This is a genomic window from Limnoraphis robusta CS-951, assembly GCF_000972705.2.
This window is the reverse complement of sequence record NZ_LATL02000332.1, coordinates 20,534-78,204: the sequence shown is the minus strand read 5'-3', so window position 1 is coordinate 78,204 and position 57,671 is coordinate 20,534. Positions and strand designations below refer to the sequence as shown.

Below are 57,671 nucleotides of genomic sequence, written 5' to 3'. Positions count from 1 at the left end.
AACGCCAATAATAGCCCTGAACAAGTGGATGCTCAAGGGGTGAGTAACCTAGTTGCTGCTGCACCTAAAACCCTCAAACGCTTTGTGTTTGTGTCTTCCTGTGGTGTCCTGCGAAAAGACCAATTTCCCTATAGTCTTCTCAATGCTTTTGGGGTGTTGGATGCCAAGCAGAAGGGCGAGGAAGCGATAATTCGTTCAGGACTCCCTTACACCATTATTCGACCCGGACGGCTAACAGATGGCCCCTATACGTCCTATGACCTGAACACATTGCTTAAAGCGACGACAGGCGGAAAGTTAGGGGTTGAGGTGGGGGTTGGGGATAAACTTACGGGCCAAACGAGTCGAATTGATGTGGCGGCTGCTTGTGTGGAATGTCTGGATATTCCTGAAACCGTAGGTCAAATTTTTGAACTGGTGAATACAGGCGTTAAACCGGAGAATGGGGTGAATTGGAAAGTGCTGTTATCGAACCTCGGTTAAGTCAAGAGGGTGTCATGTAGGGGCGGGTTCCGAGTAAATTTATCCTGTCCCGCAGACAACTGATATAAACCCCGCCCCGGAGTTAGGGTAGTAGTGTTGGTTGACGAACCTTAACCCCTAACCCCTAAACCCTGTTCACTGTTCCCTAATAACTGGTAATGGGTGACTGGTAATGAGTGACGCCTATCACAGCCGTTTAGCTGTTCAGTTCACTCGATTTCTACCGATATTCTCACCGAACCCTCAGAAGACAAGTCACTTCGCGAATTTGAAAAACAGGCGATTATAAAAACATCGAGTTCAACATTCACCCCATGCCTCAAGTTAACCTACTTCCCGGAGCCATCAACGAAATCATCGCCTCTGTCGCTGACAGCCGAAGCCTCACCCAAACTGACCGTTACGGGTTGATGGCGGCGATGTTGGATGAATCTTTGAACGAAGACGAACGTCGTTCAATTGACAGACTGTTGCGCTCTGTGGTCAGAGGCCGGGTGCAAATTACCGCTTAAATTGTTGCCACCAACTTAGTCTACTTAACTTAACCCCTGCACCATGAACTCGATAACAATAGTGCGGGGGTTATTTTTTTGATTGAAAAACTCAATGATTCACGAACGGTTAATTGTGCTTTACGGTATTAACGGATTTTTGTTCTGCACTGCTGAATTAACCGTTTTCTCAATTCTTTTTAACCGAGTTTCTGCACGTTTAGCACTATCAATCCAAAAGAGAATATTCTTCTTGGATGTATTACTCAATGCCTGAAAATTCTGGTTAGCAGTTTCATTGGTTTCTAGAGCCTGTTTGAGATCCAGGGGAATCATCAAGGCTTCAATTTGATCTAACTTCGTCCAAGATCCGTTTTGTTTTGCCGCATTAATCTTTTCAAGACCTGCCTGAGTCATTAATCCTTGTTCAATGATTTCTTCTATATATTGCTTATTTAATTTTGACCAGACGCTTTTGGGTTTTCTCGGTGTGAAAATTTGCATATAACGTTCGGAGTCTATCGATTTGACTTTACTATCGATCCAGCCAAAACAGAGGGCTTCTTTAACGGCTTCGCTATATCGAATACTGGGTTTACTACTTTTTACTTTGTAGTAAACTAACCAGACACCTTCTGAGGTACAATGATTTTTTTCTAACCATTCTCGCCAGACTTGGCGATCGCTAGCATAAATTGTTTCAAGTTGATCATCAAATTTTGACATGACAGTAAAGAGTCGAAATGCCGAGTCATAACATTATAATGGTTAGGATTGAAACAACTCCTGTTAATCAAATGAGGGATGTATGTTCTCTGATGACTCGACTAAAGACAGTCTATCTAAATATAGATACCAATCAACCTATTGATTGCCTACAATGCAAGAGATCATTATACCAGGATGAGATTTGCCAGTTGAGAGAATGTCTTGATCGCAGATGATTACCCTATGGAAAATCCGTAAAAGATCATTTCCTGCTGAAAATTAACGTTTTCTAATCCACTTTAATTCCTAAAAAAACATGGAAACTTACGATGTAATTATTATCGGGGCTGGTCACAATGGTTTAACTTGTGCCGCTTATTTATTAAAAGCCGGATACAGTGTTTTACTGCTAGAAAAACGCTCAGTTCCTGGGGGTGCAGCGACGACAGAGGAAGTCATCCCGGAAGAAGCACCGGGCTTTAAATTTAACCTCTGTGCCATTGATCATGAGTTTATTCACCTGAGTCCAGTTGTTCAAGAACTAGAACTGCATAAATATGGCTTAGAATATCTCTTTTGTGATCCGATTGTCTTTTGTCCTCATCCTGATGGGAAATATTTTTTAGCCCACAAATCTGTTGAACAAACCTGTGCAGAAATTGCCCGTTATTCTCCAGCAGATGCTGAACGTTATCGAATTTTTGTTGATTTCTGGCATCGGTTTATTAGTGCAGCAATTCCGATGTTTAATGCGCCGCCAAAATCTATTATTGATATTGCCCGAAATTACGATTCTCACAAGTTTAAAGACTTATGGTCGATCATTAATTCAGTTGAGAAAAGCTTGGATTTTGTTCGCACCATGTTAAGCAGTGCTGAGGATATTTTAAATGAGTGGTTTGACTCGGAATTTCTGAAAGCACCTCTGGCACGTTTAGCCTCAGAATTAGGCGCCCCTCCTTCTCAAAAAAATCTGGCGGTGGGTGCGATGATGATGACGATGCGACATGATCCTGGTATGGCTAGACCGAAAGGTGGAACGGGTGCTTTAGTCCAGGCTTTAGTGAATTTGGTTAAAGCAAAAGGCGGTGTTATTTTAACGGAACAAACGGTTAAAAAGGTATTGGTTGATGATGGCCGTGCTGTGGGAATTCAGGTGGAAAACGGCACAGAATATCGCGCCACAAAAGGCATTATTTCTAATATTGATGCGAAACGTTTGTTCTTGCAATGTATGGATGAAGCTGATGTGGATGCGGCTGATCCAAACTTGCGTCAACGCTTAGAACGTCGTATTGTGAATAATAACGAAACAATCCTCAAAATTGATTGTGCATTATCCGAACCGTTACGCTTTGAACACCACAATCATAAAGATGAATACTTAATTGGTTCGGTGTTAATTGCGGACTCTTTTAAACAGGTAGAAATTGCTCATCACGACTGTTCTTTGGGTAAAATTCCTGATTCTGATCCGTCGATGTATGCGGTGGTTCCAACGATGCTTGATCCCACAATGGCGCCGGATGGAAAACATACCCTTTGGATCGAATTTTTCGCACCTTATCAAATAGAGGGTGCTGAAGGAACGGGTTTAAATGGGACGGGATGGACGGATGAATTGAAAAATAAAGTTGCAGATCGGGTGTTAGATAAATTAGCAGATTATGCTCCCAATCTCAAGCGTTCAATGATTGCTCGACGAGTCGAAAGTCCGGCTGAACTTGGGGAACGTTTAGGCGCTTACAAGGGGAATTATTATCATATTGATATGACCTTAGAACAGATGATTTTCTTCCGTCCTTTACCCGAATTAGCCAATTATCGCACCCCCATTAAGGGATTATATCTCAGTGGGGCGGGAACTCATCCAGGTGGTTCAATATCAGGAATGCCGGGACGAAATTGTGCGCGAGTGTTTATTTCTGCTCAACAACCGTTCTATCACATCTTAACTGAAGCTGGACAGTCTTTTCAATCCTTGACAAAATCTGTTTTAGGAATTGTTTAGTTAAAAATGAATAAAAACCCGGTTTCTTAAAAATGATGCCCCAATAAAAACCCGGTTTCTTCGAGAAACCGGGTTTTTTGAGTGGAAACCGGGTTGTTTAACTGTTTATTTCGGGATACAAACATTGCGTAAAACGGTAAATGGGGTAATTTCTCTGAGGTGTTGTAGTTCTTCTTCTGTTTTCACTAACATCGCCCCACAACAGCCCAAAGAATTCACTAAAATTCCTTCAAAACTTTCTTTAACTCTTGGAATTAATAACATCCATTCTCGTGTTATAATTAAATTGTAAGCACCCGATTGTTTTCCCGTCATGCCTTTTTCTCCCTGTAAACCGACTTTTTTTAACAGGTTATAATAAAACTCTAAAGTCGTGACTGCGGCTTCTTCGGGAGAACGAACTAAAAGCGGATCAAGGCGAATTAAACCATGAATAAAAGGCAGTTGGGGACAGTTGCCAATTGCGCCTAAAAATTGCGCTGAATTAATAGCAGGTTCAATGGGAACTTTCACGCCATTGGGAACAAGTGGAAGCGGAACAAGTTGCAGATGTTTGTGTCGTTGACTCGCCCCCGCATCGGCACCTCCGTTGTAAAATACCAATCCATCAATTTCGGCTAAAGCTATCCATAAAGCCTGAAAATCTTGCAGGGTTAATAAATTTTCTTGTTCTTCAAATTCTCGTGTTACAATTAACAGATGATGATCAAGGACATTATATTTATTCAGCAAACCTAAATGAGTCGGAGATAAATCAGCAACGAATAAATCTTTTTCATAGGGAAGAAACGGGTTAAAGGGTTTTCCAGACGTTTCAGATTTTTGCTCTTGTTGTTGTTTGGCTTGCTCTTTTCGTGCTAAATTAGAGACAATTCGCACAAAGAACAAAATGCCATCCTGTTCGATAAACTGATATTCAGTGGGGATAGACTGAAGCGCACCACATTGAAGTGCAAATCGGGTTTGTTCCTGAGTCCGTTTCCAGAGTGTACCGGGTTCCAACATCATCGAACTCTTTTCACTAAACGACAACAATAATACTAAATCTATTATCTCCTAAATTTGCTGCTGTCTTGCTAAGATCCGATGAATTTTACTTCCCCAAATCAAGTTTATCCTTTAAGTATCGCGCCGATGATGGATCGCACCGATCGCCATTTTCGGTATTTCATGCGCCAAATGACTCGACGGACATTATTGTACACTGAAATGGTGACGTCTGCGGCGATTATACATGGCGATCGCAACAAACTTTTAGGCTTTTCTCCAGAAGAAAAACCCCTCGTTTTACAAGTCGGAGGAGATCAACCCCAAGAGTTAGCCATCTGTGCAGAAATTGCCGAAGATATGGGTTATGATCAGGTGAATTTGAATGTGGGATGTCCGAGTTCACGGGTACTGGATGGCAATTTTGGCGCTTGTTTGATGGCGCAACCTCAACGAGTTGCTGAAGCGGTTTCTAAGATGCAAAGCCGAGTCAAAATTCCGGTAACAGTTAAACATCGTATTGGGATAGATGATCGCGATCGCTATGAAGATATGGCGAATTTTGTGCAAATTGTTTCTGCATCGGGTTGTCAACAGTTTACGGTTCATGCGCGGAAAGCTTGGTTGCAAGGGTTAAGTCCCAAAGAAAACCGAGATATTCCCCCTTTACGTTATGAAGATGTGCATCGGTTGAAACAAGAATTTCCCCATTTGTTGATTGAAATTAATGGCGGGTTGACAACATTTTCTCAAGTTCACGAACAGTTAAAATCTGTAGATGCGGTGATGATCGGACGTGCGGCTTATGATCATCCTTATTTATTTGCAACGGCTGATCAAGAATTTTATGGCGAAGAAACGACTCCTTTAACTCGTCATCAAGTGGTTGAAGCGATGTTTCCTTATTTAGAATATTGGCTGAGTCGAGGCGTTAAATTAAATAGTATAATGCGTCATGTTTTACAACTGTTTACCGGACAACCGGGAACAAAAGCTTGGAAACGCTATCTGAGTGAAAATGGTTATCTCCCTGGTGCGGGAATAGAAGTGGTGCGAGAAGCATTAACTCAAGTTATTAACTTGTAGATAGTTGCTTTGTAGGTTGGGTTGAGGAACGAAACCCAACACAGCCCATAAAAAATTGGTGCTTTGTAGGTTGGGTTGAGGAACGAAACCCAACATAAAAAATCAAACAATGATTGGTTTGAGTTGGGTTGCGCTACTGCTTAACCCAACCTACAATCGGGTGATCTAACGGCTACTCAACAGCTACGATCACATTACTCGCTTTGATAACTGCGTAGGCTTCTTTCCCTTCGGCAATCCCTAATGCTTCAGCAGAATCTTTAGTAATGATAGAAACCACTTCAACGCCGGGAGCAACTTCAATCACAACTTCTGTATTGACTGCTCCTGCGTGTACAGCTTTAACGGTTCCTTTTAGGGAATTTCTTGCGCTAATTTTCATGGATTCACCCTCTTTGGTTGTAAAGGTTTGGTTTGTTTGTTCTTAATGTCTAAACATTCCGTTCAAGAATAAGACTATAACACAAAATCGAGAGAGATCAAACCTTAATTTTTTTAGGTTTGACTCGACAAAAAAAAGGGAGAAGTACCCTTCCCCCCGCTTAAAATGGTCAAATTGTCAATCTAAAATGTTATGAATTCTCCATGAAAGCTTGAGAACTATTCCGACTATTTCAAAGCCGCTAATACCGTATCGTGAATAATGCCATTGCTAACAATTACACCCTGATTTTCCATCATTTTCGGTTTAGAAGCAAAATCAAGCGGTTTACCATACATATCTGTAACGCGCCCACCTGCTTCTTCAACAACGATCGCACCTGCGGCATGATCCCAAATATTCTCGCGGTAGTCGGGAGACTTGGGAGAGGGAAGCCGCAAATACAACGCAGCCTGTCCTGAAGCCACCGCCCCGTATTTGGCTTGAGAGTCCATGCGGATCGAAGGCGCTGTAATTCCCACAGCTTGGGCGATCGCATTTTGTCGATCCTGATCTCCGTGAGAAGATTCCACACTTTCGACAAAGCGCAGATTTGCGGTATCATCGGCTTTAACCACATGAATCGGAGTGGGTTCTGCGGTCGCAAAGGGCATCATTATCGCCCCTTCCCCCCGAACCGCCATAAACAACATCCCGGGTTTGTGATCTTTGACGGGATAGGCGGGACAAGCCATCACCCCTACTTTCACTTCCCCATCTTCAATCAGTGCCAAAGCGATCGCATATTGATCTTGTCGCAAAAAGCCTTTCGTCCCATCAATCGGATCTAATGTCCAAAAGCGTTGTCCGACTTGACCATTACCGCGATCAATCCAAGTGATCACCTGTTCGGATGTAGCATCTGCAATCTCACCTTTAACATATTCAGTGACTTTTGCCAAATTATGCGCCATTTCGGGTTTTCGTAATTCTGTCGCGTCCTCTTCTCCAACAATGGGATCATGGGAAAAGACTTCACTGATGGCTTTACAAATAATCGCCTGTGAACCTAAGTCCGCTACCGTAACGGGGCTTTTATCGCCTTTTTCCATCGCGGGGGGAATCGCCTGACGCACTTGTTCACACAATTTGGCGGCGGATAACGTGGCTTCAATTGCAACTTGCTTTTCGCGATCGTAGGACATTTATAGACTCCTGCTGCTCTCCATATCGAGTATAGCCGCAGTCGGATGGGTAATGTCTACTTATTCGGAGTCTCAAAAGTTTGGGACTACCCAGATAAATTGTTTAAAAGTTGACCTAAACTAAAGATATAGAATGGATTTTATGAGTGAGAAACGACAAATGGATTTATGTGAATTAAAGTCTTTTCTTGGAGATCCTGCTTATGAAGATGAGGATGTATTAATTTATCAGGGTGATTGTTTAAAGTTAATAAATCACCTACCTGCCGAGTGTTTGCGTTTAACCGTAACCTCTCCTCCTTATAATATCGGTAAAGAGTATGAATCGGTATTACCTGTAGAAGATTATATTACATGGATAGCCGAATGGGTAAGTCAAGTATATCGTTGCACATCACCGGATGGAACCTTTTGGTTAAATCTTGGATATCTATCACTTCCGAATACAGCGAAAGCCATTCCTATTCCTTATCTCATTTGGGATAAAATTCCCTTTTTTTTAATCCAAGAAATTGTCTGGAACTATAGTGCTGGTGTAGCTGGAAGATTATTTTTTTCTCCGAGAAATGAAAAGTTTCTCTGGTATGTTAAAGATGATCATAATTATACATTTAATTTGGATGATGTGCGAGATCCCAATGTTAAATATCCCCATCAAAAGAAAAACGGTAAACTGAAATGTAATACTAAAGGTAAAAATCCTACAGATGTCTGGAAAATACCTAAAGTAACATCTGGAAAAAATCGTAGTTCCAAAGAAAGAACTCCTCATCCAGCTCAATTTCCAATTCAGCTTGTTAGCCGTATTATTTTAGCAAGTAGTAACCCTGGAGATATTGTTTTTGATCCTTTTCTGGGTTCAGGTTCTACAGCAGAAGCAGCTATTCGTAATGGTCGAAAAACAGTTGGTTTTGAGATTAATAATTTATATATCGATCTAGCAATAGAGCGGATCAAAAGAATTCGTTATGAACTGGAGAATCAAGTTGAACAGAAAAGTTTATTTGAGCTACTTACGGACTCATTTTCAGGGTAACTAACTTTAAACTTGCTACCTTTGCGCCAATGGATGCTTGTTGTCCTGTTGGTTTATTTTGACCGACCCAATCTTCATCATCAATCCAGCCAAAACGAATTTTCCAGATTTTTCGCTGCAAATCATCCTCTTTAGGGAGTTTGTAGTTAATAATCAGATAATATCCAGTTCGATACTTCAAGCGATTCTCTGAACGATGACCTGTACTTCTATTTCCATAAAAGCTACTTTTGCTAGAAGAGGTTTTCACTTCAAAAGAATAGCGGTCATTAAAAGTACAAACGATATCTTTTTCATGTTTAGCTTGACTTCCTCTCCAACCGGAATTTTGATGAGCTAGACGGACTGCAATCAAACGTTCTAATATAATTCCTATAGCTTGAGCAGGTAAAAATATATCTCGACCTATTTGTAATCTAAAATCACCAAAACTCGAAGAATACAGATCTTTCCATGCCTCCTCAACTGTAGAGATTAAAACTTCACTAGAAAGCGGAAATTCATCAATAACTTGTCTTGTTATTGCCATCCAGTCGCTTTCTGGATGTCCTATATACGGAGATGTTAGCAACTAATCAACTCCCTCTAAAAGTTTGCTTGCAGAGACACCAAGAGCATGAGCTAAAGCGACAATATTATCCAAACTGACATTCCGCTCACCTCGCTCTATTGCACCAACATAGGTTCGATGTAGATCGGCTTTTTCTGCAAGTTGCTCCTGTGAAAGTCCTTGCTTGATGCGAAGTTGTCTAATATTGCTCCCTAACTTTTTTCTTGGCTGATGATTCATTCAGCGATCATCTAGCCCCTGATCGACAAAAGTCTACAGACTATAAGTAGCAATCTGGACAGAGACTAAATTAAATGAAGTTTATTGATATGAAGCAGGCCTAATATACACTAGGATCAGGATGCCTAAAATTTGTTAGAATATACATCTTTGTCAACTGAAATATTTTCTGGAGACTCAATGACAATCAAGCGATTTATCTTAGGAATTCTGACCTTACTGACCATTATACTGGTGGGTGCTTCATTAATCGATAGTATCACTCAACCGCAAATTCAAAGCCGTCTGGAACTCTATCAAACCAATCTGATTCTTCATGCAACAGAATGGCAAGCCGATCCAGAGTTTCAACAAGATTTTAGCACCTTAAAAAATAATCTGATTGGTGAAAATGCCTCAACATCTGCCCTCAAACAATACAAGGAGGTGCAGTCGGGGGCAAAAGACAATCTAGAAACAGTTAAAACCCTAGAATCGCCTTCTCAATCTGCTGAACAGTTACAACAATTGATCGATGAATTAACAATCCGCATCGGCATTTTACAAGCCGAACAAGGTGAAACTGAAGAAGCGTTAAACACTTGGCAGACGTTGATTCCAACCAGTCAATCTCTACCCAACTCTCAAAAACAGCTTGAACTCGCTAAAGTTTTACGGGGAATTTGGAGTGAGCCAGCCCGAATTTTTCCCGAGACTGAATTAACGATTAAAAATAATTTAGAGGGATGGTTTAGTTATCAGGCTTTGTCTCGACTTTATCAACTCCAAGAACGCACAGAAGATTTACAAATCCTTCAAGCAAAAGAACAAGAACTTGCTGAAGAAGCGGTTGTTAAACTCACCGTTATTAGTGCAATTCCGGGAATCGGGTTATTTGTCGGTGTGATTTTGTTGATTGTCTTAGGGGTTCAATTCCTATTGAAAGGAAAAGATTCTATTCTCGCTCAAAATACTGATGTTACTTGGTTAACGCCTTGGGATACAGAAACGCTGATTCAAGTTTTTGTGGTGGGGTTTTTCTTGGTTGGACAACTGGTGATTCCCATCATATTTAGTTTGGGTTTTCAGTTTCTTAATATCAATCCTGCCAGTTTTGATGTTCGCAGTAAAGCGTTTTATGTCTGGGCAAATTATGGCTTTTTGATGCTGGGTGGATTATCGGTTTTGTATTTCTCTTTGAAACCTTTTTTCCCCTTACCCGAAGGATGGTTTAATATTGACTGGAAAAAAGGCTGGTTTTTCTGGGGGTTGGGAGGTTATGTTACTGCACTTCCTTTAGTGATTTTAGTCTCTTTAATTAACCAACAACTTTGGTATGGGCAGGGGGGAAGTAATCCGCTTTTATCCATAGCCTTAGAAAATCGAGATCCGGTTGCTTTGATTATCTTTTTTGTGACGGCTTCTATTGCGGCACCTGTGTTTGAAGAGATTATGTTTCGCGGGTTTTTACTCCCTTCTTTGACTCGATATATGCCGCTTGGAGGTGCGATTTTACTGAGTAGTTTATTCTTTGCGATCGCTCATATGAATATCTCGGAAGTCATTCCGTTAATGACTCTGGGAATTGTTTTAGGAGTTGTGTATACGCGATCGCGGAATTTGTTATCGTCTATGTTGTTGCATTGTTTGTGGAATAGCGGAACATTATTAAGTTTATATGTTCTTGGAAGCGGTTCTGCCTAACAGAAATATTACCGAAAGGAAAAAAGGGTTTAATCACTAATCTCCGGTTATTCGAGAGACAAACGTAGGATACAAGATTTTGTAAAGAAATGATAATTGTTTAACATTGTTCACTTTTTGTATCATCGTTTTTTGTTCAATTTCGTTACAATAGAAAATGAAGCTTTTCAAGTCAGTTGAAACAATTCAAGCTGAATTAGAAACGCTTTCACAGCAGTTTTTCGTGATCTAACCTATGGAATATTACTTCACAGCTTTCACCATTTTTTTCTTTCTCGCCTCCTATGGCTATAGCTTTCTCATCGTTAAATTGGCGAAACAACGAGGCGAAGAATTTCTCTTTTTTGGAATGTTAGGCGGTTTATTTGTATTTATGGCATTCTGTGCGGCTGCGGTTCCTTTTCTGCACTGGGTTTATGATTAATAAAAACTCAGCGTAAATGTCACAACATTACAACTTTCACTCTTTTCGCACGGGGAATGTCAATTTACCCGTTCTCTTATTTTTACATGGATTTCTGGGAAATGGCAATGATTTTAATACGGTCATTTCCCCCTTATCTAAAAGCTTTGATTGTATAGCCGTTGATCTACCGGGACATGGAAAAACTAAAGTTAACAGTGGAGATGATTTTTACAGCCTCTCAAACACAGCTAAAGGCTTAATAGATTGGTTAGAAGAATTACAGATTAAACAGTGTTTTCTCGTCGGTTATTCGATGGGAGGAAGGTTAGCACTTTATCTGGCTTTATATTATCCTCAATATTTTAACAAAGTTGTTTTAGAATCAGCTTCTCCGGGATTAAAAACCGAAAAAGAGCGAAGTCAACGTTATTTATCGGATTTACAATTAGCAGAAAAACTCGAACAGCAAGACTTACAAAGTTTTTTAAAAAATTGGTACAATCAGCCGTTATTTAAAACGTTTAAAAATCATCCCAACTTTAACACAATTTTAGCACGGCGTCTGCAAAATAATCCAACAGAGTTAGCCAAATCTCTAGGAATGATGGGAACAGGAAATCAACCCTCACTCTGGGATAAACTTTCAGAGACGAAAGTTCCGCTTTTATTGTTGGTTGGAGAGTTGGATGAAAAGTTTATTAAAATTAATCAAGAAATGGCGAATTTATGTTCGACTGCAAAGCTTGAAATTATTCCCAACTGCGGTCATAATATTCATGTAGAAAATCCCCAACAGTGGGTTAAACTGGTGCAAGAGTTTTTAGTCGAGAGTTAATGGTTTATCAGTTTAACTTTTCTCCCTATTGTCGCAAGTTCAAACACCCTTTAAAAACTCATCACGGAACTTGGAAAACCCGTGAGGGAATTATTATTCGTCTCACAAACGAACAGGGAAAAATCGCTTGGGGTGAAATTGCACCTTTGAGTTGGTTTGGTTCGGAAACGTTACAACAAGCGTTAGAATTTTGTCAGCAACTTCCCCAAACGTTAACGTTAGAAGATATTCTCGAAATTCCAGATAACCTTCCTGCTTGTCAGTTTGGGTTTGAGTCAGCTTTGACCTATCCAAAAACCCGGTTTCTCAAAGAAACCGGGTTTTTAAGAGAACTGAAATTCAGTGGACTTTTACCGTCAGGAAACGCTGGATTACCAGTCTTTAAAACCCTTTTAAATCAAGGTTTTAGAACGTTTAAATGGAAAATCGCGGTTCATCCGATTTCTGAAGAACTGCAAATCTTTAAACAGTTAACTCAACTCATTTTAGAGACAATAAACTCAGAAAGAGAAAAGCAAGAAATTATCTATTTGCGGTTAGATGCGAATGGGGGATTGAGTTGGGAGGAAGCGAATCAATGGTTATCCGTTTGTGATGAAATAAAATCTGATATTCTCAAAATTGAATATCTAGAACAACCCTTATCTGTTGATCAGTTTGCTGAAATGTTGGCGTTAAATAAACAATATTCTACTCCTATTGCGTTAGATGAATCTGTCGCTAACCTTAAACAAATTAAAGACTGTTATCAACGGGGTTGGCGGGGAATTTTTGTGATTAAACCTGCTATTGTGGGTTCTCCGCGAAAACTGCGAAAATTGTGTCTTGAAAATTCAATTGATGCGGTATTTTCATCCGTCTTTGAAACCCCAGTGGGAAGACAAGCGGCTTTGAATTTAGCCTCTCAACTCTCTGATCCTAAACGAGCGGTGGGTTTTGGAATTGGACATTGGTTTCAGGAAAATGATCAAAGTTGGTGGTGTGAATTGAGTTCAACTTTCTGATAAAGTGAGAGACAGCAATATTCGAGAAAAAACGAGCGTGGTATCTTTTCAAGTTAAAAGCAGTTCATCAACTGATGTTAAAAATTATTTAAATTTGAGAACCGATGATTGGTTAATCGGATATAATTGTTCTGAGTTTAATAAAATCTATCAACATCGCTTTCAAGAACTAACTGAATTTATCAACGCTCAGGGAGTTCATCCCAAAATTATCCTCGCCGAACCCGAACCGACAGTTTTTTTAGCAACGTTTCTAGCCGCAGTTGTCACTAAATGTCCGATTTTTTTATGCAATCCCAACTGGGTAAAAGCGGAGTGGGAACAGGTTTTTAAAATCGTTCATCCCGATGTGATTTTCGGCAATTTAGAGGAGTTTAACCCCTCCTATATTCAGACAAATTCTGTTATTTCAACTCCTCACGCTTCCATTATGATTCCCACTGGGGGTTCATCGGGAAATATTCGATTTGTGATTCATACTTGGGAAACGTTAACGGCTTCGGTGCAAGGATTCCAACAGTATTTTAACATAAAACAGGTCAATTCTTTCTGCACTTTACCTTTATATCATGTTAGTGGATTAATGCAATTTATGCGTTCTTTCACAACAGGCGGAACGTTAGCAATTTTTCCGTTTAAAACGCTGGAAAGGGGAAAATTCCCAGAAATTAATCCTTCAGAATTTTTTATTTCTCTGGTTCCTACCCAACTCCAACGCCTTTTAAATCATTCTCAAACAACTCGTTGGCTGTCGCAATTTCAGACGGTTTTGTTAGGGGGTGCGCCTGCTTGGTTAGAATTATTACAACAGGCGAGACGGCATCAAATTCGACTCGCTCCCACCTACGGAATGACGGAAACAGCCGCTCAAATTGCGACCCTCAAACCCGAGGATTTTTTAGCAGGAAATAACAGCTATGGTCAAGTTTTACCCCATGCTAAAATAACAGTATACAGTGAAAATAATCAAGAATTAGGTGTCAATTTACTGGGAATTTTAACAATAGACGCAAACTCTTTGGCTTTAGGATATTATGGTCAAAGTGACAAGGCAAAATCTGGGCTGAAAACTCTCAAATCTGATGATTTAGGTTATTTGGATGAACAGGGATATTTAACAATTGTCGGACGCAATAGCTATAAAATTATTACTGGGGGTGAAAATGTTTATCCGGCGGAAGTAGAAGCAGCAATTCGTTCAACAGGTTTGGTAGCGGATGTCGGCGTTATTGGTTTACCAGATAGTCATTGGGGACAGGTAGTAACAGCGATTTATGTTCCTAATATTCCCGATGTTTCTATCTCGAATTTGCAGATAGCATTACATGAAAAACTGAGCAAGTTTAAACAGCCTAAACATTGGGTAGCTGTCGATGTTTTACCTCGAAACCTTCAAGGAAAACTCAACTTTAAACAGTTAGAAGAACTTGCTGAAACGTTTCTCAATCGTTCAAGTGTTTAACTACCTTACAAATCAAAGTGGTACAATGGCAATACCGTTTGATAAAGATAAGCCGGAAAAAATGAATGCCAAAGATTATCCATTTGCACAAGAATTAATTACTGATACTCAAGGTCACATCCAGAAAGTTGTCATTAGCTTTTCGGACTATGAACGTTTAATTGAAATGCTTGAAGATGAAGGACTCTATCGAGCTATGATGGAAGTTAAAGATGAAACGCCTTTAAATTTTGAGGAAGCATTAGCAGAACTAGAGCAGGAATGAAAACTGAATATCTTCCGACATTTATTAAGGAGCTGAAATCTTTGAAAAGCACACCCGTTTATACGACGATTAAAAATCTAACCTTTTCTGAGATTCCAGCCTGTCAAAACTTTGGGGATATCAACAATATTAAAAAATTAAAAGGAGAAGACAATGCCTATCGAATTCGGGTCGGTGATTATAGAATAGGCTTTTTTCTGAAAGGCGATACTATCACTTTCTGCCGAGTTCTTCATAGACGAGAATTTTATCGTTACTTTCCTTGAGTTTTCAACCCATAAAAATCATACTAAACGATTTTGATAATCGAGAAATTTTAGTTGTCGATACAGCATTTCAATATAAGGTAAATCAACACCTTTTTCTGTAGCCATCCGCCAAGGATTTCCGATAATAGCTTCTATTTCTAAAGGACGTTTGCTATCATAATCAAGTTTCATGCTAGTAAGATAAGGTGTCATTTTCTCCGTATGATTTAGCATTTTTTGGATAAATTCTTCGGGAATCATGCAATCATATCCTTGTGCGCCCTTGACGACTTCCCGCATGATTTCTTCGACTAAAATTCGACTATCTGGAGCGTTCATTAACTCGTCTGTTTTGGCATTGAGAACCACAGACAGTCCATTATAGGGAATATTCCAAACTAACTTTTTCCATCGAGCTAATAGTAAATTTTCGCTGAGTTCGACTGGAATTCCGGCATTATTAAAGTCTTCGGCAATTTGTTGAATTCGGGTCGTAATTCCCCCAGGTTGATAATTTTCATTATATTCTCCCATCGTAATCATACCATAGTCTAAGTGACGAATATGACCTTTTCCGACTTTATTAGAACAGATAAAACACAATCCCCCAATCACTCGTTTAGCGTTAACAATTTCCGCAACTAGCGGTTCAATACCTAATCCATTTTGTAAGATTAAAACCACACCGTCTTCTTTAAGCAAAGGCGGCAAAATCTGGGGTAATAAATGATTTTGTGTGGTTTTAAGAGCAACAATGACAACATCGCAAGCAGGCATTTTGTGACAGTTATCATAAGCTTGAACCGGAAATAGGGTAAAATTTCCGCTTGGAGATTCTATGAATAAACCTTTATGACAAACTTGTTGATAATCACTGTGGAGTAAAAAATGAACATCCCTTCCAAGTTGTTGGAGTTTTGCACCATAAAAGCCTCCAATTGCTCCTGTTCCTAAAATAGCATAGCTACGAGTTGACATTGTTCTAAACTCAAATATTCAAATAGTTTCTACAACAGTTGACACCAAAAACTTAACCAGTTGTCCTTAATTTTTTTAGGATAATCGGGATATGTCCGATTTTGATTGATATCGTAACAAATATATTCATCATCTCGAAAGAAATAAGCTTTCCCATTTTTCCAGACGGCGGCGGCATCAATACGACGAGTAAACTGTTTCGGCCATCCCTGCCATTGACTCTCTGAAATCTTTTTAGGATAACCTAATTCAGTAACTTCTCGATAGAGATCATAGCAAATATATTCATCTCCTTTGAAAAAATAAGCTTTACCATCATTCCATAATACTGCTGTATCAATACCACTATAAAAATGCTTCGGCCATCCCGCCCAAAGTCCGCTATTTAGTTTGAGGGGATAACCTGCTTCTACTTGATCTTTATACAAATCATAGCAAATATATTCATCTCCTTTAAAAAAGTAAGCTTTGCCATTATGCCAAACTAACCCGGCATCAATTCCTTGAGTAAAACTCGGGGGAAAACTTGCCCATCTTCCCCGGTCTATTTTCTGGGGATAACCGTAATCAATACAGTTCCAATTGAGATCATAACTCAGATATTCATTGTCTTTAAAGAAGTAAGCTTTGCCATTATTCCAAACGACAACCGCATCAACATTATTTAAGATTCGCTCTATGGTTTCGACATTTAACCAATGCAGAATTTCATCAGGAAGTTGCTTTCTTTTGCGGCTACAGGGGTGAATACAAGCGTGCTTTGTAGTGGCTTTTGCTATCCATTTATCTGAATCTAATAAAACAATTTTATAGTTAATTTCAAAGGTGTTTTCTGTAATTTGTTGTGGCATTAAATGAATAATCAGGCGATCACCACAAAATATCGGTTGAAAAAAGTCAACACTCGCATGAACAATCGGAATGGCAAAATCTGGGTTACAAAAAAACGTTTTTAGATGAATTTTGGCGGCTGCTAAGGAGGTTTCATAGGCTTCGTGACAAATGGTTAAAACATTAGCAAAGTAGACAACTCCGGCAGCATCCGTATCTTGAAAGCGAACGGTTCGGATGTAAGCCATAACCCTTTAAAATCTCAACATCAAGAAGGTAGAATGTAGTCGGATCAGCTTAGAAAACTCGATTGAAACGACTTTGATCAGAGCGCATTTTAACCCACACTTCGCAAGTTAAACCGTTCAAATTGTGAATTCTGCTTTTGTCTAAAATTTATTTTAATAAATCCCTGGTTAATCCAGGGACAAACAAGTTGATTTTCGACACCCAAACTGAGCAAAATTACCCCTTATTTTTGATCAGCATGACATCAATAATCTTAGTTGCCATTTCTTCTTCAATTCCTAGAGCATTATAAAGAGCATTTAACAACTCTTCTTCCTCATCTGCGAGATCCCCATCGGAAAGGATGATATCAGTCGCGACTGCAAAAGCTGTATCTTTGAGATTACCAGGCAATTTAGCGATCGCAGACTGCATGACGACTTCATACCCTTTTTCTTGAATTTGATCCAATAAGCGTTGAATCATTTCTGTCTTCTTTTGGGCGGTGTAGTCGGTAAAAAGATCCATCCGCGCCAAGGTACTTCTGATGATTTGTGATTCACTATCAGTGATCATACCATCAGCAGCCACAGCAGTTAATGCGATCGCAGCAAAGGCTTCTGCCGGAGTAAGTTCGATAGTATTGGTCATGCTAGGAGACATAGTTCTAGACCTACTTACTACTATTTTTTAGTTTAGAGTATCTCCTCACGATAATGGATATTGAGCGAAGATGGGGATTTTTTCCAATAGAGTTAAGAAACGAAGTTGTAGGGGCGGGTTTTTACAGTGAACAGTCAACAGTCACTATTCCCCCATTCCCTGTTCCCGGTTCCCTGAAAATAGGGCAAGTTCTGCGGTGAGGAAGTCGATAAACTGACGAGCGCTGCGTCCTGAACGGCCATTGTGACGGGTTGCCCACTGGAGGGCGCGAAATTCTAATTCCTCGGGGTTGAGGCTAATATCGGCTAAAGCAGCGAGATGATGTACCATTTTCAGGTAGGTTTGTTGATCGGGCGGTTCAAAGGTTAAGGTTAGACCAAAGCGATCGCTAAAAGATAGCTTTTCCTGTACGGTATCCCAAGCCTGAACCTCATCAACCTCTCGCGGTTGGGGGCGATCTGCAAAATATTCTCGCACTAAATGACGACGATTGGAAGTGGCATAAACCACTACATTTTGAGGACGAGCGGTAATATTTCCTTCAAGTACAACTTTCAAGGCTTTAAAGGTATCATCATCTTCCTCAAAGGAGAGATCATCAACAAAAATAATAAATTTGTGGGGAGTTCCGCGCAACTGTTCGATCACAAGGGGTAAATCTTTTAGTTCCGACTTTGCCACTTCAATTAACCGTAAACCGCGATCGCTATATTGATGTAATAAAGCCTTAACTAAAGACGATTTTCCCGAACCCCGACTTCCATATAATAGCACATTTTGCGCTGCATATCCCGCCAACAAAAATTCAGTATTTTGTAATAAAATCTGCCGTTGAGAGTCATAACTGACTAATTGGCTCAGATGAACCGGATCAGGATGAGAAATACTGATTAATTCTCCATTCTGCCAACGAAAAGCCTGAGAAGTGGCAAATAAGCCCACGCCAAACTGTCGATAATGATCGGCTAATTCTTCTAAAGCATCCGCCCAATTTTCCGGTTTTTCCAGTAGAGTTTTCAGAGGCAATTCTGCAATATTTTCGACTCCCTCGGGTGAGGCTTGCCAAACCACAGGCGGTTCAGATGAGGGAATTAACTGTTGTATCCATTGACTCAGTGTTTCACCACTACATTGATAGAGGGTTTGTAAGCGTTGTAAATCTGACTTGGCGGCGGCAATTAAAGACGAAGACAACTGCTTGAAATCCTTTTGTTGAGCTTGTTGACTAAAGGGATTATCCGCCCTAATAATTTGAACAATCAGATAATCTTGCCAACATTGCTGATCGAGCGCTTGCTCTTTAAACAAAATTCCATAAGCTTTAAGACAATCTAAAGGATTGCTATCGTTTTCTAAGGCTTCTAGTAAATTCAAAAAGGCTTGCCCCATCGCCTCAGTAAACACCGATTGATAAAGGAGCAAACTAGCAGCCTGACGTTGAAGAAAACGCACTTGAGCGATCAGTTGAGGATTGAGAGAAGACATTAGAGTAAATCAAAAGTTGAAAAGGAAAAAAGCCGTTTGAGTATTTCCAGGGTTGATGCCCCTGTATTGTATCGGATAGGAGAGCCGCATCTCATTCTAAAATTTTGATAAGTTTTATGTCAGTTTGATGTCAAGTTTTGATAAATTCTGAAAGAATACAGATTGTTCGACAACATCGGTTGTATAACTGGAGTTCGAGATTGCAAGTGGGAGAGAGTGACAGATGAATATTGGCATTGTGGCAGCGATCGCCTATGGATTATTAGCTGTAGTCGGTGGCGTATTGGGATATACCCAGGGAAATAGTAAAATTTCGCTGATTTCCGGTGGAATTTGTGGGGCTTTGTTGATAACTGGGGGAGTCATGCAGTGGCAAGGTATCCCTTGGGGATTAATTTTAGCAACGGCGGTTTCTATTTTATTGGTGATTGTGTTTATAATCCGTCTGATTAAAACTCGCAAGTTAATGCCCGCCGTATTAATGATTATTGCAGGTTTAGCCGCAGCAGTTGCTATGATTTATCAACTACAATTTTCGATTTCCGCTTGATGCCCGTGTAGCCAAACTGTGGTATACCAAAAGAGGGGAAACATTCTATGGTGAAAAACCGGAGAAACGGCTATGACCGAGTTAGTGAAAGCGGTAAAAACAGGAGATCTGGCTCAAGTTCTGGCTGCATTAAAAGCGGATACAGAGATTAATATCCCAGACGAAGAAGGGACAACCCCGTTAATTGTCGCCGCCGGAACCGGGTTTCTTGAGATTGTCGCCGCACTACTCAACGCAGGTGCCGAAGTGAACGGTTGTGATCCCGATGGTTGGACAGCCTTGATGGAAGCCTCCGCCGCCGGACATCCCCAAGTTGTTCAACAGTTACTTGATGCGGGGGCTGAAATTAATGCCACAACGGACTTTGGCTTAACGGCTTTGATGAGTGCTGCGGCTAAAGGTCATCGGGAAGTTCTACAGCTTTTACTGAATAATAATGCTGATTTGACGCTTAAAGACAATAATACTTGGACAGCTTTAATTTGGGCATCCTCAGAAGGACATTTAGAAATTGTAGATTTAATCAAACAAGTTCGCGATCGCAGTTAGAAATCCAAATTGATTGAAAAGGATCACCAGTCCTCTATCTTAAGATAGAAATTAGCTGAAACAAAGTTGAGATTATCTCTTGGGGATGACTCAGTGAGACTCATCTTTTGGCAAAATAGAAGCATAACTTGGATTGAGTTAAATTTGGGGAATCATTAACGATGTCTGAATCTGATAAAATCAACGAATCTGAAAACGTCAAACAGAAAATTACAAGCAATTTACAAAAAGCGAAAACAGAAGGTCAACTGCGCTCAGAAAGAATCCGAGAAATTGTCCAAGAAGCCATTTCTCAAAGCACATCAGAAGTGAAAGCAGGTTCGAGTGAAATTCGCTCTGTTGTTAAAGATGCCATTTCTGCGGTTGTTGAAAGTTTGAGTGATAAAGGTGGAGAAGTCAAAGAAGAAGTAACCGCTTCGATAGAAGGTGCGATTGAAGCGATTAGTCGCACCCGACGTCAAGCTATTTCTAAGACGCAAGCAGAAGTTAAACAACTTCAACAAAAAATCGACAGCCAAGAACAGGAATTACAAGCCGAAATTGATACAGCGTTAGGGGATATTGCGGATTCAAGTCAAGACAAATCGGAGCAAGTTAAAGCTTCGATTAATTCAGCCGTTGAAACCGTGAAAAATAGCGAAGAAGTTGCCTTGATGAAAAAGCGATATGCTCAACTCCAAGCACAACTAGCAATCGTTCAAGCGAATTTATCGGCTCGTTACGGGGAGCAGTACGAGCAAGTCAAGGACTATCTAGATGAAGCAAAAACTTGGTACGAAAAAGCTAAAGAAGAGCCAGAAATCGTCACTGAAAAAGTTTCACAAACCCGTAATACTTTTGAGCATAAACTCGGTGAAGCGGGAAGCGCGATCGCTCAAAAAGAACAGAAAATTAAACACCGTCTGCGAGAGTTATGGGATTCTCTATCTGAGTCTTTTAACCGCAGCAAGCCGGTAGATAGTCCGAAAGCCTTAGAAGGAGAAAATCCTAAACTTTTAGAGGGAAAAGATAAATCCCTCTAATTGACATAAAAATGACCCGGTTTTTCTCAAACAACCGGGTTAAACAAACTCTAAAATTAATAGGCTCTTTCGTCTATTCTCTCAGCCTCTTCTCTCGCGACTACATCTGTTCTTTCAGCGTGTTTTGTAATCACCCAAACCGCATGAATTGAACCGGGAAGCCAACCCAGAAGGGTGAGCAGAATATTGATGATAAATGCCGAACTCGGGCCAACGGTTAGAAAAACGCCCAGAGGAGGAATTAGAATAGCCAAAAGAATTCTTAAAATTCCCATCTTTTTTAAAATCCTATACTTTAATGTCTACTTTTATTGTCTCTAATTTTCCAGATTTCTATCTCTATCTTTAGCTATATTTTGGTTTTTATGACAGAAGATTAACGCCAGAAAATCTATCGAAGAGAGGAAGTCATCCCCCAGTTCTTAAAATTAGTATAGAGGATAGTAATGAATATTTTTGAAAAATTTGAAAGGGAGAGCGAAATAATTATGATGGCTTTGAGATCACTTTTACCTTTACTGGCAACTGCTTTGAGTTTGCTGGTTGTCGATATTATTTTTCCCGGTGTTAACTTAGTAACCTTTCCGGCTGCTTTAATTGCGGCGGCTTCTATTGGAGTGGTAAACTGGGCCGTTAGACCCATTGTACAAGTTCTATCCCTACCCATCAATATTGTCACTTTGGGAGGCTTTTCATTAATTGTAAACGGACTGTGTTTCTGGCTGGCTTCCGTTGCAGTTCCGGGTTTCCAAGTGAGTGGTATTCTGTCTTTTATTTTAGGGCCAGTGATTTTGTCTTTTGTGAATACCCTGTTAACGAACTACTTTGTAGAAAGATATCCAGAAGCCAACCTGGAATAATTTTCTCAGAAAATTGAGATTCGGTTTCACTGAAAATTTCCGACGGTATAAACTCGCTTTCTGTTAACACTTAAGTAGCAGAAAAAAGTTTGAAATGGATAGATGTTATGCCTGGGTTTGTCCAACCGTCGGATTTATCGAAAAATAATTATCATTATCTATTTATAAAAATCCCTCAGACAAATCAGTTAAACGTTAGAGAAGAATGCTCAAATTATCATCTAACTCACTTCTCTATTCCCTTGGCTGAGAGTGCCATTACAGAAAAGCTTTAAGTTCGATCTCTATCTGTGGATAGATAAACTCTGCCGATGAAGATGATATGCTTAGGTTGCAAGCTAAATAAGATACCCTAGCTAAGAGTTGCAGTCCCAATTGTTGAAGGGTATTATATAAATACCCATGTATTTTAGCTCAATTTCCGACCTAAAAGACTTGGCTAGATAAGGGAAAGGATAGTAGCAGTTCGCCCGAACATAAGTCATTCTTTACGTTCTCTCGAATTCTTGCTATCCTACCCTTATCTATTTAAAAATATTTGTTAAAAGTCAATAGAGTATCGTCCTTTTTATACTGAACTTCCATAAGTTCAGTCTTTTTACTATTCCAGACGATAGAGAAGCAAAAATAAACAGATCAGCAAAGTTCCCACTCCAGACAGACGATCTTTGCTGGAAAATCCGAGATACTATTTCCATCTTGATAAGATTTGCTCACTATCAGACCAGCAATCTTATACTTTTGCTTTTACACCTACTTATTCAGTCAGAAAAAAAATGAATCTAGGAGAACTCACTACATTAAAGCTCATTTCTCACCTGAGTTGGTTGGCTCAAGTTATCGTCGAACCGGAACCCCAAGCTGTAGAAGATGCTGCAATGGTCTTTAGTGGGCCGCAATTTTTTACCGCTTTAATTACTGGAGTGATATTAGCATTTGCCTTCCAAATGTTACTGACCAATCTAGGCGTGGCGACAGGTATTTCTTTACTCGGAAACTCATCATCACATGATCAGGATCATTCACATTCTAAATCGAGTGGTATAAACCTTCGCAAAATAGGCTTTGCTTTAGGATTAGGCACCCTAGTTAGTGTCACGATATCCCTATTTTTTGCCTGTTTATTCGCCGTCAAACTCAGTCTATTTGTCTCTGGTGCTTCTGGCGCAATAGTCGGATTAGTCATTTGGGGCGCTTATTTCTCGCTGTTAGTCTGGGTGAGTTCAACAACAGTTGGATCACTGATCGGATCAGTCGTTAATACAGCAACTTCTGGGTTTCAAGCCTTATTTGGAACCGCCGTCGCCGCCTTTGGATCGAAAGCCGCATCCCAACAAGTCGTCGCCACTGCCGAAGCTGCGGCTAGCGCTGTCCGTCGGGAATTAACCGATGGACTTGATCCGGTTTTCGTGCGGGAAAAAGTTGAAGATTACCTCCAGGGGTTACGTCCTCCCCAACTCGATCTGCAAAATATTCGCTCCGACTTTGAAGATCTTCTGCGTGATCCACAATTGCAAAACGCTTTAGCAAGCGGTGATTTACCAAATGTTAACCGTCAAACTTTTGTTGATCTGGTCAGTAGTCGCACCGACTTATCTCAACAAGAAGTTGATCGTCTGGCGAGACAATTAGAAGCCGCTTGGAACAAAACAACGTCTCAAGTCCCAGGTCAAAATAACTTCTCCAAATTCGTTGATTATCTCAAATCAGCGCCTCGAAAATCATTGCTGGGTGACGATTTATCTAATCAATTAGACGCAGTTCTTGGAGAAATACAGAAACACAGCCCTACTGACAGTTCTAATCCCCTAAGTCAAGGCTTGATGATGGGATTTAACAGTTTGGTCAGCTTAGTAATCGGACGAACAGATTTATCCGATCTCGACGCTGAAAAAGTTGTCGGACAACTGAAACAACTCAGAGGTTATTTAGGCGAACAGAAAGATAAAGTTGCTGATCAATTGAGTGGTGATCATCACCCTTACAGCCCGTTACGAGCCGATATTGAAAACTATCTCTCTAACGCTCATCTATGGCAACTGAAATCTGCTAACTTAGAACGAGAGTTTAGCGAACTGCTTTATGATTCTGAAGCTGATCCGAGTCTGGTGATCGAAGAATTAGAAAAAATTAATCGCACCGACTTTGTAGATAGTCTGCAAGTAAAAGGACTTTTAACTCAAGGGGAAATTGAGCATATTTCTCATAGTTTGAATGCCATTCGTTTGCAGGTGTTAAATACGGCTTACGCGGCGAAAGAACGGGAAGAAGCACTCACCTTGTTAACCGAAGTCGAACGCTATTTACTCTCAGCTCCCCGAGAAGAATTAACCCCAGAGAAAATAGCACTCAATTTCAGACCGATTCTTAAAGATCCTGATACCGATTATCAGCATCTCAGTAACCGTTTAGCTCAATTAGATCGCTTAACACTTGAACGGATTTTATTACACCGTCCCGAGTTAACACCTGTAGAAATTGCAGAGATTATAACCGAGTTAGAAATCAATCGTGATCAGGTGATCAAAGAAGCTCACGAACTGAATATAGCCGCTCAAGCGAGAGCCGAAAAACAATGGCTCAAACTTCAGTCCTATTTGCGAGATACAGGTAAATCTGAACTTAATCCCCAAGCGATACAACAGGAATTAAAACTGTTACTTGATGATCCGCAAGCGGGAATGTCGGCTTTACGAGCGCGAGTTTCTCGATTTGATCGCGATACTTTGGTACAGTTGCTCGGTCAACGGAAGGATTTGAGTCAAGAACAAGTCGATAAAATTTTAGATCGAACCGAACGCATTTGGACTCGTATTCGTTACCAACCTCAGCAACTCGCCGATCAAGCTCAACAACAGTATGAACAAGCAAAATCAGCGATCGCAGACTATCTTTATCGTACAGGTAAATCGGAACTAAACCCCGATGGAATTAAACAAGATATGACTCTATTACTTCAAGATCCAGCCGTGGGAAGTAGAGCCATTAAAAGACGTTTGGCGGAGATGGATCGCGATACTTTAGTACAGTTATTATCACAGCGAGATGACTTGAGTGAACAACAAGTGAATCAAGTGATTGACGAAGTACAAAATACCCTGAAAGCGATTGCAAAATCACCCCGTCGTTTGGCTCGTCGCACTCAGCAAAAAGTACATGATTTTCAAAATGCGTTCGCTGATTATTTGCGCTCTACGGAGAAAGCAGAACTTAATCCTGATGGCATTCAACGGGATCTTAAATTATTGCTGAATGATCCGCGTTTAGGAATGGAAAGCTTGCAGGATCGCTTGTCACAATTTGACCGTTCAACTTTAGTGGCGTTATTGTCTCAGCGAGAAGATATTTCTGAACAAGATGCAAATCGAATTGTAGATGATATTTTAAGCGTGCGTGATCGCTTCTTAGATCAGTTACATACGATTAATGTTCAAGTTCAATTAGTGCTGGATCGCATCTTTGCGAAAATTCGTGCTTATCTCAATAGTTTAGATCGACCCGAACTGAACTATGAGGGAATTCGGAATGATTTACGCAGCTTATTTGATGATCCGCAAGCGGGTTTTGAGGCGTTGCGGGAGCGTTTGTCTCAGTTTGATCGCGATACTTTAGTAGCATTGATGAGTTCTCGCAAAGATATTTCGGAAGCGGATGCTAATCGAATTATTGATCAAGTTGAAATGACTCGGAACCGTGTTTTACAAAAGGTAGAACGCCTACAACAACAAACGGAATTACAAATAGAACGGGTTAAGCATCAAACTCAAAAACAACTTGAAGAAACTCAACAAGCCGCCGCCGCCGCCGCTTGGTGGTTGTTTCTGACAGCATTAGTTTCGGCTTTAGCTTCTGCTGGTGCCGGAGCATTAGGTGTAACGGTGTAAGAATATTCTGTTGATTCTGTTTTAATTTTCCCCTGTTTTCAGGGGATTTTTTTTGCTCATTTTCTGCCCAGGTCAGATAAAATCTATAGCAGAGAAAGAGTTGATTAGGACACTGTTTTTCTGTCAAATCCTTTTATGATAAAGGTTTCAATTCTGTCTCCTGTCTCCTGTCTCCTGACTTCTGCTATATTTTTTACAGTCATTTTTGCGGTCAATAAAATCATCAAACTCGTAAAAAGATAGAGAAAGATTTACAACTCCAGATAGATAAAATTAACTGCTAAAACAATCATAATAGATAAATAAGAATAAATCTTTTAAGAAAAAAGGTTAAATTATGGTGACTCACAACATAGACTTAAACCCCTTAAAAAAAACGCTGGGATTAACAGCATTAGGAGCATTAGCAACCAATTTGATTTTGCCAACCGCAAGCGTTAATGCTCAAACCTCTACAGTCCCCGGAAGTAACTGTCGGGAAGCAAAAACCTCTAATATCATTATTAGAGATGAACCCGGAGGAAATGAAATCGGTCGGTTACAAGAAGGAGAAAATGTCTACATTGCCAATGAAGGGAGAGACGGTTGGGTACCGATAGAAAACCCTGGTAGTGGTTATGTGAATGCACAAAATCTCCGCTATTGTACCGGAGAAAATACCACATCTCAAGTTCCTGATGGAGAGGCTTTATTCACTCCTCCCGTGAATGGTTGTCGTAAAGTTAACGCCTCACTGGTAACGCTCAGAGATCGACCTCAAGGGAAAATTATCAGCACATTAGAAGAAGATGAAAGAGTCTATATCCAAGATGAAGGTGAGAATGGTTGGGTGCAAGTTCAATATCCCGTTGAAGGGTATGTAACCTCAGCAAACTTGGCTTATTGTGATACAGTTGGCCCCACTTTTTCTAGCAGTAGTTGTCGTCAAGTTGATGTGAATACGCGGTTAAATGTGCGATCGCAACCGGGAGGAGAAATTATCGGAAGTTTAGAAGACGGACAAGACATTTCTATCAGAAATAGAGGTGGAAATGGTTGGGTTCCGGTTTTCGCTCCTATCGAGGGATATGTCGCAGCTAACTTTCTTGAATATTGTCCGTAGGACTTAATTAACGGAATCATTGTTTGAACAGAAATCCAGGAGAATAAACATGAAAATTCAACCCGAAATTTCCTATCATAATATAGATAAAAATCAAGCCATTGATTCTTTAGTTCGAGAAAAAATTGGCAAACTTGAGCAATTCTGCAACTATATGAATAGCTGTCGAGTTGTGATCGAGAAAAACCACGAACACCCAAAAGCGGGTTCCCCCTATCGGGTGCGGCTCGATATTACAGTTCCTCCGGGTCACGAATTAGCAGTAGATCGCAGTCCCGATCAAGGCATTCAATATGAGCCGTTAGAAAGCGTTATTCGAGACGCTTTTGAGGCGGCACGTCGTCAACTGGTGGAGTTAGTTGAACGTCAACGCCAATGGGATAGAAACTCTCCCTCACAACAACAAATGGTTGCGATTGTTACCCAAATTTTCCCCGAGGAAGGATATGGTTTCTTACGAACTGTTGATGAAGATCGCGAGATTTATTTCCATAAAAATAGTGTTTTACACAATGATTTTGAGCGGTTAACAGTCGGAACAGGGGTGAGATATGTCGAAGAAGAAGGTGAAAAAGGGCCGCAAGCAACAACCGTGCAAATTGTGAATAAACCCGGAGTTCGTACCGATAAAGCTTCGGAAACTGAAGTTGAAATACCCTTGGGATGGAACTCCTAAAACGGGTTTCATTTTCCCGAATCAAAGAACCCGAATCAAAGAAATAGTGAATTGGAGATTTATTAAAGAATGAGTATTTTATCAACCAGCGAAATTAAAGAGTTAATGGAATATCGGGATGAAAATTGCATTACAATTTTTATGCCGACTCATGCCGCCGGATCAGAAATTCGTCAAGATCCAATTCGGTTTAAGAATGTTCTCAGTTTGGCTGAGGAAAAATTAGTAGAAGCGGGTTGGCGAGATACCGATGCTCAACGACTTTTAGAACAGGCTCATCAACTGGATCAAGGGGAGTTTTGGCGACATCAAGACGAAGGACTCGCTTTATTTATTTCTCCAAATGAGTTCCGTTATTACCGTGTTCCGCTCAATTTTGATGAAGAAGTGATCATCAGTAATCGCTTTCATATTAAACCGTTAATGCCTTTATTAATGAATGACGGGCGGTTTTATGTGTTAGCTTTGAGTCAAAATCAGGTGCGTTTATTTCAGGCAAGTCATTATAATATTGATGAAGTTTCTCTTGAAGGAATACCCTTGAGTTTAGCAGAAGCGTTGAAATATGATGAGACAGAACAACAGCTTCAACTTCACTCAGGAAGCCCTGCACTCCCCCAAGGTAAATCTCAAACTTATCACGGTCAAGGTGTAGGAGTAGATGATAATAAAGATCAAATTCGCCGTTTTTTACAAAAGGTTGATCGGGGTTTACATGACATTCTTGAAGATCAACAAGCTCCGATGATCTTGGCTGGGGTAGATTATGTGATCAGTATCTATCGAGACATTACGATTTATCCGCTTGTTTTGTCAGAAGGAATTCCAGGAAATCCCGACAATGCTAATCCCAAGGAATTACACAAACAGGCTTGGGAAATTGTTCTACCTTATTTCCAAGAGTCTCAAGAAAAAGCCGCAACTAAGTATCAAGAATTGATGGCAAACAACCCAGAAAAAGCGTCTCGCGATCTCAAGGAAATTATTACAGCAGCTTATGATAAACGGATTGAATCTCTGTTTGTTGCTATCGATGAGGAACAATGGGGTAAGTTTAATCCCGAAACCCATGAAATCACTTTGCAACGAGAAGATCAACCGGAAAATGAGGATCTGTTAGATTTTGCCACAATTCATACTTTCCTCAATGGCGGTGCAGTTTATACAGATGTTCCTGAAAATCTTCCCGATCGCGCTTTAATTGCTGCAACATTCCGCTACTAAAAATGAATAAGAATTAAGAGTGAAGAAGGGGATTAATCCTTTTCTTCTTTGTTTGTTTGTCTCCGGTTTTGGAGTCGCAAAGGGGAAAGGGTGAAGATGCAGACATTTTGGCTATCTGAGAAAAATAGCCAGAATTATGCTAATATTAAATATTAACCCAAAACACTGAATAGAGAAAGAGCAAATAGATGGGAATGTTGGATGCGCTCATCTCAATTGACTAAGATTCAAATTGACTGTTGAGGGAGAACAACTTAAGATAACAGAATCCTGGAGGAATAGAGGAGTATGATCGGATGCGATCGCGTCATCACTAATTCAGTCCAACGTCTCGGACTCCAGTTCTGTTGATTCAAAAATAGAGTTCAAATCAATTTTTTTCTTTTTTTTAACCACACACAAACTTAAGGAAATCAAAACGATGAAGTTTCAAGTGGGATGTCAATTAAAATACGATCTGGCAACGCCTTGCACGTTTATTTTTAATATCAGTGCTTTTAATAATGGTTCACAACAAGTTTTTGAAGAACATCTTCAGATCGAACCGGCGGTCAATTCCGAAGAATATGTGTCATCACCTCTGAAAAATCGGTTGTTACGTCTGACCGCACCCCAGGGAAAATTGGAAGTCAATTATCAAGCCACAGTTGCACTTTATTTAGAAGAAGACAATCCCAATACAATTCCCGAAATTCCACCGGATAAGCTGCCTTTAAGAGTCTTAAATTATGTCTATCCTTCGAGATACTGTGAGTCAGACCGATTAATCAATTTCGCCAACAAGGAATTCGGTCATCTCTTGCCGGATTATTCCCGAGTCACGGCAATTTGTAATTGGATTTATGAGAACATCACTTACTTATCCGGTAGTACAGATTCTCAGACTTCTGCTTATGAAATTGTCACGCAACGGACTGGAGTCTGCCGAGATTTTGCTCATTTGGGAATTGCATTTTGTCGGGCTTTAAACATCCCCGCTCGCTTTGTCAGTGGCTATGCTTATAGTTTAGAACCGCCAGATTTTCATGCGGCTTTTGAAGCCTATTTAGGCTCTCGCTGGTATTTGTTTGATGCGACTCGTTTGATACCCCGGAAAGGGTTTGTGCGAATTGGTACGGGACGAGATGCGGCGGATGTGTCATTTGCGATGATTTTTGGGTCGGCTCAACTTGACTCGATGAAAGTATCAGTAGATTGCTTGAGCGAAGAAATTCCGCAAACCACAGTGGGGGCGATCACCAGTTTGTGACATACTCCCCATTTCTAAAGAAAGGGGATTCTCCAAACACGAGCGGATTTGGATTACTGGTTCAGTAAACCCGTTTGGGATGCTTGTTGTTACCTCTTGACGATGTGACAGTTTTCTAAGTGACAGAGTAGGAGGTTGAGGGACAACTGTTCTTCAAACGGGTAAATCTACGGTTGTCTATATAAAGATTTGTTGATTATTGGGGAAATATCCTGAGATCCGAGTGTCAATTCTGAAACATACCCAGTAATTGCTTCTTGACTGCGGATGTCGAAGTTAAATTGCGAATAAGCCAGGGAGCTGGTCATCGGAATCTCAAACAACTGCATCTGATCTTGTTTGGCGAACGTATAAACTAACAACGAGCCTGAGAAACCAGATTAACCCCATTTACCCAAAACAACCCATGACCTTTCAAGATATTATCCAATCTCTTATCGCTCAAGTGAATTCTGCCACTTCACCCAATCTGTTGCAAACTTCAGGAGGAGCAACAAATGAGGTGATTTTCGAGTCTGATATTGATGGCACTCATTATTATCTGGTACGCTGTCAACCCAAGTCAAATCCAGGGGTACAACTGAGTCAACGGGAACAAGAAATCGCTAAATTAGTTGCCGAAGGTTTACCCAATAAATGTATCGCTAAAGAACTGGGTATTAGTCAATGGACGGTTTCAACTTATCTACGTCGAATTTTTAGTAAATTGGGGGTAACAACCCGAGCCGCAATGACGGCTAAACTCTTAGGAGATGACTTATTAGCCAGTTAAGCCCCCATCTAAAAAGCCGTCCATCTTGTTACTCAAAAAAGCGACCGATAGGAACGCCAACAATCTGCTATTAATGTAAAGATTGCGTTGGATACAATCAGATGGATGATTGGGAAGTTGGTCGCTTCTGGGATGAAAATGCTCCAGCTTGGACGGCTCTTGCACGTCAGGGTTATGATATTTACCGAAATTTAGTGAATACTCCAGCCTTTCTGGAAGTTCTACCGGACATTCAAGGGTTAGAGGGTTTAGATATTGGTTGCGGTGAAGGTTATAATACTCGCAAGTTAGCCAATTTAGGAGCTAACATGGTGGGAATTGATATTTCCTCAATCTTCATTCAAGAGGCAATTTCTCAAGAAAATATTGAACCGTTGGGGATTAAATTTCTAGTCGCCAGTGCGTTAGAACTGCCGTTTGAAGATCAAAGCTTTGACTTGGCAACGGCGTTTATGAGTTTAATGGATATGCCGAATAATGAAATTGCATTGCGTGAAGCGTTTCGGGTTCTCAAACCCGGAGGATTTTTGCAATTTTCTATTACTCATCCTTGTTTTGATACGCCGCATCGCAAACCTTTACGAGATGAAACGGGACGAACTTATGCCGTTGAAGTGGGAGGATATTTTGATAGAATCGATGGACAAATTGCTGAATGGATATTCAGTGCAGCGCCGAAAGATATCCAACAACAATGGCCTAAATTTCGGATTCCTGTGTATCATCGAACAATCAGCGAGTGGTTAAATTTACTGATTGATGTTGGTTTTGTTCTCGAAAAATTTGTTGAACCGAAAGCCAATGATGAAATTACCAGTCAATATCCACAGATCAAAGATGCACAGGTTGTCGCTTACTTTTTCCAGGTTCGGTGTCGTAAGCCGAGCTGAATTTCAATAATAAAAACCCGGTTTCTGATGACGAATCAAAACTTGAAGTCTTGAAGTTTCGTTGAGAAACCGGGTTGATTGGTAACTTCTGTTAGAATTAATCAAAAGAAATATATTCGGAGCGTACCCATCCCGTTAAACCATCAACCGAAGAAACATAATACCAGTTTTTTCCATCATTACTTTCACCTTTTTCGATCACTTCAACAGGCTCTCCATCTTGAAGGGAACCCAGGTAGGAAGCCAAGCTGGGAGTTGTGCGGAGGCCTACCGGACGCCCCCCTGTGCTGATGCGAGCGCCAACAGAGGGATTACCCGCCACAACCATTGTATTGTATTGTCTATTGCTGTTGACTTCTAAACAAGAAAACGGTAAATTGACGGTTCCCCAACCTTGTCCTGAAGCGGAAAAATCAGCAAAAACTTCTGCATAGGGTTGACCGTCCGTAAAGTTTCCATAGCGGCGGACTTTGTAGTAGCCTTGTTCTAAGGTTCCTACCCCTTCTCCAGAATTATTGTAGGTCAAACATTGAGCGTTTTTCAGATAAATATAGTCGGGGTTGCTGTAGAAAACTCTAGTGGCACCAACAGCAGAGGGCGTTAAGGTGCTGAATGCAGACAAACCTGTAATTGCGGTGCTAGCAAAAACAGTAGCTACTTTTCCTAATAATTGTCTCATTTTAGTTCTCCTTTGGTGGTGAAAAGGTGTGGACAGTTGAAAACTTGAGATGAGCAAAGCCGATCTATTTTTTAGGGATTAACTCATTGAAGATAGAGTCATCGGCAACAGGTGAGCAGTCATCAAACTTCGTAAACTTCTCGCAAAAGGCTTAATTTGTTACGAATCCTAAAAGTGTAGGTTTCCAAAGCTTCTAACTCTTCTTGAGTGATCATTAGATTTTGATCTTGTAACCATTTGAGTTGAGCTTGACGCATTTTAGTTTGGGGTTTTAATTTGGGTAGATCCTGGTTTTGGTACTCCCTGATTCGTTGTTCAGTCGCCGGAATTAATGTGGTAGTGTCCATAATATTTAGGGGTAAAGAGTTCAAATCATACGTGAAGTTTTCTGACTTTTAGAAGCAGCAGGAACAAGTTTTTTTAACTTAATCCACTCTCGAGACACCGAGGAAAATTTGCGATCGCTAATATCACGATAAATTGACATAAGACAATCTTTTCCTTTAAGTTGCAAAATTTCTGCTGAGAGTAACGCCGTTTTCACCTCGCCTAATTGGGTACGATACTGAAACTTATAGTTAGATAGGCTACGTTGAGATTGAAGTTGATTGATCAGGGTTTCGCGTTCTTCGGGGTTCACCCAAATCTTTAATTCTGTTGCCGTTTTTCCAATGATTTCATCATAGTAATAGCCGGTTGAACAACAAAAACATTGATTCGCTTCTAGATATCTTCCCTCCTGTAAAGTGCTGATGGTAATGGGGTAGGGATTTAAGTGAAAGGCTTTAGAAAATTTCTCTTCCGATAATCGGAGTGCAGATTCTAACCAGCTTTGACAACGAATTTCATCTTGACATTGCCGATTTTTCTCGTATAAAATTTGATTTTCTTGCTCAAGTCTAGAAACTAAACTGCGTTGTTTGATGTGAACATTAATGCGGGCGATCGCTTCTTCGTATTGTAGGGGTTTGGTAATATAATCTGCTGCTCCCAGGCTGAATCCTTTCAGTTTATCCACTGTATCAGTCAAGGCGGTCATTAAAATGACTGGAATAGATTTTGTCGCGTTTGAGGCTTTAATCTGACGACAAGTTTCAAATCCATCTATCCCCGGCATCATTATATCTAATAATATCAAATCGGGTGTAATTTTTTCCAGTCGCTTCAAACAACTTTCACCATCTTTTGCAATTAAAATTTTATAGCCAAAGTTTCTCAAAAAATCTGACAAAACCTTAATATTGGTCGGATTATCATCCACAATTAAAATCAGTTCTTGAGTGATAGATTCCATTGGCTGTCTCCCCATTTTAGTGATACTTCATGCCAGTATTCGGCGACTTTAATATAACTTTTGATTTTCCCAAGTGATACGGTAAGAGCGATTAAGTTATCATTTTTGATGATTTTTATATTTTCAAGGTCTCAAGCTTTTTATCTTAAAAATTTTAGATTTTTATTTGATTTTTTACTCGATCTGAATTGCCCGAAAATTTGATCGAATAGCCAGGGATTGAGTTTTATTTTTACGTAAGAGCTGATTCTATGTTCCCGGTGACTTCAGACTCTTGTTTAAATCGAGTGATGCACTCTGACACAGATAACTATCTTTCGTCATTTTTTTGCTTGGATACCAACTAATTAACGGTAAAGATTCAGAAGAATCTAGAGCAGCCAATTTAACTGTAGCTTCTGCTTTTTGTGGTGCAATCTGAGCATGAACACCAATTGTAGTAACCAAAGCAGTTGCAGTGAGCAAGATTTCAGTGAATGTGATTTTCATGGTTTTTATTCTCCTGAATACCTTCGGATAGTTGACGTTTGAACTGATTGCGTAAACCAGAAAATAACCAATAATGGTCTTGAATCGGTCTACAGCTTTAAACATTTTCCACTCCTCCAATTTTGGGGTTAAACATGAGCGATTTCAAGAAAAAAATGGGAGTTGCTTGTTGAACTCAAATCATACGGAAAGTAGAGTACAACTCCCATTAATAAGCACCTGAAATTAGTTATAGAGCGGCTCACCACTTGCCGTTCCATTTCCGTATTCTTGCATGTGTTCAACAAAGATGTCCCCGTCATTGCGGTTTCCTGGGGATAAGGTGAAAACCACATTATCCGTGTTGGCTTCACCTGCTTCTTGAGAAGCAAAAATTACAATTTCGTTATTGACAACTCCAGCTTGGTACATCTCTTCTAGAGTTTCAATTCCTAAAGATTCTGCTAAGTTAGTCAAGCGAGTGCTAACTGCATGAGCGCGACGTTCGGGAGTATAAGAACCTTTAGGATCACTAGACGAAAGTGTTTCTCTCCAGATAATTAAAGGTTCAGAAGCGGCTTGAACAACTTGGGTTTCAACTACTGGATAGTCACCTAATAGATCTGGATTATCCAAGTCGTAGGTTTCACGAACCACCATTGGAACCGTACCGTATTCGTCTTTTTCAGCGTTGATTTCAACCACTTCAAAAACGACCCGATCTCTTACATAGGTATTAGAAGGCTTGGCTTCTGCTTGGGAAACTGTACCGACTAAACCTGCGGTAATGATGGCGGAAGCAACGAATGCTTTGATGGTGATTTTCATGTTAGTTTACCTAGAGGTAATGTTCAGAGTAAGGAGTTGTTTGGCTTTGCGATACTTTTTAAGGTACGGCAAAATGAACAGTCTTGTCAGTAAGAACAAAGTGATGTGTTGCGAACTGATCTAGGTCTAGAGGTAAGGGGAAAGTAATCAAAAAGTGAGGGGGATCACAAAACGGAGGTGACAAACTCTCTTGTCTACTTCTGGGTTGTCGCTTAAGCGTTGCTCTTCTGGCTTTACCCCCAGCGACTTTTCCAACTTAGAAAAAAACGAGTTAGACTTTTCAAGGCTAGATTGGTAAAGTCATTGAGCCTTTGTAATTGGTAGGCAATTATTCTCATTTGTTGGCTTTCCATTCTTCTATATATACTTTGTTTCCCGATCTCCCATTGGCGATCGCACTGATCCACGCCAACGCCTGGCAAACCCTCTGAGAAACGGAAACCCAACTCACTCAACCTATTAAAAATCAACGCCTTGGCTTTCGGTCATTAACTTTTGTGGAAAGCAAATTATATTAAAGAAGCGACTGAATTATCTTTATGAAAAAAATATCCAGCATTCTAACAATCTTTCCCTTGTTAGATGTACTTCCCGAACATTTCCAGATTTTAATTACATATCCAGCTTTGCTAATTCTGTCAACAGTCCTTTGTATAGCACTGGCTTTAGTCTATAGAATTAATATAATCAAACCGCCTAAAAAACAGGCCAAAACAAAAACATTACGAATGAAAGAACAGTTAAATACGGCTTTACAACAAACGAATGATCAACTCGAAAAAAGACTTGAAGAACGATCGCAAGCTAAATTAGTCGCTGAAGCGGCTAACCAAGCGAAAAGTCAATTGATTGCTAATCTTAGCCCTGAGTTGAAAACATCTTTAAACACAATTTTAGCCTCTGCTCAAATCCTACAACGAGATCCCAATTTAAACTCGAAACAAAAAGAGAGTGTAGATGTGATTTATAATTGTGGTTTTCATCTACTTTTACTCATTGATGAAAGACTCGATATCTCAAAATCAAAGGTTGATCAAATAGAACTTGATGCCATTTTTGATCCCCAAAATATTATTGGATTTAGTGGAGATAAATGTAAAATTTTAGTCGTAGATGATTCCTCAGAAAATCGCTTAGTTCTCAAAAACTTACTGGAACTATGGGGCTTTACAGTTGAAGAAGCGAATAATGGACAGGAAGGATTAGAAAAAATAAAAGCCTTTCAACCGGATTTAGTCATTACAGATTTGATTATGCCTGTTTTAGATGGTTTAGAAATGGTCAAACAGTTACGTCTATCGCTTGAATATAACTATTTGCCTGTGATTGCCACTTCAGGAAGTGCATCAAATCAAGATCAAAAACTAGCTCTTGAAAACGGATGTAGTGACTGGATTACTAAACCCATTCAAGTAGATGAACTCTTGCAAAAGTTACAAACTTATTTGCAGTTAATCTGGATTTATGCAGAAGAAGATATCGTCGAAAAATAAGAGCTAGTATCTTCTGAGGCTTTTTGTAAATGCGGCTCAACTCGATTAACAATTTCACGATGTCAGCGATAAAAATGATCAAGATTTTCAGTATTTTTCAAGAAAGGGATAGTAATCACCATAATTCTTTTTTATACCGAAAAATTTACATCCTACTTCTTTTCTGTTTTCACCCCCTATTGAGCATCGTTTTTAATTGTATAAATTAAAATAGAGAAAAAATTGTCCGATCATAAAAGATTGAAAAATCCAGGAACTATTGATTAATGAATTTACCATCAAAACCCACAGGAGCAACAAACGAATTAGCCAAAGAACGTAACCGCGCAGCCGCAGAACGGACAATCGCCTCTTGGATTCAAAATAGTGTTACACTCATCGGTTTAGGCATAGCATTTGAGCAAATTTTTGAAGCTTTAGAAACAACATTCCCCCTACAAAGTCGGGTAATTATCCTCAAATATTCTCAAATCTTGGGATTAAGTTTAATAGCACTCGGAATCGCTTTGCTGATCATTGCCATCATCCAACATCGCATTATTATCAAATCTATCGAACGAGATAACTACATCTCAATCTCTAGTCGTCCTCTCAATATTGCCATTGGGAGTGCTGTATTCATCTTTGGTGTAGCAGCAGTGATTGTTATTTTGCTCTCATTCAATTTTTAACTACAAAGTCCTAATCAAAATTCCCATAAAAGCCATTATCCCAATGATCACTAACCCCAGTGCAACCGTTAATCCTAAAGATCGACGAGGCGTATAAATATAATCTCCACGACGCTGAATGTGTCGTAACTCATTGCGATGCTCTATAATCGCTGCAATCATCGCATAAATCCCCAAAGCAATAAAACTCAAACCCAAAGTACGCGACAAACGTATCGGATTAACCCGATCTGCCACATTTTGAAAACTTAAAATCGCGCTGACAATTCGATCAATCCCAAAGCCAAAACTAATTAGTGATAAACAAGTTCTAATCCAAGCCATTAACGTTCGTTCAGCCGCCGCTCGATTGCGTTCTTTTGCCAGTTCAGCTTGAGGATTCAGTGGAGGAGTTGGATGATCTTGCATCGTTATTACTACTTTTTCTGAGCCTTCCGAATCGCTAAATCTGGCTTACTTTGAGGAATTCAAACTGCACTATAGCAGTTTTCAGTTCTGTGAGGTACACCGATTGGGTAGAAACCCGGTTTCTAGCAGAAACCGGGTTTCTGGTTTGTACCTCATACGAGCGCACACCGCTATAATAATGATATTCACATCAAAAACAAACAGGTTATCCTTCATCATCCTTTAAGATATCTTCTAAAATTTCTGGAGTTAATCCTTTTGCAACCGCTTTTTGACCGATTTCACTCATCGTTTTTCGTAATTGATCAATAGCCGTTTGTTGGGACAGAATTTGAATTTTTAACAAAAAGGCAATTCGAGTTTCTATTTGTTGTTTTTCCTGTTCGTTAGCGTTGCGGTAACTTTCAGCAAGATCGGCTGGAACTTTGATGGTAATTTCTTCTCGGTATGTCATACTTATTTAGCCTGAATGATGATATCGTTTCTTCCATGATGTTTCTCTCAGTATAACAGGCGAGTTTTAAAATTAGTGCTTGAAAACCAAACTATCAAAGGCTAATTTTGCGGCACCAATAGCACCCGCTTGATTACCTAATTCTGCAATTAATAACTCTAATCCTACCCTAGAACTCGCTAACACTCGACGTTCAATTTCGGCAATCGTACTCGGTAAAAACAACTCTGCACCCGCACTAATTCCACCACCCAAAATAATCGCTTCAGGTGTTAAAATATAAATTAAACTCGCTAAACCTGCCCCCAATCTTCGGCCGTATTGCTGCCAATATTCTATCGCTTTTGTATCACCTAATTTTGCTTTAGCAGCCAGTTCAGCAGGTTCTAAACCCGTTTCTCGACGAATTGCTTGAACTGAGGCATACTGTTCTAAAGAGCCTTGATTTCCACTATTACAAACCGGGCCGTCAAAATTTAACGTAATTAATCCCAATTCTCCCGCAGTTCCTTGAGGCCCAACAAACAATTCACCATTCAGAATAATTGCCCCACCGACACCCGTCCCCAACGTTAAAAAAATCAGATTTTAAACCTTTTGCCCCGCCCCTAACCAAGCCTCTCCTAACCCCGCACAATTGGCATCATTTGCCATCACAACAGACAAACCTGTTTTAGCTTCAATCCAATCGGCTAACGGCACATTTTGCCAGTTTTTGAGATTAATCGCAATTTGAGAAATTCGCCCAGAAGCATCAACAGGCCCAGGTAAACCAATCCCAATTCCTTGAATAGATGGAACGTTTTGACTGATTTGGGCGATCGCATCTAACAAACCTAAACAAACTGCTTCTGGCGTTGCAGGTTGAGGAGTCGGAACCGTTAGAGATTGATGACAGTTTCCCAAAGCATCATAACGCCCCAATTTAATCGCCGATCCGCCCAAATCAACACCAATCACCTGAGATGAAATTTGCTGATCCTTCAATCTTACTCAACCTCATCGCGATCAATACTGGTAGTAAAAATCGGTTCAACCCGTATCGCCTTAATACTCGAAGGACGAACCACCATATATTCCCCTTGCATTGTTTTAATGGGAACATTCAGGAACTCATCGGAGGTATATTTAGGAATCAACACCTTTTGATACCAGACCTGAAACTCTTGAAGTGTAGAAAATCGTATTTCTTCCCGATGTCCCCCATCAATCATCAGGTATACTGCAAATGAACTCGGATTTGGCATAACCGTTCCCCAAACATCATAAATTCCTTCGTGTAGTCATTTTACCCCGCTCAGGGACTTCCTATATCACCAAAAATCAAAGGAACTGTAGGGGCGGGTTCCCCAAAAATCTATGTATCCCAGAAATAAGTTACATAAACCCGCCCCGGAGTCCGATGAAGTCAGAAGTCAGAAGTTTAGAAGGAAAGAAGTTGGCTGTGTTCAGGAATTCAGGAGTTCAGGAGGAAAGAATATTATATTTCCTATTCCAAGATTGCCTCTTGCCTCTTGCCTCTTGCCTCTTGCCTCTTGCCTCTTGCCTCTTGCCTCTTGCCTCTTGCCTCTTGCCTGTTGCCTGTTGCCTATTCCAAGATTGCCTCTTGCCTCTTGCCTATTGCCTCTTGCCTATTGCCTCTTGCCTATTGCCTCTTGCCTCTTGCCTTCTTCCATTGGCTGCAAAAGCTACAGTAAGTATTAAGTCAAACCAGTACCCTGACAATCGGGAGTTATCATTGACAACCAAACGAACAACCCAATTATAGAGAATCCATCAGGAATAACTATGCCTCGACGCAACGATATACATAAAATTCTGCTGTTAGGTTCTGGCCCGATTGTCATTGGACAAGCCTGCGAGTTTGACTACTCTGGAACCCAAGCCTGTAAAGCCTTGCGAGAAGAAGGATACGAAGTGGTGTTGGTCAACTCCAACCCCGCCACCATTATGACTGATCCCGAAACGGCGGAACGAACCTACATCGAACCCCTCGTTCCCGAAATTGTCGAAAAAGTCATTGAAAAAGAACGCCCCGACGCCTTACTTCCTACAATGGGGGGTCAAACCGCATTGAACCTAGCGGTGGCGTTAGCGAAAAATGGCGTTTTAGAAAAATACGGCGTTGAGTTAATTGGCGCTAAATTAGAAGCCATTGAAAAAGCCGAAGACAGGCTTCTCTTTAAGCAAGCGATGGAACGCATTGGTGTAGCTTGTTGTCCTTCTGGCATCGTCAATAACATGGAGGAAGCCAAGGTTGTCGCCCAACAAATTGGCTCTTATCCTCTAATTATTCGTCCGGCGTTTACAATGGGCGGAACAGGCGGCGGTATTGCTTACAACCAAGAAGAATATGAAGAACTCGCGGCGGGGGGTTTAGATGCGTCTCCGGTTTCTCAAATTCTCGTTGAACAATCTTTGATTGGTTGGAAAGAATTTGAACTGGAAGTAATGCGAGATCTTGCAGATAACGTTGTGATTATCTGTTCGATTGAAAATATTGACCCGATGGGAGTTCATACGGGAGATTCTATTACCGTTGCGCCTGCACAAACCCTCACCGATAAAGAATATCAACGACTGCGAGATGCGTCAATTAAAATTATTCGGGAAATCGGCGTTGAAACGGGCGGTTCTAACATTCAGTTTGCTATTAATCCCGTCACCGGGGATATGATTGTGATTGAGATGAACCCTCGGGTTTCTCGATCTTCGGCGTTAGCTTCTAAAGCAACAGGGTTTCCCATTGCTAAATTTGCCGCTAAATTATCGGTGGGTTATACACTCGATGAAATCAAAAATGACATCACCAAAAAAACACCCGCTTCCTTTGAACCCACGATTGATTATGTCGTGACAAAAATCCCCCGTTTCGCCTTTGAAAAGTTTCCCGGTTCTCAACCCACATTAACCACTCAAATGAAGTCTGTGGGCGAAGCAATGGCAATTGGGGGAACCTTTTGTGAGTCCTTTCAAAAAGCGTTACGAAGTCTGGAAACAGGTTTAGCAGGTTGGGGATGCGATCGCTCTGAAAAACTACCCAGTTTAGACAGTATCGCCGGATCATTACGCACGCCTCACCCCGAACGAATTTTAGCCGTTCGACACGCTTTGATGTTGGGAATGTCGGTAGAAGAAATCTACGAACTTACCGGAATTGATCCTTGGTTTTTAGATAAATTCCAAGAAATTTTAGACACCGAAAAGTTGATCAAACGCACGCCTTTAAAACAGTTAGATGCGGATCAACTTTTAGCAATTAAACGCCAGGGATTTAGCGATCGCCAAATTGCTTATGCCACCAAAACCACCGAAGATGAAGTGCGGGCTTATCGTTTACAATTAGCAGTTAAACCCGTTTACAAAATGGTCGATACTTGTGCGGCAGAATTTGAATCTAGAACGCCTTATTACTATTCAACCTATTGGGAAGAAGATGAAATTCTCCCCTCTGATAAACCGAAAGTAATGATTCTCGGTGGTGGCCCCAACCGCATCGGACAAGGGATTGAATTCGACTATTGCTGTTGTCATGCGTCCTATGCGTTACGGGCGGATGGCTATGAAACGATTATGGTGAATTCAAACCCAGAAACGGTTTCAACCGATTATGATACCAGCGATCGCCTCTATTTTGAACCCCTCACAAAAGAAGATGTGGTTAATATTATTGAGGCGGAAAAACCCATTGGAATTATCATTCAATTTGGCGGACAAACGCCTCTAAAATTAGCCGTTCCCCTGCAAAAATATCTCGAAGCCAACGCTGAAAAAAATCCCGATCTGAAAATTTGGGGAACTTCACCAGACTCAATTGACGCCGCAGAAGATCGAGAACGGTTTGAAAAGATATTGCGTCAATTAGACATTCAACAAGCAGAAAATGGGATGGCTCGCAATTATGAACAGTCATTAGCCATTGCTCGTCGGATTGGTTATCCTGTAGTTGTGCGTCCTTCTTATGTGTTGGGAGGACGGGCGATGGAAATTGTCTATTCCGATGAAGACTTAGAACGTTACATGATGTTTGCGGTTCAGATAGAACCCGATCACCCCATTTTAGTTGATAAATTCCTCGAAAATGCGATCGAAGTCGATGTTGATTCGATCACCGATCATACCGGAGAAGTGGTGATTGGGGGTATCATGGAACATATCGAACAAGCGGGGGTTCACTCGGGAGATTCAGCTTGTTCTATTCCCTATCAAACCTTACCTGAAAAAGCAGTTGAAACCATTCGTCGTCAAACCATTGAACTCGCCAAAGCGTTAAAAGTTGTCGGTTTGATGAATATTCAGTTTGCAGTTCAAGGCGAACAGGTTTATATTTTAGAAGCCAATCCTCGCGCCTCTCGAACCGTTCCTTTTGTTTCCAAAGCCATAGGAATTCCGTTAGCGAAAATCGCCTCTCGAGTCATGTCCGGTAAAACCTTAAAAGAGTTAGGATTTACCGAAGAGCAAGTACCCCCCTATGTGGCGGTGAAAGAAGCGGTTCTTCCCTTTGCCAAATTCCCCGGAACCGATGTATTGTTAGGCCCAGAAATGCGTTCAACTGGGGAAGTGATGGGAATTGATACCGAGTTTGGAAAAGCCTTTGCCAAAGCCGAACTCGCAGCAGGTCAGATTCTACCACTCTCAGGGACAGTATTTGTCTCGATGAATGACCGGGATAAAACGGCTGTTGTCCCGATTGTACGCGATTTTCTGGAGTTAGGCTTCAAAGTAACAGCGACAATGGGAACTCGTCGGGTATTGTGGGAACATGGTGTTAAAGTCGATTTAGAGTTGAAACTGCACGAAGGTCGTCCCCATGTGTTAGATGCGATGAAGAACCAAAACGTTCAAGTGGCACTGATTACGCCTTCAGGAGAAGAAGCCAGGGCGGATGGGCTTTTAATTCGTCGCACCGCCTTAGCCTACAAAATTCCGATTATTACCACTCTAGCTGGGGCGAGGGCGACGGTTGCTGCAATTCGGGCGATGAAGTTAGGGTCTATTGAGGTCAAAGCAATTCAGGATTACTATTAAAAGATAGCTTTAGGGGCGAGTTCTGCTTGACAGTGAACCGTAACCGCTAGGGGTAATTGATGAATTCCCCCTACAACTGATAACTGTACCGAACTCCCCCTACCCTGATAACAGAATAAATCAACTGACTACGCCCAACACCCTGCAAGTGAAATAATCTGGATATGTGATTATAGAAATTTTTGAGATGATAAACCGCCACATTTCCTCAATTCCAAAATCAGCTTATCTTCATATTCCCTTCTGTCGTCGCAGGTGCTTTTACTGTGATTTTGCCGTTTCTGTGGTGGGCGATCGCCGACGGGGTGAAAATGCAACTTGGATACAACAGTATGTTGAGGTGTTGTGTGAGGAAATTACCCAAGCCCCGGTTACAGATCAGCCTCTAGAAACGATTTTTTTTGGCGGGGGAACTCCTTCGCTGTTATCGGTGAGTCAGTTGGGTCAGATTTTGGACAGTCTTGATCAACGCTTGGGGATTGACTCTCAAGCTGAAATTTCGATGGAAATGGACCCGGACACCTTTGATCAAGATCACTTACAAGGGTTTGTGAATTTGGGGGTGAATCGGGTTAGTCTGGGAGTACAAGCGTTTCAGGATGAACTTTTAAAAGCTTGTGGGCGATCGCATACGGTGGCGGATGTCTGGACTGCTATTGAGTTGATTCACCGTGTTGGCGTTTCTAACTACAGTATTGATCTGATTTCTGGTTTACCTGATCAAACGATAGAACTTTGGCAACAATCTTTAGAACAGGTCTTAAAAATTAATCCGCCTCATGTGTCTCATTATGACTTGATTGTTGAACCGAAAACGGTGTTTGGCCGATATTATTCCCCTGGAGAGTCTCCCCTACCGAGTGATGAAACCACAGCCACGATGTATCGTCTGGCGCAAGAAACCTTGACTCAAGCCGGTTATCAGCATTATGAGATTTCAAATTATGCCCGATCTCGGATGCAGTGTCGTCATAATTTAGTTTACTGGCATTGTTTGCCTTATTATGGGTTTGGCATGGGGGCTGCCAGTTATTTACAAGGATATCGCCTCACCCGACCTCGACAAACTCAACTCTATTATCAATGGGTTCGCTCTGAAAATCAAAGTTCAAATGCTGAATGGATCAATACGGCTTGTGATCTTTTATTGGAAAGGCTGATGTTGGGGTTGCGTTTGGCTGAAGGGGTGAGTCTGGGTTGTTTGTCTGAAGAATTTGGACAGCAAACGGTTCAACAAATTTTGCAATGCTTGTATCCTTACCAGCAACAGGGATGGGTGGAAATTGTAGCCGTTGACGGCAATGATCAATCTAGAGATTTACAAGGCTATTTGAGATTAACCGATCCCAATGGGTTTTTATTTTCTAATACGATTTTAGCCAGTTTATTCAGCTATTTTAGTGATGCTGAAATTTCTTTGCAGTACAGTTAAGTCATAATTTAACCAGAACAGTTGTTCGGTGTTGCTTGATTAATCTAATTAAAAAAAATTCCTAAAAAGAATAAACAGCAAAAGAAAAATTTTTGATTAGGCATGGTAATTTATACCGTTTCCCTGTAGAGAGGAAGGCTAATTCTTCATCTCAGACTTAAGATAGAAATTCAGCCCGATCATCTTGCAGAATTGCTGGAAAGAGCAGTAGAATTGAAGCAAGGATTGACCATTACACAAAGTCTAGATGCCAGGGATCAAGACAGCGAGACAGGTCAGCCCCCAGGTTGGCAACAAAAAATTAAGTCAAACCGGGTTCAAATAAAAGACGAGATTCAACCTTTACTCGGACAGACAGGCGGAAATGCTGTGAGTCTGTCCGTTTGAGTGCAAGGTGAGATCAATAAACAGCTTGGATTACTTTTTCAAGGTTGAGAAGCTCAGAAAATCTAAGCGATTTTCAAACATCTCAATTTTTTTGAAATTATTTGGGAACACTCCTCAGTCAAATGAGGATATGGTGTGTCATAAAAACAACGTTTGAAATGAGGATTTCGACATGACATTAACATTGGATAAATTGCCGGCTAACTGTGAAACTAAGCTGCTTTGCTGCTACTCAAATAACAGTGATAAAGTGCAAGTCGTCCGAATTGGTAATATTCAAAATTGGTATTTAGAACGGGTTGTTTTTGCTGGAGAAGATTTTCTGTTTGAAGCCCCAACTGAAGGCGAATTAGAAGTTTACCAAGGTGACAGCGACGGCGTGAAATTACTCCAAAAGCATTTGTGCGAGGGTTTGCAGGTAGAAGAAGGGCTAGGATCAAAAGCCGCAAACGCTTAATATCCAAGCCCAAGAGTTGAAAAAAATGCGATCGCGCCTGTCGTGGTGTATTGGGTGGATACAGAAAAAGCGCGATCGCTCAAAGGGCTTACAGTATTAAAGTTGAGGAAAACTTGAGAAAAATATTTGATTGAGGGGTTGTCAATTCGTTATAGGTTGGGTTATAGTTATAGATATGCGACGCGGGGTAGAGCAGCCTGGTAGCTCGTCGGGCTCATAACCCGAAGGTCAGTGGTTCAAATCCGCTCCCCGCCACCAACAAGAAGACTGTCAAGAAAGCCCTAAAGCCAAACTGTGCTGAGGGCTTTTTGCGTCTGAGGTTGAGGTCTAGGGAAGTCAATTCTGGGAACGCGCGATCTTGTTGAGTCTAGAAACTTTGGCAGTGAGAAACGATCACGATAAACTGGATGTAATTCTGTTGCTGTCTAAGTTAAAGCTATGCCCGGAGCCGATCTTCCACCCAACTTCAATTCATCTGATCCAACTCCTCCAACAGATTCTCAGCTTTTAGAGTCTAATGAGACTTCAGCACCTTTGAGTCATTTGAGCCAGACGAGTGATGAGTATTACTCAGAAGATGAAGAATGGGAGACTGTTAATTTACCCGATGCTATCAGCGTTGATCAGCTTCCTGTTAGAGAGACTTCCGAGGAAGAAAGAAGCACTCCAGAAGTGATCGACGAGAGGCTCGCTTCTCGGGGAATAGAAGTAAGAGTAGGTGAAAGCGAAAATCTATCTCAATTGATTCAAGCCTTACACCAGTGTAATCAGGATTTAATTAATCGAGTCACTTCACTCGAAACCGAACTTGATGAATGCAAAAAGCAATTAAACGATCAAAATCATTTACTCAATCAACGCAATCAAGACTTAGTTTTTGCTCAAGATCAAGTCAGTCGTCTGTTTGGGAAGCTAGAACTGTCCAACCAAGTGATTCGACGCCAACAAGTGTTGGTTGAAACCCTAAGCGAACAATGGGAAACAAGCCAAACTCGTATGGCTCAGATGGAACGGGAATGTGCGATCGCTCAACAGCGCTACAATGAACAGTTCCATGAGTTAGTACAAGCTCAAAATGTCGGTCGAGAATTGCGATCGCGTTTGCATCGTCAGCAGCGTCATACCCTTCAGTTTAAAGCAGCGCTGGAGCGGTGTCTAGAAATGCAACCGCGATTAGACCAGGCTACCCAGACTGAACCCAAGACGACTTTAAATTTACCGAAGATTGAGAGTGTCAATCAAGCCGATAGTTCTAATCAGTCTCCTACAATGGAACTGTCCGCTTATCCAATTGCCGTTTCGAGATCTCAACCCGTTAAACCTTGGTCAGCCGATACTCAAACCGATAGTGATAGTGTAGAACGCCTAGATGAAATTGTCAGACAAGAACAAGAGTATGATGATTTTGATGAGGAACTCGTCGATGAATGGCTTGAGTTAGACGAAGCTGATTCAGCACAACCAGATGATTCAAGTCACTATCAACAGGATTTTCAAAATCCTCAGTTTTCAGAACGAGCCGATTTAGGGGAATTAGAAAGCTATTGGCATCTGAAAAATCCCAGCGATCCCACCTTAACATCAAATCCCTTTGAGGAAGCCGATGATCCATCTTCCCAACTTGATCAACTGTCTGGAATAGAACCTTCACCTCGGTTTGTAGAGGAGGAGTTAGATCGGATTCGGATTGAATACGCTTCCTCAACTATACCGAGTTTTGATCTACAAATGGGGAAATCCGGGTTTATCCCTTCACCCAATCAACCTCTTGATCAATTGCATCGCGGTTCCGACAAACAACAAGAAAGCGTTTCATCAACTCGCCGAACCGCCAACTCGCCAGCACCGTTAATTCAGCCGACTCGTCATCAAAAATTGCGATCGCTGGCTGCAATTGAACTCCCCAAATTTCCCCAATATAAGCCTGTTGAAAGAGTGGTGATCGCTTCTAACTATGAAGCTGAACCCTTTTAAAAAGAAGAAAAACCACGCTCGACACGAAGACACTAAGAATAAATCTTTGTGACGAGCGTGTCGAGCCTGGTGAGTTTCCCCATCACCTAAATGTCCTTACAGTTACAAAAAACCGTCAGAACGAATAATTGCTGTTGCATCAACTTCAAGTAAAGTGGCAATCAGTTGATTATTAACAGTAATTATGGTATTATTAGCATCTGGGTTAATTTGCAATTGGGAAAGGGTTAAACCTTCTGCTAAGACTAAGCGATCCTGTCCCACTTGAAAATCAGTAATCAGGTCTGAACCTGCATTTAATTCTAGGACAAAATAGTTATTTCCTTCGCCGCCTGTGAGGGTATCATTACCGTTACCTCCAACTAAGCTGTCATTGCCCATTTCTCCCAACAGCAAATCATCCCCACTACATCCTTTTAACAGGTCGTCATCTTTACCGCCATGTAAGATATCATTATCCTCCCCACCACAGAGGGTATCTTGACCTTCATCTCCGAATAGCAGGTCATTTCCCGCCCCGCCAGAGAGTTTATCCTGTTGACCATTCGCCCCGACAGAGGGAGAATCGCCATCATCGATTTGATCACCCCGCATGGTATCATTACCTTCACCGCCACAGAGGCTATCATTACCCAGATCGCCGAACATCAGATCATTTCCGGCTTCACCCCACAGCCAATCATGTTCTTTACCGCCGTGAACGGTATCGTCTCCTTCCCCTGCAACGAGGGTATCGTTGGCTTCGTTACCGTCCATGAAGTCATTTCCCTCGCCGCCAAATAACCAGTCTTCGCCGAAGATATCGCGGGTGAGGTGATCGGGGAGGTTGTTGGTTCCACCGAGAATGGTATCATTTCCCATATCCCCCACAACAGTATCATTACCCTGTTCACCCATCACCCAGTCATCATCTTTACCCCCGAAGGCTTCGTCATCGTTTTCACCCGTGTAAAGGGTATCTTGACCAAAACTTCCGACTAACCAATCATTATTTTCATTTCCATACAGAACATCTTGGTCGCCGCTATCACCAATAGGTTCTAAACCGCTAGGCCCAGCAATCAGGGTATCTTTACCGAGTTCACCCTTTAGGGTATCATTTCCTGTGGAAGTGAAGGCTAAATCATCTCCCAAGCCAGTGTAAATTAGATTATTTCCTTCTCCAGAAACGAGGGTATCGTTCCCCGCAGAAGCGGTAATGATATCATCGCTAAGAGTCCCCACTAACAGGTCAGCATTATCGGTACTGTTTAAATTGCTAGCTGTGACTTCTGGAGGAGTCGGGAGAATTTTTTCACCCAGTTGGGGCGGTTCGGGACAGTGACAACATTCGGTGTTGATAGTACCTCGTGGGTTAACAGTAATGGTAACGGTGGCAATATTGGATAAGTTGCCGTCTTGGTCTTCAACGGTGTAAGAAATAGTATCTGAACCAATGTATTCAGAATTGGGAGTATAGGTGAGTGTACCGTCTTGGTTGTTAACGACATTACCTTGGTTGGGTTCAGTGACAACAACAACACTACCGGGGTTTAAAGGGCTATCAGGATCTTGGTCGTTTTCGATAACATCAATAACAACGGTCGTATCTTGGGGTGTGTTGGGGGTATCATCGACTGCAACGGGGGCGTTACCCGGAGTGGGAGGTTCAGTTGGGGTAGGAACTGTAGGATTATCTTGAGGAACAGGTGGAATTTGGGGTGTATCCGTATCTCGGAAGTCTGGGATACCATCGTTATCGGTATCGGGAGTTGGAGTTCCGCCACTATTACCAAAACCGCCATTATTATTATCAACGGTATCGGGAATTCCGTCATTATCCGTATCATCTCCATTGATAACCCCATCGCCGTCGGGGTCTTCTAAACCGACTTCTTCGATATCGTTTAACCCGTCGTTATCGCTATCGAGGTCTTGATAGTCGGGAGTTCCGTCGTTGTCAGTATCAGGAGTCGGAGTTCCGCCAGTATTACCAAAACCGCCATCATTATTATCAACAATATCGGGAATACCATCACTATCAGTATCATCCCCCCCTATAACGCCATCGCCATCGGGGTCGGGTGAACCGCCTTCAATGACATCGTTTATTCCGTCGTTATCGCTATCGAGGTCACGGAAGTCGGGAACGTTATCACTATCGGTATCCGGTGGAATATTGGCTGTTCCTCCGTTGTCTGGGTCAACGCTATCAGCTAACCCATCGCCGTCTGTATCGGTATTCGCCCCATCTACTAAGCCATCGTTATCGGTGTCTGTTCCTCCCGCTTCAATGACATCGTTTATTCCGTCGTTGTCGCTGTCGAGGTCTTCAAAGTCGGAGGTATTATCGCTATCGGTATCAACCGGAGTATCGGTTTCACCGTCGCCATCATAGTCTACTTGACCGGACTCGGGAGGGTTTTCTAAGCTATCAGCAAAACCATTATTGCCAAAATCGTTTGTAGGGTCAATAACGCCATCGCCATCGGTATCCAGTTGGTTAATTTGGTCGAGAGGAAGTCCGCTTTCGTAGAGGTCGGGAATACTATCGTTATCGCTGTCGAGGTCGAGAACATTGGGAATATTATCGCCGTCTTTGTCTCCCTCGCCTTCATCAACATCGAGAACACCATCGTTATCATCGTCTAAGTCGTTAATATCGGGAATACCATCCCCATCACTATCAATATCTGGCGTAACAACGGTAATTTCAACTGTACCCGAAACTGTATTCACGCCATCACTGACATCGTAACTAAAGTTTCCTAAGTCATCGCTACCGTTGTAGTTGTCGGGGGCGCTATAAACCAGTCCTTGCAGTTCTTCGGGAGTTAGGCTATCCCCAATATTAACAACTGTTCCGTCTGTTTTGGAGATGGTTCCCAGTGTCGGTATTGAAGAAATGGTAATGGTTAAATTGTCGTTTTCATCGTCCGTTGGGGCGCTGAGTCCGAGGTTGTTATTATCGCTGGTGACATCAACTCGAATACTGTTACTTGAAACGGTTGGGGGTTGGTTAGTCGGTTGAGTTGGCGTTTCAAAACCACCGTCGCCATCAGGAAGGGTATCAATACTATCGGGAACACCATCCCCATCGGTATCTGTCGGGTCATCAATTTGACCATCTCCGTTAACATCGGGGGTTCCTTCTCCGGTGGGGAGTCCCGCTTCTACTCGGTCAGGAGTTCCATCGTTATTGCTGTCAATTTCTTGATAGTCGGGAGTTCCGTCTTGGTCAGCATCGGGTAAGGGGTCGTTGTTGGCGTCGCTGAAGCCGTTGTTATCATCAATGACATCAAGAATACCATCCCCATCACTATCGGAACCGTCAACAATACCGTTTCCATCTGTATCTACAACTGCGGGGTTTTGTCCGCCTTCGATGAGGTCGGAAATACCGTCGTTATCGCTATCGAGGTCACGGAAGTCCGCGACGCCATCGTTATCAATATCGGGAATAGTAACCGCAGTCCCACCGTTATCGGGGTCAACCGCATCTGCTAACCCATCCCCGTCTGTATCAATATTCGCCCCATCTATTAACCCATCACCATCGTTGTCTGTTCCTCCCGCTTCTAACACATCGGGAATACCATCGTTATCGCTATCGAGGTCTTGGAAGTCGGGAACCCCATCTTTGTCGGTATCAAGGGGGTCATCGGGTTGACCGTCGCCGTTGAGGTCAAGTTCACCGGAGTCTGGGGTCGTTTCCAAACTGTCAATAACGCCATTGTCCCCAAAAGTGTTAGTCGGGTCGATAACGCCGTCGCCATCGGTATCGACTTGGTTAATTTGGTCGGGGGTGAGTCCGCTTTCGTTGAGGTCAGGAATACCATCGTTATCGCTATCGAGGTCTAGACTGTCTGGGATACCGTCTCCGTCTGTGTCTCCGTCGCCTTCGTTGCTATCGAAAATTCCGTCGTTATCATCATCGAGGTCATTAATATCAGGAATTCCATCCCCATCGGTATCCGTATCGGGGCTAATAATGTCAATATTTACACTACCGGGAACGGTATTAACCCCATCGCTGACATTATAAGTAAAGCTTCCTAATTCATCGCTCCCGTTGTAGTTTTCAGGCGTGTTATAAAGCAGTCCGGCGAGTTCTTCGGAAGTGAGAGTATCACCAACTTTAATAACAGTACCGTCTGCTTTTGTAATGGTTCCTTTCGGTAAGGTTTGAACGGTGATGGTGAAAATATCGCCATCCTCATCAGTTGGGGCGGTTATTCCTAATTCGTTATCTTGGCTATTATTATTAACCCGAATACCGTTATCATAAACTTCAGGGGGATTGTTGGTCGTTGTACCAATACTAATATTAACAGTTGCGGGTGTATCTGCATAGTTGGTTCCATCAAACCCATTCCAACTAAAACTGGTATCTCCGTTAAAGTTTGCGTCGGGTGTAAAGACGATATTTCCTAACTGGCTGACATCTATTTCATCGTTAAGATTAACCTAATTTCCATTCAGAGTTAGGCTTCCATTTTCTGGGCGTGAAGTGATTTTAATTTTCGTTAGACTATCACCATCATCGTCAGTAAATTGATTGGTAAAGTCATCCGCAGTAAAGGGAATTGTATTGTCTTCTGTTCCCGTTTTAGCAATGTTGTTAACTATCGGAACATCATTAACACTGCTAACATTTATATTAACAGTTGCGGGTGTATCGGCGTAGCTGGTTCCATCAAACCCATTCCAGCCAAAACTGGTATCTCCGTTAAAGTTTGCGTCGGGTGTAAAGACGATATTTCCTAACTGGCTGACATCTATTTCATCATTAATACTAACCGAATTTCCATTCAGAGTTAGGCTTCCATTTTCTGGGCGTGAAGTGATTTTAATTTTCGTTAGACTATCACCATCATCGTCAGTAAATTGATTGGTAAAGTCATCCGCAGTAAAGGGAATTGTATTGTCTTCTGTCCCCGTTTTAGGAATGTTGTTAACTGTGGGAATATCATTGACACTACTGACATTTATATTAACAGTTCCGGGTGTATCAGCATAGCTATTTCCATCAAACCCATTCCAGCCAAAACTGGTATTTCCGTTAAAGTTGGCGTTGGGTGTAAAGACGAGATTTCCTAAGTCGTTAACATTGATTTCATCATCGATATTAACGGCAGTTCCATTCAGAGTTAGGGTTCCATTTTCTGGGCGTGAAGTGATTTGAATTTTCGTTAGACTCTCGCCATCTATATCAGAAAATTGACTGGTAAAGTCATCCGCAGTAAAAGGAATTATGTTGTCTTCTGTTCCCGTTTTAGCAATGTTGTTAACTGTGGGAACATCATTAACACTACTGACATTTATATTAACGGTTCCGGGAGTATCAGCATAGCTAGTTCCATCAAACCCATTCCAACCAAAACTGGTATCTCCGTTAAAGTTAGCGTTGGGTGTAAATACCAGATTTCCTAACTGTGTAACCTCTATTTCATCCTCAGCATTTACTGGATTTCCATTCAGAGTTAGAGTTCCATTATTTGGTAATGAGGTGATTTGAATTTTCGTTAGACTATCACCATCATCGTCAGTAAATTGACTGGTAAAGTCCGTCGCCGTAAAGGGAATTGTATTGTCTTCTGTCCCCGTTTTAGCAATGTTGCTAACCGTCGGAGTATTGTTAATATTAACCCTAATAAAACCATTTCCTATTAAAAGATTACCCGTACCTTGATCACCTGTATTCCCATCATTAATTGTATAATCAATCTGAACAGTAGTTTGTGAAGTTGCACTGTTATTTGAATAGGTGATTTGTTGGAGAACTTGATCAACTAAGTCACCTGTTGCACTATCATTAAAAGTTAGCGTTAAAGTTCCGCCACTATTCGTTGTAACCGTTCCAACTGTAACACCATCAACAACAAGATTTCCTCCTTCTGTTAAAGCATTTAATGTTCCACTATTACCAAAAACATCCTCACTATTTGCTCCGCCATTTCGTTCTAAAGTAAGAGTAGCTTCATTATAGTTAGTATTATCAAGTTCAGGGTCAGTAATGGTTGCATCGCTATCAAGAACTACAGCATCTCCACCTGTGCTAAAAGTAGGAGTAGCATCAAGTCCGTCGAAACTGGGTTCATCATTAATCGTAACAATATTAATCGTTGTTGTTGCAGTATTTCCCTGATTACCATCAACATCAGTCAGAAATATCTCTATTTTTTTAGATCCTGTATCGGGTGCATTGCTGGTATTATTAAACTGAATTGCTTCTAATGCTAACTCCCAATTTTCTGGGGTAATGTCAGCAGTTGCACTTAACGTTAGGACAATATTACCCGCAGCATCTGTAGTTTGAGTTGAGGTTATTCCGGTTGGTAAAGTCCCGATGACAAACTCATCGCCATCTTGTGTATTTGTAATGGTAATTGTTGCGCTTCTAATCTGATTTGGTGTATCAAAATCTTTAATCAGAATATCTGCGGTTTCATCTGTTGAATTATTCGCTTCTACAATACCAATACCACCGTTATCTTCGGTGAATTCTGTTTCGTAGTTAGGACTACCTGCACCAGAATTATTATCACCATCTAAATCAATTAATGGAATAACAAAAGGCGATAATTGAGTGGGATCACTCACACCATCATTATTAAATGTTGGTTGGTTATTATTGGTATTTGTGATTTCTGTAGCAACTGGATTATTTTGATTATAGTTATTTATTTTATACAGTTTCGCTTGAGCATTGCTACTAACATATAGCTCTCCACCAGAAGCTGTCCAAGCAGCACCATAACCACCCGAATTATTTGCTAAACCAGATATAGTTTTTTGCGTAACTGTATTAGTGTTGATATCCCAAATATATAAATTGTTATCTCTGACTCCATAGAGAAAGTTATCGATGAGAACAAGATCGGCAACATTGACATTATCTGGTACGTTATTATTTGGATCTGCAAAAGTGATAGTTGAAGCTGTGTTATTTGTCAGATTTACTCTTGTTAAATTTGGGGATTGATCTTGAATCCATAAGTAGCTTATATTATTAACACTATCATACTGAAATTCACCTGCATTATTTTGTGTCCCGGTTACTGTTATATTGAGATCCTCAATAGAACCATCAGAATTAATCCGAATAATTTTGTTGAGAATACTTCCCTCAGTACCGACTCCATAAATAAAGTTATCTTGTGTATTAAAACCCGTACCATTATAAGATTCTTGATCTGCTCCAATATTCTCATATAGACCTGTCAACGGGTTTAAGAGTTTGAGTTGACCTGAAATAACCTGATAAAAAGCTGGATATTCCGCAAAAGGTGTAGGGGCAAGAACCTGATTCCATTGCGTTTTAATCTGAGAATTAAAAGCTAAATTAATGTTAAATTCAGAGGTTTTAACGTCTAATTCCCAAGTTCCTCCTAATGCTGAATGTCCGATTTTATGAGTAGATGCAGCAATTTCTGCGCCTGTAATTTTGTGTAATTTTTCAATCAATTCTAGACCGGCATCTCCCTCGGCAACGTTACACCCATAAATAAAAATTGATTTGACTGACCAAATTTTAAGTTGATCTGTATAATATTGGAGAGTATCTAGACTTAACTGACGATTTCCCAGATATAAACAACCCGGTGAACCATGAGCAACAATATTAACTTCTGAATAGTTTTTTTGGGCTATATATTGAGTGATTTGCTGAATTCCATCCTGTTCTGAATTGAGAACTTTAACTGTAGCGTTGCAAGTAACAGCTTGAACTAAGTAATGATAATCCTGAACGTTTGAGTCTATAAAAATGATGCTTTTCATGGATTTAAATGTTTGAGATGCACATAGATCAGAAGCTTCAGAAGAAACTGAATTAGCAGTTTTATTTGATAGATACATGGTAGATACTCCTGGAAATTGAGTTGATTTATTTTCTTTTTAAATCAAAATCTCTTGCTTTAACCCGTCGTGGGTTGCAGAGTTTCTTTGAATGCTAAAACACAATCATAAATAACTGTAGATGCAGATGTTTTTAGGATTAATGAGCTGCTCGCCTTTTAAATCAACACCTGAAAAAGAATCCCTAATTAAAGTTAACCTTAAGTTACAGAAAAATCTAAACTGAGAACTTTATCCTTTACCAACTTCCCTCTATCTCAATCTAACATTTTAACTTAAGTTCGTCCTCTGTAAATTTACAGAATTTTACGGGTTTAAACTTTTTGAGTTTATCCGTAAATTTACGGAGTATGAGTCTTTTTTGACAAACCGTTAATTTTTGGATTATTATTTTTACTGATGATATAACTGAAGTTTTGGATAATGAATTTACTTTAGGGCTATAAATTACTGAAAGTTACTACAATTGACTAGAACCCCAGGTAATCAATTTTACCGTAGAACAAGTTCAAAAAAGTTTACAGTTTATCCCCGAGAAAGTTTAAGTATCATTAAGGTAATTATTGAATTTGCCCTCGGAGTAAATGCTGACTAAACTCACGCCTTCTAGTTCGAGAAAAAGATCACAACTGACTAAAAAAGTTTGCTTTTCATTAATTTTCGGTAAAATTGACACTGTATTCTCATATTTCTCGATTTTCTGCATACATTTTGTCTATTGTAGCAATCAAGTGAACCAAGACTCAACCTATGACCTTTATCTCAGTTACCTACGCTCTATTTTTACTCATTTTGTTTGGAGTTTACTGGATTGTCCCTTGGCAATCTTGGCGACTCCTGACGTTGTTAGCTGCTAGTCTAATTTTTTATGGGACTTTACAGATTCAATATATTCCATTGCTACTCCTGTCTATTCTGTTTAATTTTGGCTTGGCTTTAGCAATTGGTGAACCGCTTGACTGGCGAATTGCTAATGAAGCTTGGAATAGTCGGCGTTTGATTTTACTATGGATTGGTATTATTGTTAATGTCTTTCTTCTGTTGGGCTTTAAATATTTACCGTTTATTTTTAATATTGTAGGAGAAACTTTTCAACTTCCTCTATTTCTTGACCGTGCAAGTTGGTTAGATAATAATCTGATTGCACCACTCGGATTAAGTTTTTTCTGTTTTGAAATTATCGCTTATTTAATTGATGTTTATCGAGGCGCACCCGCAGCAACTTCTTTTCTATCCTTTACCTCTTATAAATTCTTTTTTCCCAAACTGATTTCCGGGCCAATTACCCGCTATCATCATCTCGAACATCAACTCAAAAACCTAAAGTTTCCCCTGACCGAACAAATCGCCGATGGACTCTGGTTAATTGCCCGAGGTGCGGTTAAAAAAGGCTTATTTGCTGACCGAATTGGGATTTTAGTTGACTTGAGTTTTAGTAATTTACAACGGGCTGGAAGTGTAGATTTATGGTTAGCAACCTTTGCCTATGGATTACAACTTTATCTCGATTTTAGCGGTTATATTGACTTAGCGAGAGGAAGTGCATTATTACTCGGTTTAAGTCTGCCTGAAAATTTTGACGCACCTTATTTTACCACAAGTATAGCTGACTTTTGGCGACGTTGGCATATGACGTTAGGAGACTGGTTGCGAAATTATTTATACTTTCCCTTGGGAGGCTCTAGAGTCGGATTAATTCGTACTTGTCTCAATTTATTAATTGTAATGTTAATCGCTGGAATTTGGCATGGTGCGGCTTGGGGTTTTATTGTTTGGGGAATTTTACATGGTTTAGCATTAATTATTCATCGCCTGACAGATGTGTTGTCAAAACAATTTGATATTGCCTGGATTTGGAAAAGGTTTCCGGGTATGATTTTTGCTTGGTTTTTAACCCAATTTATGGTCTTTTTTACTTGGATATTTTTTAGAGTTCCCAATTTGAAAGACGCTATGTTTGTTGTTAACAATTTATGGAATCATCCGGCTGACATCCAATTTTCCCATAAAGTTTATGTAGAATCTTTAGGACTCGAACGAAGTAATGTTGTTTTTTTACTCTTATCCGTTTTTGTTTTAATGGGATTATCTACTTTGTTGAACCGAGGATTAAAATTACAGCTTAATTGGCCTCTAAAACTTTTACTTGCACCCCTTTGTTTTCTGGCTGTTTGGTTACTTGCACCTGAAGGAGTATTACCTTATATTTACTTTGATTTTTAGCCGCTAAGGGTG

52 protein-coding genes, 1 tRNA gene and 1 pseudogene (1 of these 54 cut by a window edge) are annotated in these 57,671 nt (G+C 40.8%); 32 read left to right on the top strand and 22 right to left on the bottom strand.

Translation table 11 applies throughout. From position 1 onward, the window contains the following. On the top strand, nt 1–483 hold the 3' portion of the coding sequence (locus tag WN50_RS28065) for an SDR family oxidoreductase (RefSeq protein WP_200906187.1). Its footprint begins 357 nt before the window's first position; only the last 483 of its 840 coding nucleotides appear in the window; its start codon lies beyond the left edge, outside the window; the stop codon is at nt 481–483. 314 nt (nt 484–797) lie between these two features. Beyond that, on the top strand, nt 798–995 hold the full coding sequence (locus WN50_RS28060) for a hypothetical protein (protein ID WP_046276597.1): 198 nt from the start codon (nt 798–800) through the stop codon (nt 993–995). Nucleotides 996–1,115: 120 nt separating this feature from the next. On the opposite strand, the gene WN50_RS28055 is transcribed toward WN50_RS28060, so the two are convergent. Beyond that, nucleotides 1,116–1,700 carry a YdeI/OmpD-associated family protein gene (locus WN50_RS28055; protein ID WP_046276596.1) on the bottom strand — a complete coding sequence of 195 codons (585 nt, stop codon included), beginning with the start codon at nt 1,698–1,700 and terminating at the stop codon, nt 1,116–1,118. A gap of 298 nt (nt 1,701–1,998) precedes the next feature. Between WN50_RS28055 and crtO the strand changes: the two genes are divergently transcribed. Continuing rightward, nucleotides 1,999–3,693, top strand: a complete 1,695-nt coding sequence (crtO, locus tag WN50_RS28050; RefSeq protein WP_046276595.1) for a beta-carotene ketolase CrtO — start codon at nt 1,999–2,001, stop codon at nt 3,691–3,693. A 105-nt stretch (nt 3,694–3,798) separates the two neighbouring features. On the opposite strand, the gene WN50_RS28045 is transcribed toward crtO, so the two are convergent. After that, complete coding sequence (locus WN50_RS28045; RefSeq protein ID WP_200906340.1) at nt 3,799–4,698, bottom strand: ATP adenylyltransferase family protein; 900 nt, start codon at nt 4,696–4,698, stop codon at nt 3,799–3,801. 81 nt (nt 4,699–4,779) lie between these two features. Between WN50_RS28045 and dusA the strand changes: the two genes are divergently transcribed. Beyond that, on the top strand, nt 4,780–5,766 hold the full coding sequence (dusA, locus tag WN50_RS28040) for a tRNA dihydrouridine(20/20a) synthase DusA (RefSeq protein WP_046276593.1): 987 nt from the start codon (nt 4,780–4,782) through the stop codon (nt 5,764–5,766). Nucleotides 5,767–5,938: 172 nt separating this feature from the next. On the opposite strand, the gene WN50_RS28035 is transcribed toward dusA, so the two are convergent. Together WN50_RS28035 and WN50_RS28030 are read right to left on the bottom strand one after the other, a co-directional pair. After that, nucleotides 5,939–6,148, bottom strand: a complete 210-nt coding sequence (locus WN50_RS28035) for a TOBE domain-containing protein (protein WP_046276592.1) — start codon at nt 6,146–6,148, stop codon at nt 5,939–5,941. 227 nt (nt 6,149–6,375) lie between these two features. After that, complete coding sequence (locus tag WN50_RS28030) at nt 6,376–7,332, bottom strand: 3'(2'),5'-bisphosphate nucleotidase (RefSeq protein ID WP_046276591.1); 957 nt, start codon at nt 7,330–7,332, stop codon at nt 6,376–6,378. 160 nt (nt 7,333–7,492) lie between these two features. Here WN50_RS28030 and WN50_RS28025 point away from each other — a divergent pair, with 160 nt between their 5' ends. Next, nucleotides 7,493–8,368: a DNA-methyltransferase gene (locus WN50_RS28025; RefSeq protein ID WP_046276590.1), complete on the top strand. Its 876-nt coding sequence runs from the start codon at nt 7,493–7,495 to the stop codon at nt 8,366–8,368. Here WN50_RS28025 and WN50_RS28020 read toward each other — a convergent pair. Both WN50_RS28020 and WN50_RS28015 read right to left on the bottom strand, forming a co-directional pair. Beyond that, a complete protein-coding gene (locus tag WN50_RS28020; protein WP_152964904.1) occupies nt 8,346–8,939 on the bottom strand; it encodes a ScaI family restriction endonuclease in 594 nt (197 codons plus the stop codon). The genes WN50_RS28025 and WN50_RS28020 overlap by 23 nt on opposite strands. Beyond that, nucleotides 8,940–9,158, bottom strand: a complete 219-nt coding sequence (locus WN50_RS28015) for a helix-turn-helix domain-containing protein (RefSeq protein WP_046276588.1) — start codon at nt 9,156–9,158, stop codon at nt 8,940–8,942. 180 nt (nt 9,159–9,338) lie between these two features. Between WN50_RS28015 and WN50_RS28010 the strand changes: the two genes are divergently transcribed. The 7 genes from WN50_RS28010 to WN50_RS27980 all read left to right on the top strand — a co-directional run bounded on the left by WN50_RS28010 (nt 9,339) and on the right by WN50_RS27980 (nt 15,079). Further along, the gene (locus tag WN50_RS28010; protein WP_046276587.1) at nt 9,339–10,841 is read left to right on the top strand and encodes a type II CAAX endopeptidase family protein; all 1,503 of its coding nucleotides are present in this window, start codon (nt 9,339–9,341) and stop codon (nt 10,839–10,841) included. A 235-nt stretch (nt 10,842–11,076) separates the two neighbouring features. Then, the gene (locus WN50_RS28005; RefSeq protein ID WP_046276586.1) at nt 11,077–11,265 is read left to right on the top strand and encodes a hypothetical protein; all 189 of its coding nucleotides are present in this window, start codon (nt 11,077–11,079) and stop codon (nt 11,263–11,265) included. A 16-nt stretch (nt 11,266–11,281) separates the two neighbouring features. Beyond that, nucleotides 11,282–12,082 carry a 2-succinyl-6-hydroxy-2,4-cyclohexadiene-1-carboxylate synthase gene (menH, locus tag WN50_RS28000; protein ID WP_046276585.1) on the top strand — a complete coding sequence of 267 codons (801 nt, stop codon included), beginning with the start codon at nt 11,282–11,284 and terminating at the stop codon, nt 12,080–12,082. Next, the gene (locus WN50_RS27995) at nt 12,082–13,086 is read left to right on the top strand and encodes an o-succinylbenzoate synthase (protein WP_046276584.1); all 1,005 of its coding nucleotides are present in this window, start codon (nt 12,082–12,084) and stop codon (nt 13,084–13,086) included. Before menH ends, WN50_RS27995 begins: the two co-directional genes overlap by 1 nt. A 37-nt stretch (nt 13,087–13,123) precedes the next feature. Then, nucleotides 13,124–14,548, top strand: coding sequence for a 2-succinylbenzoate--CoA ligase (locus tag WN50_RS27990; RefSeq protein WP_046276604.1), 1,425 nt, complete (start codon nt 13,124–13,126; stop codon nt 14,546–14,548). Then, entirely contained in the window at nt 14,541–14,813 is a 273-nt protein-coding gene (locus WN50_RS27985) for a hypothetical protein (RefSeq protein ID WP_235441156.1), read from the top strand. The genes WN50_RS27990 and WN50_RS27985 overlap by 8 nt, the downstream gene beginning before the upstream one ends. A 41-nt stretch (nt 14,814–14,854) precedes the next feature. Continuing rightward, nucleotides 14,855–15,079: a type II toxin-antitoxin system RelE family toxin gene (locus WN50_RS27980; RefSeq protein WP_235441155.1), complete on the top strand. Its 225-nt coding sequence runs from the start codon at nt 14,855–14,857 to the stop codon at nt 15,077–15,079. An 18-nt stretch (nt 15,080–15,097) separates the two neighbouring features. Here the strand turns inward: WN50_RS27980 and WN50_RS27975 are convergent, their stop codons facing one another. The 4 genes from WN50_RS27975 to WN50_RS27960 all read right to left on the bottom strand — a co-directional run bounded on the left by WN50_RS27975 (nt 15,098) and on the right by WN50_RS27960 (nt 19,246). Further along, nucleotides 15,098–16,039: a putative 2-dehydropantoate 2-reductase gene (locus WN50_RS27975; RefSeq protein WP_046276582.1), complete on the bottom strand. Its 942-nt coding sequence runs from the start codon at nt 16,037–16,039 to the stop codon at nt 15,098–15,100. A 29-nt stretch (nt 16,040–16,068) separates the two neighbouring features. Then, on the bottom strand, nt 16,069–17,118 hold the full coding sequence (locus WN50_RS37215) for a hemopexin repeat-containing protein (RefSeq protein WP_063847426.1): 1,050 nt from the start codon (nt 17,116–17,118) through the stop codon (nt 16,069–16,071). A 217-nt stretch (nt 17,119–17,335) separates the two neighbouring features. Then, a complete protein-coding gene (locus WN50_RS27965; RefSeq protein WP_046276581.1) occupies nt 17,336–17,761 on the bottom strand; it encodes a tellurite resistance TerB family protein in 426 nt (141 codons plus the stop codon). 144 nt (nt 17,762–17,905) lie between these two features. After that, nucleotides 17,906–19,246: an ATP-binding protein gene (locus WN50_RS27960; protein ID WP_046276580.1), complete on the bottom strand. Its 1,341-nt coding sequence runs from the start codon at nt 19,244–19,246 to the stop codon at nt 17,906–17,908. A gap of 223 nt (nt 19,247–19,469) precedes the next feature. Between WN50_RS27960 and WN50_RS27955 the strand changes: the two genes are divergently transcribed. From WN50_RS27955 to WN50_RS27945, 3 genes are all read left to right on the top strand, one after another. Next, nucleotides 19,470–19,796 carry a TMEM14 family protein gene (locus tag WN50_RS27955; protein WP_046276579.1) on the top strand — a complete coding sequence of 109 codons (327 nt, stop codon included), beginning with the start codon at nt 19,470–19,472 and terminating at the stop codon, nt 19,794–19,796. A gap of 72 nt (nt 19,797–19,868) precedes the next feature. Then, nucleotides 19,869–20,345, top strand: a complete 477-nt coding sequence (locus WN50_RS27950; protein ID WP_046276578.1) for an ankyrin repeat domain-containing protein — start codon at nt 19,869–19,871, stop codon at nt 20,343–20,345. A 161-nt stretch (nt 20,346–20,506) separates the two neighbouring features. Further along, on the top strand, nt 20,507–21,367 hold the full coding sequence (locus WN50_RS27945; protein WP_046276577.1) for a hypothetical protein: 861 nt from the start codon (nt 20,507–20,509) through the stop codon (nt 21,365–21,367). 56 nt (nt 21,368–21,423) lie between these two features. Here WN50_RS27945 and WN50_RS27940 read toward each other — a convergent pair whose 3' ends face one another. Next, on the bottom strand, nt 21,424–21,642 hold the full coding sequence (locus WN50_RS27940) for a YqaE/Pmp3 family membrane protein (RefSeq protein WP_046276576.1): 219 nt from the start codon (nt 21,640–21,642) through the stop codon (nt 21,424–21,426). A gap of 171 nt (nt 21,643–21,813) precedes the next feature. Between WN50_RS27940 and WN50_RS27935 the strand changes: the two genes are divergently transcribed. From WN50_RS27935 to WN50_RS27895, 8 genes are all read left to right on the top strand, one after another. Continuing rightward, a complete protein-coding gene (locus WN50_RS27935) occupies nt 21,814–22,227 on the top strand; it encodes a phage holin family protein (RefSeq protein ID WP_235441154.1) in 414 nt (137 codons plus the stop codon). Between the two features lie 776 nt (nt 22,228–23,003). Next, nucleotides 23,004–26,111 carry a hypothetical protein gene (locus WN50_RS27930; RefSeq protein ID WP_046276575.1) on the top strand — a complete coding sequence of 1,036 codons (3,108 nt, stop codon included), beginning with the start codon at nt 23,004–23,006 and terminating at the stop codon, nt 26,109–26,111. 337 nt (nt 26,112–26,448) lie between these two features. Then, the gene (locus WN50_RS27925; RefSeq protein WP_049561410.1) at nt 26,449–27,213 is read left to right on the top strand and encodes an SH3 domain-containing protein; all 765 of its coding nucleotides are present in this window, start codon (nt 26,449–26,451) and stop codon (nt 27,211–27,213) included. A gap of 49 nt (nt 27,214–27,262) precedes the next feature. Beyond that, entirely contained in the window at nt 27,263–27,889 is a 627-nt protein-coding gene (locus WN50_RS27920; protein WP_046276574.1) for an HPF/RaiA family ribosome-associated protein, read from the top strand. A gap of 69 nt (nt 27,890–27,958) precedes the next feature. Continuing rightward, nucleotides 27,959–29,113 carry a baeRF7 domain-containing protein gene (locus WN50_RS27915; protein ID WP_046276573.1) on the top strand — a complete coding sequence of 385 codons (1,155 nt, stop codon included), beginning with the start codon at nt 27,959–27,961 and terminating at the stop codon, nt 29,111–29,113. Nucleotides 29,114–29,534: 421 nt separating this feature from the next. Next, a complete protein-coding gene (locus tag WN50_RS27910) occupies nt 29,535–30,362 on the top strand; it encodes a transglutaminase-like domain-containing protein (RefSeq protein ID WP_046276572.1) in 828 nt (275 codons plus the stop codon). A 406-nt stretch (nt 30,363–30,768) separates the two neighbouring features. Then, on the top strand, nt 30,769–31,134 hold the full coding sequence (locus WN50_RS27900; RefSeq protein ID WP_046276570.1) for a response regulator transcription factor: 366 nt from the start codon (nt 30,769–30,771) through the stop codon (nt 31,132–31,134). 101 nt (nt 31,135–31,235) lie between these two features. Then, nucleotides 31,236–32,024: a class I SAM-dependent methyltransferase gene (locus tag WN50_RS27895; RefSeq protein ID WP_046276569.1), complete on the top strand. Its 789-nt coding sequence runs from the start codon at nt 31,236–31,238 to the stop codon at nt 32,022–32,024. 97 nt (nt 32,025–32,121) lie between these two features. Here the strand turns inward: WN50_RS27895 and WN50_RS27890 are convergent, their stop codons facing one another. From WN50_RS27890 to WN50_RS27870, 5 genes are all read right to left on the bottom strand, one after another. After that, nucleotides 32,122–32,703 (bottom strand): SH3 domain-containing protein, encoded by a 582-nt coding sequence (locus WN50_RS27890; RefSeq protein WP_046276568.1) that lies wholly within the window; start codon nt 32,701–32,703, stop codon nt 32,122–32,124. Between the two features lie 122 nt (nt 32,704–32,825). After that, complete coding sequence (locus WN50_RS27885) at nt 32,826–33,050, bottom strand: hypothetical protein (protein WP_152964949.1); 225 nt, start codon at nt 33,048–33,050, stop codon at nt 32,826–32,828. 20 nt (nt 33,051–33,070) lie between these two features. Further along, nucleotides 33,071–33,997, bottom strand: coding sequence for a response regulator (locus WN50_RS27880; protein WP_049561406.1), 927 nt, complete (start codon nt 33,995–33,997; stop codon nt 33,071–33,073). Between the two features lie 249 nt (nt 33,998–34,246). Continuing rightward, entirely contained in the window at nt 34,247–34,486 is a 240-nt protein-coding gene (locus WN50_RS27875; protein ID WP_046276566.1) for a hypothetical protein, read from the bottom strand. A 225-nt stretch (nt 34,487–34,711) separates the two neighbouring features. After that, nucleotides 34,712–35,293, bottom strand: a complete 582-nt coding sequence (locus WN50_RS27870) for a COP23 domain-containing protein (RefSeq protein WP_049561401.1) — start codon at nt 35,291–35,293, stop codon at nt 34,712–34,714. A gap of 539 nt (nt 35,294–35,832) precedes the next feature. On the opposite strand from WN50_RS27870, the gene WN50_RS27865 reads away from it, so the two are divergent. Both WN50_RS27865 and WN50_RS27860 read left to right on the top strand, forming a co-directional pair. Then, the gene (locus WN50_RS27865; protein ID WP_046276565.1) at nt 35,833–36,786 is read left to right on the top strand and encodes a response regulator; all 954 of its coding nucleotides are present in this window, start codon (nt 35,833–35,835) and stop codon (nt 36,784–36,786) included. A 266-nt stretch (nt 36,787–37,052) separates the two neighbouring features. Continuing rightward, nucleotides 37,053–37,457 (top strand): YidH family protein, encoded by a 405-nt coding sequence (locus tag WN50_RS27860; protein ID WP_046276564.1) that lies wholly within the window; start codon nt 37,053–37,055, stop codon nt 37,455–37,457. Here the strand turns inward: WN50_RS27860 and WN50_RS27855 are convergent, their stop codons facing one another. From WN50_RS27855 to WN50_RS27840, 4 genes and pseudogenes are all read right to left on the bottom strand, one after another. After that, nucleotides 37,458–37,865: a YidH family protein gene (locus tag WN50_RS27855; RefSeq protein ID WP_046276563.1), complete on the bottom strand. Its 408-nt coding sequence runs from the start codon at nt 37,863–37,865 to the stop codon at nt 37,458–37,460. It abuts the gene before it with no gap. A gap of 205 nt (nt 37,866–38,070) precedes the next feature. Next, nucleotides 38,071–38,319 (bottom strand): hypothetical protein, encoded by a 249-nt coding sequence (locus WN50_RS27850; RefSeq protein ID WP_046276562.1) that lies wholly within the window; start codon nt 38,317–38,319, stop codon nt 38,071–38,073. A 72-nt stretch (nt 38,320–38,391) separates the two neighbouring features. Beyond that, nucleotides 38,392–39,291: pseudogene (locus tag WN50_RS27845) on the bottom strand (ROK family protein). Nucleotides 39,292–39,308: 17 nt separating this feature from the next. Continuing rightward, nucleotides 39,309–39,566 (bottom strand): hypothetical protein, encoded by a 258-nt coding sequence (locus tag WN50_RS27840; RefSeq protein ID WP_046276560.1) that lies wholly within the window; start codon nt 39,564–39,566, stop codon nt 39,309–39,311. A gap of 541 nt (nt 39,567–40,107) precedes the next feature. Between WN50_RS27840 and carB the strand changes: the two genes are divergently transcribed. The 6 genes from carB to WN50_RS27810 all read left to right on the top strand — a co-directional run bounded on the left by carB (nt 40,108) and on the right by WN50_RS27810 (nt 47,597). Beyond that, nucleotides 40,108–43,347 (top strand): carbamoyl-phosphate synthase large subunit, encoded by a 3,240-nt coding sequence (carB, locus tag WN50_RS27835; protein WP_046277674.1) that lies wholly within the window; start codon nt 40,108–40,110, stop codon nt 43,345–43,347. Nucleotides 43,348–43,534: 187 nt separating this feature from the next. After that, nucleotides 43,535–44,779 (top strand): radical SAM family heme chaperone HemW, encoded by a 1,245-nt coding sequence (hemW, locus tag WN50_RS27830; protein WP_046277677.1) that lies wholly within the window; start codon nt 43,535–43,537, stop codon nt 44,777–44,779. A 225-nt stretch (nt 44,780–45,004) separates the two neighbouring features. Then, nucleotides 45,005–45,166, top strand: coding sequence for a hypothetical protein (locus tag WN50_RS27825; RefSeq protein WP_235441153.1), 162 nt, complete (start codon nt 45,005–45,007; stop codon nt 45,164–45,166). A gap of 172 nt (nt 45,167–45,338) precedes the next feature. Next, nucleotides 45,339–45,623, top strand: coding sequence for a DUF1830 domain-containing protein (locus WN50_RS27820; RefSeq protein WP_046277672.1), 285 nt, complete (start codon nt 45,339–45,341; stop codon nt 45,621–45,623). A 181-nt stretch (nt 45,624–45,804) separates the two neighbouring features. Next, a tRNA-Met gene (locus tag WN50_RS27815) sits at nt 45,805–45,881 on the top strand. Between the two features lie 180 nt (nt 45,882–46,061). Continuing rightward, nucleotides 46,062–47,597: a hypothetical protein gene (locus WN50_RS27810; RefSeq protein ID WP_046277671.1), complete on the top strand. Its 1,536-nt coding sequence runs from the start codon at nt 46,062–46,064 to the stop codon at nt 47,595–47,597. Between the two features lie 102 nt (nt 47,598–47,699). Here WN50_RS27810 and WN50_RS27805 read toward each other — a convergent pair whose 3' ends face one another. Further along, on the bottom strand, nt 47,700–51,293 hold the full coding sequence (locus tag WN50_RS27805) for an Ig-like domain-containing protein (protein ID WP_046277670.1): 3,594 nt from the start codon (nt 51,291–51,293) through the stop codon (nt 47,700–47,702). A gap of 750 nt (nt 51,294–52,043) precedes the next feature. Beyond that, nucleotides 52,044–55,358 carry a DUF4347 domain-containing protein gene (locus tag WN50_RS27800; RefSeq protein ID WP_160315452.1) on the bottom strand — a complete coding sequence of 1,105 codons (3,315 nt, stop codon included), beginning with the start codon at nt 55,356–55,358 and terminating at the stop codon, nt 52,044–52,046. 828 nt (nt 55,359–56,186) lie between these two features. On the opposite strand from WN50_RS27800, the gene WN50_RS27795 reads away from it, so the two are divergent. Further along, on the top strand, nt 56,187–57,659 hold the full coding sequence (locus tag WN50_RS27795; protein WP_046277668.1) for an MBOAT family O-acyltransferase: 1,473 nt from the start codon (nt 56,187–56,189) through the stop codon (nt 57,657–57,659). Nucleotides 57,660–57,671: the final 12 nt, after the last annotated feature.

Bases quoted from the DNA above. Each gene is read 5' to 3' on its own strand.
- dusA (WP_046276593.1), top strand. From the start codon at position 4,780: ATGAATTTTACTTCCCCAAATCAAGTTTATCCTTTAAGTATCGCGCCG.
- WN50_RS27940 (WP_046276576.1), bottom strand. From the start codon at position 21,642: ATGGGAATTTTAAGAATTCTTTTGGCTATTCTAATTCCTCCTCTGGGC.
- WN50_RS27920 (WP_046276574.1), top strand. From the start codon at position 27,263: ATGAAAATTCAACCCGAAATTTCCTATCATAATATAGATAAAAATCAA.
- WN50_RS27810 (WP_046277671.1), top strand. From the start codon at position 46,062: ATGCCCGGAGCCGATCTTCCACCCAACTTCAATTCATCTGATCCAACT.
- WN50_RS28010 (WP_046276587.1), top strand. From the start codon at position 9,339: ATGACAATCAAGCGATTTATCTTAGGAATTCTGACCTTACTGACCATT.
- WN50_RS28035 (WP_046276592.1), bottom strand. From the start codon at position 6,148: ATGAAAATTAGCGCAAGAAATTCCCTAAAAGGAACCGTTAAAGCTGTA.
- WN50_RS28025 (WP_046276590.1), top strand. From the start codon at position 7,493: ATGGATTTATGTGAATTAAAGTCTTTTCTTGGAGATCCTGCTTATGAA.
- WN50_RS28015 (WP_046276588.1), bottom strand. From the start codon at position 9,158: ATGAATCATCAGCCAAGAAAAAAGTTAGGGAGCAATATTAGACAACTT.
- WN50_RS27850 (WP_046276562.1), bottom strand. From the start codon at position 38,319: ATGACATACCGAGAAGAAATTACCATCAAAGTTCCAGCCGATCTTGCT.
- WN50_RS27870 (WP_049561401.1), bottom strand. From the start codon at position 35,293: ATGAAAATCACCATCAAAGCATTCGTTGCTTCCGCCATCATTACCGCA.
- menH (WP_046276585.1), top strand. From the start codon at position 11,282: ATGTCACAACATTACAACTTTCACTCTTTTCGCACGGGGAATGTCAAT.
- WN50_RS27895 (WP_046276569.1), top strand. From the start codon at position 31,236: ATGGATGATTGGGAAGTTGGTCGCTTCTGGGATGAAAATGCTCCAGCT.
- WN50_RS27840 (WP_046276560.1), bottom strand. From the start codon at position 39,566: ATGCCAAATCCGAGTTCATTTGCAGTATACCTGATGATTGATGGGGGA.
- WN50_RS27965 (WP_046276581.1), bottom strand. From the start codon at position 17,761: ATGTCTCCTAGCATGACCAATACTATCGAACTTACTCCGGCAGAAGCC.
- WN50_RS27930 (WP_046276575.1), top strand. From the start codon at position 23,004: ATGAATCTAGGAGAACTCACTACATTAAAGCTCATTTCTCACCTGAGT.
- WN50_RS27800 (WP_160315452.1), bottom strand. From the start codon at position 55,358: ATGAAAAGCATCATTTTTATAGACTCAAACGTTCAGGATTATCATTAC.
- WN50_RS28030 (WP_046276591.1), bottom strand. From the start codon at position 7,332: ATGTCCTACGATCGCGAAAAGCAAGTTGCAATTGAAGCCACGTTATCC.
- WN50_RS27925 (WP_049561410.1), top strand. From the start codon at position 26,449: ATGGTGACTCACAACATAGACTTAAACCCCTTAAAAAAAACGCTGGGA.
- WN50_RS27950 (WP_046276578.1), top strand. From the start codon at position 19,869: ATGACCGAGTTAGTGAAAGCGGTAAAAACAGGAGATCTGGCTCAAGTT.
- WN50_RS27975 (WP_046276582.1), bottom strand. From the start codon at position 16,039: ATGTCAACTCGTAGCTATGCTATTTTAGGAACAGGAGCAATTGGAGGC.
- WN50_RS27875 (WP_046276566.1), bottom strand. From the start codon at position 34,486: ATGAAAATCACATTCACTGAAATCTTGCTCACTGCAACTGCTTTGGTT.
- WN50_RS27865 (WP_046276565.1), top strand. From the start codon at position 35,833: ATGAAAAAAATATCCAGCATTCTAACAATCTTTCCCTTGTTAGATGTA.
- carB (WP_046277674.1), top strand. From the start codon at position 40,108: ATGCCTCGACGCAACGATATACATAAAATTCTGCTGTTAGGTTCTGGC.
- WN50_RS27995 (WP_046276584.1), top strand. From the start codon at position 12,082: ATGGTTTATCAGTTTAACTTTTCTCCCTATTGTCGCAAGTTCAAACAC.
- WN50_RS27910 (WP_046276572.1), top strand. From the start codon at position 29,535: ATGAAGTTTCAAGTGGGATGTCAATTAAAATACGATCTGGCAACGCCT.
- WN50_RS27885 (WP_152964949.1), bottom strand. From the start codon at position 33,050: ATGGACACTACCACATTAATTCCGGCGACTGAACAACGAATCAGGGAG.
- WN50_RS27945 (WP_046276577.1), top strand. From the start codon at position 20,507: ATGTCTGAATCTGATAAAATCAACGAATCTGAAAACGTCAAACAGAAA.
- WN50_RS27935 (WP_235441154.1), top strand. From the start codon at position 21,814: ATGAATATTTTTGAAAAATTTGAAAGGGAGAGCGAAATAATTATGATG.
- hemW (WP_046277677.1), top strand. From the start codon at position 43,535: ATGATAAACCGCCACATTTCCTCAATTCCAAAATCAGCTTATCTTCAT.
- WN50_RS27820 (WP_046277672.1), top strand. From the start codon at position 45,339: ATGACATTAACATTGGATAAATTGCCGGCTAACTGTGAAACTAAGCTG.
- WN50_RS28060 (WP_046276597.1), top strand. From the start codon at position 798: ATGCCTCAAGTTAACCTACTTCCCGGAGCCATCAACGAAATCATCGCC.
- WN50_RS27855 (WP_046276563.1), bottom strand. From the start codon at position 37,865: ATGCAAGATCATCCAACTCCTCCACTGAATCCTCAAGCTGAACTGGCA.
- WN50_RS27955 (WP_046276579.1), top strand. From the start codon at position 19,470: ATGAATATTGGCATTGTGGCAGCGATCGCCTATGGATTATTAGCTGTA.
- WN50_RS28005 (WP_046276586.1), top strand. From the start codon at position 11,077: ATGGAATATTACTTCACAGCTTTCACCATTTTTTTCTTTCTCGCCTCC.
- WN50_RS28045 (WP_200906340.1), bottom strand. From the start codon at position 4,698: ATGTTGGAACCCGGTACACTCTGGAAACGGACTCAGGAACAAACCCGA.
- WN50_RS27900 (WP_046276570.1), top strand. From the start codon at position 30,769: ATGACCTTTCAAGATATTATCCAATCTCTTATCGCTCAAGTGAATTCT.
- WN50_RS27880 (WP_049561406.1), bottom strand. From the start codon at position 33,997: ATGGAATCTATCACTCAAGAACTGATTTTAATTGTGGATGATAATCCG.
- WN50_RS27795 (WP_046277668.1), top strand. From the start codon at position 56,187: ATGACCTTTATCTCAGTTACCTACGCTCTATTTTTACTCATTTTGTTT.
- WN50_RS27960 (WP_046276580.1), bottom strand. From the start codon at position 19,246: ATGTCTTCTCTCAATCCTCAACTGATCGCTCAAGTGCGTTTTCTTCAA.
- WN50_RS27890 (WP_046276568.1), bottom strand. From the start codon at position 32,703: ATGAGACAATTATTAGGAAAAGTAGCTACTGTTTTTGCTAGCACCGCA.
- WN50_RS37215 (WP_063847426.1), bottom strand. From the start codon at position 17,118: ATGGCTTACATCCGAACCGTTCGCTTTCAAGATACGGATGCTGCCGGA.
- WN50_RS27915 (WP_046276573.1), top strand. From the start codon at position 27,959: ATGAGTATTTTATCAACCAGCGAAATTAAAGAGTTAATGGAATATCGG.
- WN50_RS27860 (WP_046276564.1), top strand. From the start codon at position 37,053: ATGAATTTACCATCAAAACCCACAGGAGCAACAAACGAATTAGCCAAA.
- crtO (WP_046276595.1), top strand. From the start codon at position 1,999: ATGGAAACTTACGATGTAATTATTATCGGGGCTGGTCACAATGGTTTA.
- WN50_RS28055 (WP_046276596.1), bottom strand. From the start codon at position 1,700: ATGTCAAAATTTGATGATCAACTTGAAACAATTTATGCTAGCGATCGC.